Annotated in this window: 49 protein-coding genes; 21 read left to right on the top strand and 28 right to left on the bottom strand. The window is 66.6% G+C overall.

Annotated features, from left to right (window positions below; all coding sequences use genetic code 11):
- Window positions 1-269: 269 nt before the first annotated feature.
- From ACIHAX_RS30065 to ACIHAX_RS30050, 4 genes are all read right to left on the bottom strand, one after another.
- The gene (locus ACIHAX_RS30065; protein ID WP_364433786.1) at window positions 270-1,073 is read right to left on the bottom strand and encodes a tachylectin-related carbohydrate-binding protein; all 804 of its coding nucleotides are present in this window, start codon (window positions 1,071-1,073) and stop codon (window positions 270-272) included.
- Window positions 1,074-1,566: 493 nt separating this feature from the next.
- The gene (locus ACIHAX_RS30060; RefSeq protein WP_397280918.1) at window positions 1,567-2,127 is read right to left on the bottom strand and encodes a choice-of-anchor K domain-containing protein; all 561 of its coding nucleotides are present in this window, start codon (window positions 2,125-2,127) and stop codon (window positions 1,567-1,569) included.
- Window positions 2,128-2,652: 525 nt separating this feature from the next.
- Window positions 2,653-3,936: a serine hydrolase domain-containing protein gene (locus ACIHAX_RS30055; RefSeq protein WP_397280916.1), complete on the bottom strand. Its 1,284-nt coding sequence runs from the start codon at window positions 3,934-3,936 to the stop codon at window positions 2,653-2,655.
- A gap of 265 nt (window positions 3,937-4,201) precedes the next feature.
- Complete coding sequence (locus tag ACIHAX_RS30050) at window positions 4,202-4,966, bottom strand: potassium channel family protein (protein ID WP_364433777.1); 765 nt, start codon at window positions 4,964-4,966, stop codon at window positions 4,202-4,204.
- A 332-nt stretch (window positions 4,967-5,298) separates the two neighbouring features.
- On the opposite strand from ACIHAX_RS30050, the gene ACIHAX_RS30045 reads away from it, so the two are divergent.
- Window positions 5,299-6,633: a carotenoid oxygenase family protein gene (locus ACIHAX_RS30045; protein ID WP_364433774.1), complete on the top strand. Its 1,335-nt coding sequence runs from the start codon at window positions 5,299-5,301 to the stop codon at window positions 6,631-6,633.
- A gap of 195 nt (window positions 6,634-6,828) precedes the next feature.
- Here ACIHAX_RS30045 and ACIHAX_RS30040 read toward each other — a convergent pair whose 3' ends face one another.
- Both ACIHAX_RS30040 and ACIHAX_RS30035 read right to left on the bottom strand, forming a co-directional pair.
- Window positions 6,829-7,521 (bottom strand): dienelactone hydrolase family protein, encoded by a 693-nt coding sequence (locus ACIHAX_RS30040; RefSeq protein ID WP_364433771.1) that lies wholly within the window; start codon window positions 7,519-7,521, stop codon window positions 6,829-6,831.
- A gap of 477 nt (window positions 7,522-7,998) precedes the next feature.
- Window positions 7,999-8,949: a zinc-binding dehydrogenase gene (locus ACIHAX_RS30035; protein WP_364433768.1), complete on the bottom strand. Its 951-nt coding sequence runs from the start codon at window positions 8,947-8,949 to the stop codon at window positions 7,999-8,001.
- Between the two features lie 77 nt (window positions 8,950-9,026).
- On the opposite strand from ACIHAX_RS30035, the gene ACIHAX_RS30030 reads away from it, so the two are divergent.
- On the top strand, window positions 9,027-9,635 hold the full coding sequence (locus tag ACIHAX_RS30030; protein ID WP_355074295.1) for a helix-turn-helix domain-containing protein: 609 nt from the start codon (window positions 9,027-9,029) through the stop codon (window positions 9,633-9,635).
- 73 nt (window positions 9,636-9,708) lie between these two features.
- On the opposite strand, the gene ACIHAX_RS30025 is transcribed toward ACIHAX_RS30030, so the two are convergent.
- The 4 genes from ACIHAX_RS30025 to ACIHAX_RS30010 all read right to left on the bottom strand — a co-directional run bounded on the left by ACIHAX_RS30025 (window position 9,709) and on the right by ACIHAX_RS30010 (window position 12,386).
- Window positions 9,709-10,122 carry a DUF1003 domain-containing protein gene (locus ACIHAX_RS30025; RefSeq protein WP_364433762.1) on the bottom strand — a complete coding sequence of 138 codons (414 nt, stop codon included), beginning with the start codon at window positions 10,120-10,122 and terminating at the stop codon, window positions 9,709-9,711.
- Window positions 10,123-10,328: 206 nt separating this feature from the next.
- Window positions 10,329-11,159: an LLM class F420-dependent oxidoreductase gene (locus ACIHAX_RS30020; protein WP_397280912.1), complete on the bottom strand. Its 831-nt coding sequence runs from the start codon at window positions 11,157-11,159 to the stop codon at window positions 10,329-10,331.
- A 299-nt stretch (window positions 11,160-11,458) separates the two neighbouring features.
- Complete coding sequence (locus ACIHAX_RS30015; RefSeq protein ID WP_355074292.1) at window positions 11,459-11,689, bottom strand: DUF6400 family protein; 231 nt, start codon at window positions 11,687-11,689, stop codon at window positions 11,459-11,461.
- Between the two features lie 244 nt (window positions 11,690-11,933).
- Window positions 11,934-12,386, bottom strand: a complete 453-nt coding sequence (locus ACIHAX_RS30010) for a helix-turn-helix domain-containing protein (RefSeq protein WP_355074290.1) — start codon at window positions 12,384-12,386, stop codon at window positions 11,934-11,936.
- Between the two features lie 90 nt (window positions 12,387-12,476).
- Here ACIHAX_RS30010 and ACIHAX_RS30005 point away from each other — a divergent pair, with 90 nt between their 5' ends.
- Both ACIHAX_RS30005 and ACIHAX_RS30000 read left to right on the top strand, forming a co-directional pair.
- The gene (locus ACIHAX_RS30005) at window positions 12,477-12,887 is read left to right on the top strand and encodes a dihydrofolate reductase family protein (protein ID WP_397280910.1); all 411 of its coding nucleotides are present in this window, start codon (window positions 12,477-12,479) and stop codon (window positions 12,885-12,887) included.
- A 46-nt stretch (window positions 12,888-12,933) separates the two neighbouring features.
- The gene (locus ACIHAX_RS30000) at window positions 12,934-13,311 is read left to right on the top strand and encodes a PPOX class F420-dependent oxidoreductase (RefSeq protein WP_356967487.1); all 378 of its coding nucleotides are present in this window, start codon (window positions 12,934-12,936) and stop codon (window positions 13,309-13,311) included.
- 73 nt (window positions 13,312-13,384) lie between these two features.
- On the opposite strand, the gene ACIHAX_RS29995 is transcribed toward ACIHAX_RS30000, so the two are convergent.
- Entirely contained in the window at window positions 13,385-13,777 is a 393-nt protein-coding gene (locus ACIHAX_RS29995; protein WP_355074285.1) for a hypothetical protein, read from the bottom strand.
- A 227-nt stretch (window positions 13,778-14,004) separates the two neighbouring features.
- On the opposite strand from ACIHAX_RS29995, the gene ACIHAX_RS29990 reads away from it, so the two are divergent.
- The gene (locus tag ACIHAX_RS29990; protein ID WP_397280907.1) at window positions 14,005-14,661 is read left to right on the top strand and encodes a VC0807 family protein; all 657 of its coding nucleotides are present in this window, start codon (window positions 14,005-14,007) and stop codon (window positions 14,659-14,661) included.
- A gap of 50 nt (window positions 14,662-14,711) precedes the next feature.
- Here ACIHAX_RS29990 and ACIHAX_RS29985 read toward each other — a convergent pair whose 3' ends face one another.
- The 3 genes from ACIHAX_RS29985 to ACIHAX_RS29975 form a co-directional block, all read right to left on the bottom strand.
- On the bottom strand, window positions 14,712-15,458 hold the full coding sequence (locus tag ACIHAX_RS29985) for an ABC transporter permease (RefSeq protein ID WP_356967482.1): 747 nt from the start codon (window positions 15,456-15,458) through the stop codon (window positions 14,712-14,714).
- A 165-nt stretch (window positions 15,459-15,623) separates the two neighbouring features.
- Window positions 15,624-17,057, bottom strand: a complete 1,434-nt coding sequence (locus ACIHAX_RS29980; RefSeq protein ID WP_364433744.1) for an aminobutyraldehyde dehydrogenase — start codon at window positions 17,055-17,057, stop codon at window positions 15,624-15,626.
- A gap of 493 nt (window positions 17,058-17,550) precedes the next feature.
- A complete protein-coding gene (locus ACIHAX_RS29975; protein ID WP_397280905.1) occupies window positions 17,551-17,973 on the bottom strand; it encodes a VOC family protein in 423 nt (140 codons plus the stop codon).
- Between the two features lie 93 nt (window positions 17,974-18,066).
- Here ACIHAX_RS29975 and ACIHAX_RS29970 point away from each other — a divergent pair, with 93 nt between their 5' ends.
- Window positions 18,067-19,068 carry a helix-turn-helix transcriptional regulator gene (locus tag ACIHAX_RS29970; RefSeq protein WP_397280903.1) on the top strand — a complete coding sequence of 334 codons (1,002 nt, stop codon included), beginning with the start codon at window positions 18,067-18,069 and terminating at the stop codon, window positions 19,066-19,068.
- A gap of 139 nt (window positions 19,069-19,207) precedes the next feature.
- Here ACIHAX_RS29970 and ACIHAX_RS29965 read toward each other — a convergent pair whose 3' ends face one another.
- Window positions 19,208-19,612, bottom strand: coding sequence for a hypothetical protein (locus tag ACIHAX_RS29965; RefSeq protein WP_364433735.1), 405 nt, complete (start codon window positions 19,610-19,612; stop codon window positions 19,208-19,210).
- A gap of 480 nt (window positions 19,613-20,092) precedes the next feature.
- Here ACIHAX_RS29965 and ACIHAX_RS29960 point away from each other — a divergent pair, with 480 nt between their 5' ends.
- Entirely contained in the window at window positions 20,093-20,533 is a 441-nt protein-coding gene (locus ACIHAX_RS29960) for a hypothetical protein (protein ID WP_364433732.1), read from the top strand.
- A gap of 159 nt (window positions 20,534-20,692) precedes the next feature.
- On the opposite strand, the gene ACIHAX_RS29955 is transcribed toward ACIHAX_RS29960, so the two are convergent.
- From ACIHAX_RS29955 to ACIHAX_RS29915, 9 genes are all read right to left on the bottom strand, one after another.
- Window positions 20,693-21,925: a VWA domain-containing protein gene (locus tag ACIHAX_RS29955; protein ID WP_397280901.1), complete on the bottom strand. Its 1,233-nt coding sequence runs from the start codon at window positions 21,923-21,925 to the stop codon at window positions 20,693-20,695.
- Window positions 21,922-22,566: an SRPBCC family protein gene (locus ACIHAX_RS29950; RefSeq protein WP_397280899.1), complete on the bottom strand. Its 645-nt coding sequence runs from the start codon at window positions 22,564-22,566 to the stop codon at window positions 21,922-21,924. The genes ACIHAX_RS29955 and ACIHAX_RS29950 overlap by 4 nt, the downstream gene beginning before the upstream one ends.
- 13 nt (window positions 22,567-22,579) lie before the next feature.
- Window positions 22,580-23,464, bottom strand: a complete 885-nt coding sequence (locus tag ACIHAX_RS29945; protein WP_397281018.1) for an AAA family ATPase — start codon at window positions 23,462-23,464, stop codon at window positions 22,580-22,582.
- The gene (locus tag ACIHAX_RS29940) at window positions 23,464-24,057 is read right to left on the bottom strand and encodes a nucleotidyltransferase family protein (protein WP_364433722.1); all 594 of its coding nucleotides are present in this window, start codon (window positions 24,055-24,057) and stop codon (window positions 23,464-23,466) included. Before ACIHAX_RS29940 ends, ACIHAX_RS29945 begins: the two co-directional genes overlap by 1 nt.
- Window positions 24,054-24,947, bottom strand: a complete 894-nt coding sequence (locus tag ACIHAX_RS29935; protein ID WP_397281016.1) for an XdhC family protein — start codon at window positions 24,945-24,947, stop codon at window positions 24,054-24,056. Before ACIHAX_RS29935 ends, ACIHAX_RS29940 begins: the two co-directional genes overlap by 4 nt.
- Before the next feature lie 25 nt (window positions 24,948-24,972).
- Entirely contained in the window at window positions 24,973-27,363 is a 2,391-nt protein-coding gene (locus ACIHAX_RS29930; protein ID WP_364433719.1) for an aerobic carbon-monoxide dehydrogenase large subunit, read from the bottom strand.
- The gene (locus ACIHAX_RS29925) at window positions 27,360-27,878 is read right to left on the bottom strand and encodes a (2Fe-2S)-binding protein (RefSeq protein WP_355074262.1); all 519 of its coding nucleotides are present in this window, start codon (window positions 27,876-27,878) and stop codon (window positions 27,360-27,362) included. The genes ACIHAX_RS29930 and ACIHAX_RS29925 overlap by 4 nt, the downstream gene beginning before the upstream one ends.
- Window positions 27,879-27,880: 2 nt before the next feature.
- Entirely contained in the window at window positions 27,881-28,771 is an 891-nt protein-coding gene (locus ACIHAX_RS29920; RefSeq protein ID WP_355074261.1) for a xanthine dehydrogenase family protein subunit M, read from the bottom strand.
- 80 nt (window positions 28,772-28,851) lie between these two features.
- The gene (locus tag ACIHAX_RS29915) at window positions 28,852-29,985 is read right to left on the bottom strand and encodes an XdhC/CoxI family protein (RefSeq protein WP_364433714.1); all 1,134 of its coding nucleotides are present in this window, start codon (window positions 29,983-29,985) and stop codon (window positions 28,852-28,854) included.
- A gap of 64 nt (window positions 29,986-30,049) precedes the next feature.
- On the opposite strand from ACIHAX_RS29915, the gene ACIHAX_RS29910 reads away from it, so the two are divergent.
- On the top strand, window positions 30,050-31,006 hold the full coding sequence (locus ACIHAX_RS29910; RefSeq protein WP_355074257.1) for a LysR family transcriptional regulator: 957 nt from the start codon (window positions 30,050-30,052) through the stop codon (window positions 31,004-31,006).
- 473 nt (window positions 31,007-31,479) lie between these two features.
- Here ACIHAX_RS29910 and ACIHAX_RS29905 read toward each other — a convergent pair whose 3' ends face one another.
- Entirely contained in the window at window positions 31,480-32,457 is a 978-nt protein-coding gene (locus tag ACIHAX_RS29905) for an ADP-ribosylglycohydrolase family protein (protein ID WP_397280895.1), read from the bottom strand.
- A gap of 408 nt (window positions 32,458-32,865) precedes the next feature.
- Here ACIHAX_RS29905 and ACIHAX_RS29900 point away from each other — a divergent pair, with 408 nt between their 5' ends.
- On the top strand, window positions 32,866-33,525 hold the full coding sequence (locus ACIHAX_RS29900) for a TetR/AcrR family transcriptional regulator (RefSeq protein ID WP_397280893.1): 660 nt from the start codon (window positions 32,866-32,868) through the stop codon (window positions 33,523-33,525).
- Window positions 33,526-34,373: 848 nt separating this feature from the next.
- On the top strand, window positions 34,374-39,830 hold the full coding sequence (locus ACIHAX_RS29895; RefSeq protein ID WP_397280891.1) for a carboxyl transferase domain-containing protein: 5,457 nt from the start codon (window positions 34,374-34,376) through the stop codon (window positions 39,828-39,830).
- A gap of 185 nt (window positions 39,831-40,015) precedes the next feature.
- Here the strand turns inward: ACIHAX_RS29895 and ACIHAX_RS29890 are convergent, their stop codons facing one another.
- On the bottom strand, window positions 40,016-40,900 hold the full coding sequence (locus tag ACIHAX_RS29890; RefSeq protein WP_364433701.1) for a universal stress protein: 885 nt from the start codon (window positions 40,898-40,900) through the stop codon (window positions 40,016-40,018).
- Between the two features lie 840 nt (window positions 40,901-41,740).
- Between ACIHAX_RS29890 and ACIHAX_RS29885 the strand changes: the two genes are divergently transcribed.
- Both ACIHAX_RS29885 and ACIHAX_RS29880 read left to right on the top strand, forming a co-directional pair.
- The gene (locus ACIHAX_RS29885) at window positions 41,741-42,358 is read left to right on the top strand and encodes a hypothetical protein (RefSeq protein ID WP_397280889.1); all 618 of its coding nucleotides are present in this window, start codon (window positions 41,741-41,743) and stop codon (window positions 42,356-42,358) included.
- Window positions 42,355-43,005, top strand: coding sequence for a hypothetical protein (locus tag ACIHAX_RS29880; RefSeq protein ID WP_397280887.1), 651 nt, complete (start codon window positions 42,355-42,357; stop codon window positions 43,003-43,005). Before ACIHAX_RS29885 ends, ACIHAX_RS29880 begins: the two co-directional genes overlap by 4 nt.
- A 61-nt stretch (window positions 43,006-43,066) precedes the next feature.
- Here ACIHAX_RS29880 and ACIHAX_RS29875 read toward each other — a convergent pair whose 3' ends face one another.
- On the bottom strand, window positions 43,067-43,516 hold the full coding sequence (locus ACIHAX_RS29875) for an FAD-binding oxidoreductase (RefSeq protein ID WP_364433694.1): 450 nt from the start codon (window positions 43,514-43,516) through the stop codon (window positions 43,067-43,069).
- 211 nt (window positions 43,517-43,727) lie between these two features.
- Here ACIHAX_RS29875 and ACIHAX_RS29870 point away from each other — a divergent pair, with 211 nt between their 5' ends.
- Entirely contained in the window at window positions 43,728-45,521 is a 1,794-nt protein-coding gene (locus tag ACIHAX_RS29870; protein WP_364433691.1) for a thiamine pyrophosphate-requiring protein, read from the top strand.
- Window positions 45,522-45,549: 28 nt separating this feature from the next.
- Window positions 45,550-47,247: a cytochrome c oxidase subunit I gene (ctaD, locus tag ACIHAX_RS29865; protein ID WP_379253502.1), complete on the top strand. Its 1,698-nt coding sequence runs from the start codon at window positions 45,550-45,552 to the stop codon at window positions 47,245-47,247.
- A 20-nt stretch (window positions 47,248-47,267) separates the two neighbouring features.
- Here ctaD and ACIHAX_RS29860 read toward each other — a convergent pair whose 3' ends face one another.
- Window positions 47,268-48,704, bottom strand: coding sequence for a short-chain fatty acyl-CoA regulator family protein (locus ACIHAX_RS29860; RefSeq protein ID WP_397280884.1), 1,437 nt, complete (start codon window positions 48,702-48,704; stop codon window positions 47,268-47,270).
- Window positions 48,705-48,858: 154 nt separating this feature from the next.
- On the opposite strand from ACIHAX_RS29860, the gene prpD reads away from it, so the two are divergent.
- The 7 genes from prpD to ACIHAX_RS29825 form a co-directional block, all read left to right on the top strand.
- Entirely contained in the window at window positions 48,859-50,361 is a 1,503-nt protein-coding gene (gene prpD / locus ACIHAX_RS29855) for a 2-methylcitrate dehydratase PrpD (protein ID WP_397280882.1), read from the top strand.
- Window positions 50,361-51,275 (top strand): methylisocitrate lyase, encoded by a 915-nt coding sequence (gene prpB / locus ACIHAX_RS29850; RefSeq protein WP_355074235.1) that lies wholly within the window; start codon window positions 50,361-50,363, stop codon window positions 51,273-51,275. Before prpD ends, prpB begins: the two co-directional genes overlap by 1 nt.
- 26 nt (window positions 51,276-51,301) lie before the next feature.
- Window positions 51,302-52,453 (top strand): bifunctional 2-methylcitrate synthase/citrate synthase, encoded by a 1,152-nt coding sequence (locus ACIHAX_RS29845; RefSeq protein WP_397281014.1) that lies wholly within the window; start codon window positions 51,302-51,304, stop codon window positions 52,451-52,453.
- 249 nt (window positions 52,454-52,702) lie between these two features.
- The gene (locus ACIHAX_RS29840; protein WP_397280879.1) at window positions 52,703-53,413 is read left to right on the top strand and encodes a DUF6069 family protein; all 711 of its coding nucleotides are present in this window, start codon (window positions 52,703-52,705) and stop codon (window positions 53,411-53,413) included.
- A 608-nt stretch (window positions 53,414-54,021) separates the two neighbouring features.
- Entirely contained in the window at window positions 54,022-54,933 is a 912-nt protein-coding gene (locus tag ACIHAX_RS29835) for a cutinase family protein (RefSeq protein ID WP_397280877.1), read from the top strand.
- Window positions 54,934-55,251: 318 nt separating this feature from the next.
- The gene (locus ACIHAX_RS29830; protein ID WP_397280875.1) at window positions 55,252-56,964 is read left to right on the top strand and encodes an acyl-CoA dehydrogenase family protein; all 1,713 of its coding nucleotides are present in this window, start codon (window positions 55,252-55,254) and stop codon (window positions 56,962-56,964) included.
- 162 nt (window positions 56,965-57,126) lie between these two features.
- Window positions 57,127-57,671: ABC transporter ATP-binding protein (locus ACIHAX_RS29825; RefSeq protein WP_397280873.1), on the top strand; the 545-nt coding region annotated here is incomplete at its 3' end.

Genomic DNA, 57,671 nt, shown 5'->3' with positions numbered 1-57,671 from the left:
GTCTGGAAATGCGACGAGCACGCCCCTCCAAGCACTACCGACGCCGCGACGCTGCGCACCGACGGCCACGCCGGTCGGATCCAGCTCGGGTGGGGTGCTGAGTCTGGGCCGGTCAGGGTGTGCGCTTCGGAGGACTGCGGGCACGTTGGACGGAACGTAATCGGGCGGTCTCCGCCTTCTTTGGATGTAGACGCTCCCCCAGAGGCCTCTGGGGGAGCGTGCATCAAGCGGAGCCGCGATTCACAGGACATCGAATCTCGGATGGATGCTCAGACGAGGTGGAGGTAAGTGTCGCCGCTGAACACCGAGCTGTAGATGTCCCAGCCACCACTGATCTTCCTCCCACCCGCACCGGCCGTCCACGTCGCCGTGCCGTCTCGCCACCCGTCGTGGCGATACCAGTGCAGATCCCCGTTCGGCTTGATGCCGTAGATCGCGCCGTCGTAGCCGCTGAACACCTTGTCGTAGATGTCCCAGCCGCCACTGATCCGGTTGCCGCCCGCACCGGCGGTCCACCTGGCGGTGCCGTCTTGCCACCCGTCGTGCCGGTACCACTGCAGGTCACCGTTCGGCTTGATGCCGTAGAGCACCCCGAGGTAGCCGCTGAACACCTTGTCGTAGATGTCCCAGCCGCCACTGATCCGGTTGCCGCCCGCACCGGCGGTCCACCTGGCGGTGCCGTCCTGCCACCCGTCGTGGCGGTACCACTGCAGGTCACCGTTCGGCTTGATGCCGTAGACCACGCCTCGGCCGATGCTGAAGACCGTGCGGTAGATGTCCCAGCCGCCACTGATCCTGTTACCGCCCGCACCGGCGGTCCAGAAGGCGCCGCCGTCCTGCCAGCCGTCGTGGCGGTACCACTGGAGATCGCCGTCCGGCTTGATGCCGTAGATGACGCCGCTGTCGCGGCCGCTGAACACCGTGCTGTAGATGTCCCAGCCGCCACTGATCCTTTTCCCGCCCTCACCTGCTGTCCAAAAGGCTCCGCCGTTCTGGACACCGTCGTGGCGATACCACTGCAGATCGCCATCGGGCTTGATGCCATATAACGCAGTGCCGACAACCCTGGTCATTTCTGTTCCTACCTTTTTGTCGCGAGTGATACTGCTGTCGTCCCCGACATTTCGGCCGCTCGGCCGAACTCCTGGCGATAATTTCAGGACGCTGGATCGCGGACACCAGTAGTCGACTACTCGTTTCGGGGCGTAGCTGATGAATTGCCCTGCAGGGTGTGCGACAGCGTCGCGGCGGCTCGGCTCCCTGGATCGGCCGCCGGGAAATGTCAGCTCGAGGCGAACGCGTCAGCCTGCGGTCGGCGCCCGGGGCACGATGATCGCCGTGGACAAGTGGTCGCTCGGGACTCCGGCGGCGTGCATCGCGGCCGATAGCGCCACAAGGAAAGACCGTCGGCGCGGCTAGCTGCGCCCGGGTCACGGTGGTCGATCATGCACGCTGGATTGCCGCGGCCGGGCCCGGCGAACACGCCGTCGGGCCCGGCCGTGAAGTGGCCGTTTACATCAGCGTCCCGCCACACCGGGACATAGGATGGGCACCGGGCGAGTATCTTCAGGAACCCGGCTCAGCCTGGGGTTCGAATTTCGCAACGAGCCAGACTCTCTTGATTTCCCCTTCGGGATTTTCGAAGTACGGCTTCACTTCATCCTTGTCATCCAGGAAACCGCTGATGGTCACCAGGTATTCGGTGCCGTCGACGCGGACGATGTCGTTCTCGTGGACTACCGGCGGTCTCACCACATCGGCGACGTCACCCGGCTGGTTGGGCGTCTCGTCGTGACGGAAACGCAGGGTGAACGTATGGTCGAATCCCTCGTCCTGGAAGTCGACGGTGACCTTCAAGAAAACCGAGAACTGACTGTGTGGCAGATGAATTCGACGGTTGTAGTGTGCGAATATGCCGAGCCTGAAGTTCTGGCCGTCGAGGCGCGCGTCGACATCGGTGAGGCCGGTGAAGTCGTAGCCGCTCTTCTCCTCGTCTTGGCTGCCGCCCCATCGGATACTCGATTTGATGCCCGCGCTCGACCTGACTCCGGGCTGTCGCAAACCCTCGAACTGCGACTCGTCCACGCTGACGCGCGTCCAAACACCTCTGGTGTCCACTTTCCCCATGACAGACATGCCCCCTTGTTTCCGGACCGATCGGCGAACTGCCTATCTACCGTGAGACACATCATCCCCCACAGAGGGCGACCTGTCATCGAAATCGGTTGTGCGACAGGAATAATTGGGCCGAGATACTACTCGGAGATCTTCGCTGCACCCATGCGCGCCGAAGACGGTGAAGGCAGGTTGGTGCGCGCATCTCAGGGGTGTCGTAGCCACTGGTCGAGGGCGTGCTCACCGACGAAGGTGAGTCGGACCATCCTGTTCGGCGACGTGTTCGCGTAGGAGTGCTGCTGGGTGCGCATCGATCGCCAAGTCCAGTTCGTCGCGAACATCTTTCGGAGCTGTCTTCGAATGCTATGAGACCAAAAGGAACTACGGATCGGTTGCGCGGCCCGGCGTCGTGATATGTCGGCGGCGGCGTGGTGCGCGACGCGGATCGCGGCACGCCGCAGCCCGCGGCGCCCAGCGCAGAAGTGCTGGCGCCGCGGGGCAGCGAGATGACCTCGGCCGCATATACGCGTTGTGCCGCTACGGAATTCCAGGGGTCGCCGGGTGCGGGCCGACGCAGCCGAGTATGAAACAACCCGGTGGCCAATTCGCGAACGGTGCGGACATGGGTTTACCCAGGCAGGACAGCGGGTTGCAACCTGGGTAGGCCATCGGGCCGATGCCGAGTGCGGCGAGTGTCGCGTCCGGGTTCGAGATCATCGGATCGGACAGTTGGACATCGGATTGCTGTTCGTAGGGCGCCGCAGCGGGTATGCGAGGGTCCCGGAAGGCGGCGCCGACCGCGCGCAGGACATCGTGCGGGAAGCTCAACGCGCTCCCCGGCACCGTGACACCGGTCCAACTGACCATCAATCCGAGGCTCGGCACCACGAAATTGTCCTGGCGCATCATTCCCGACATCTGCATCGCATCCGGCGGCAGTCCAGGAAAGTAGTTGCCGCAGTCCGGCCCGTTCACCACGAACAGGAAGCCATAGCATGGGTTCGTCGGGGCGGGCCGGCCTGCCTGCGCGAGATATTCCGCGGAAATGATCTGGTGACCGCCCCACTGGCCGCGATTGGTGAGCAGCAGTCCGAGCTTGGCGAAGTCGTCCGGTGGCAGCAGTAGATGCGCGTAACCGTAGGTGTTTCCACTGCGGTCCCGTCCCCAGAAGTAGTCGGTCGGCGGAATTCCCAACGGATCGAAGAGCTTTCGTTGCGCGTACGTCTGAAAGTCCTCATCGACCGCACGCTGGATGACGTACACGAGCAGATCGACAGCGCGCTGACTGTAGCGCCACTCGGTGCCCTGCTGTTGATCGATCGGCATCGCCAGCGCCTGCGCCACCACATTCGGGTCGATTTGCGCCAACCCGGTGATGCCCTCCGAGGCCACCGCTGCCCGCATGCCGCTGGATTCGATGAGCAGATTCCGCACCGTGATCGCGCGATGTCCGGCATCACCGAGCTCGGGTGGCAGATAGGCGCCGATCGGGTCATCGAGCCGCAGCCGCTGCTCGTCGACCGCGATCCCGGCTACCATCGAAACCACACTCTTGGTGCTACTCCATAGATTCCACGGCACACCGGCGGCCCGCGCGGTGTTCGGGCCGGTCGCGATCAGGCAATTGTTCCGAAAGATCTGCAGCGTCGTGCGGGTCGAATCCGCCGCGAGCGCCACCGCCTGGCGCAGCGCGGGCGAATCGAGTCCGACCTCCTCCGGGGTCGCTGTTTCCGGTACTCGTCCACTGCTGACCGCGCAATGCCTCAGCCCGTCCGGTTCGGCATGCGCCGTCACCGGCGCACCGATCCCGAACATCGACATTGCCGCCGTAATAGCGACCACCGCAACACTTCTCATAGCTCGACCCACGCCGGCCTCCGCTCTCGACGAACTCCACCTGGCTCATCGCCCCCACCTCACCCCCGGTTACGGCCCTGCGCGCCCCTACTTGCAGGGGCGGCCCCGCACCGGCCCGCATCCGCTGGTGGTCGCGGCTGTGGCGAATCATGTTGAAATTCGGCCGACACCGCAGGGTCGCGTTGGCGACTCTCGCCGGAGATGGGCATTGTCACCGAGGATGCGTCGGTCATTCGGCCGGCACGGTATCCGGCTCGATCCCAGTGGATCGCAGAGCGGCCACCTCGGCACGTAACGCTCTGATCTCTGCGACGAGTTCGGTGATCTCCCGATCGGTACTCTCCACATTCGCCTCGACGCTCTTCAGCTGATCCATCACCCAGCTGGTGGTGGTGCCGATTGCGAAACTGATCAGGCCGATGCCCAAGGTCATCAGGATCAGCGAGATCAAACGGCCTTCGGTGGTCACCGGATACACATCGCCGTAGCCGACGGTGGTCACCGACACCATCGACCACCACAGCGCGTCACCGAAATTGTGGATCTTGCTGTCGGCCGCCCCGTACTCGGCGTCGAAGAATGCCAGACTGCACAGCAGCAGAAGCAGTAGCGAACTAGTTCCGACGAATACCGCGAGCCTGGCTCTGGTCGTCGTGTTCCGGTTCAGGGTGCCGATCACGAGCATGGCCGCCCGCAGCAGCCGCAGGGGGCGAAGCGGCGGCAACACCACGATCAACAGGTCGACCGGGTGGGTACGCAGGAATCGCAACCGGTTCCCGGACAGCACCAACCGCACGGCGAAATCCAGCGCGAACGCCGCCCAGATCAGCACGTCGACCCGGGTGAGCCAGGCGTCCAGGCGAGGCGATGCCCCGGTATCGAGCACCTGCCAGGCATAGACGCAGAGAAACGCGACGGCCAGCACCATCAAGGGGATGCCGGTCGTCCGCTCCCAGGACTCTCTGCGGGTGCACTCGGAATGTGTTTCGGTCATCGGACTACCTGTGTCGCTGCTCAGCGGTGTCGGCGACACCGCGGGTTCGGCCGCCGAGTCCCGAAAGAGACCGGCCGTTCTCCAGCCGATTCTCACACGGAACCCAGGTCACCGTGCCTATCCCGGTCGTCATTCCAGCGGCGAGTCGGCCGGCGCCATCCGCGACGGCCGCCGCCGGCGCGGATGGCGGTGATCGAGTCGCGCATATTTTCTTGCGCGGCGCTGAGCTGGGAGTTCGGTGAGCGGCTCAGGGCTTCGCCGAAAACAAGTCTGTTTGTTCGGGAATTGTCTCGGCATCCTGGCACGGCGATCCAGGGAAGGGAGATCCGACGATGACAATGCCGTCGCACGCAGCCGTGCCGCTGCATCTGGCCGGGAACAACGCGCCGGTCACCGAGGAATGCACCGTGGAACCAGCGGAGGTGATCGGAGAAATACCCGCAGACTTGAACGGAATGTTCGTGCGTAATGGTCCCAACCCACGGACCGGTTGGTCACCGCACTACTTCGCCGGGGACGGCATGGTCCACGCGGTCGCCTTGACGGAAGGACGCGCGCGCTGGTATCGCAACCGCTACGTGCGCACCCCGCTCTACCACCACCCGGGCCGATCGCGCTTCGAACTCGGCTTCGACCCGGCGACCGCGACGATGGATTACCGGGTCACCACGGCCAACACTCACGTCGTCAGCCACGCGGGCCGACTTCTGGCGCTCGAGGAAGGCGGCTTCCCCTACCAGCTCACGCCGGAACTGGAGACCGTCGGACCGTTCACCTTCGACGGCGCGCTGCGAACGCCGATGACGGCGCACCCCAAGATCTGTCCGGAATCCGGCGAGTTGCTGTTCTTCGGTTACCGACTGCGCCCGCCGTATCTGACCTACCACCGTGTGTCACCCTCCGGCGAGCTGCTCCGGACCCAGCCGATCGAACTTCCGCGCGCCACGATGATGCACGACTTCGCCGTGACCCGGCACCATGTGGTCTTCATGGACCTGCCGGTCGTGTTCGACCAGGTCACCGCAGCGTGGCGCTGGGACGACGGACATCACGCGCGGTTCGGGGTGATGGCCCGCGCCGGTGGCCCGGTCCGCTGGTTCGACATCGAACCCTGCTATGTGTGGCATACCCTCAACGCATTCGAGGCCGACGGCGCCATCACCCTCACCGGTACGCGGGTGGCAGCATTGTGGCGGGACGGCAGCGACGATATCGGCGGCGGGCTGCCACGCCTGCACCAGTGGCGCCTGCTGCTTGCCGAGGGCACCGTCACCGAACAGCAGGTGGACGACGCGGTGGTCGAGTATCCGCGCGTCGCCGACAGCATGGTCGGGCTCCACCACCGCTTCGGTTACCTGGTCAGCTTCTCGCTCGAAGCCGAACCGAGCCACTCCCGCATCTACCGCTACGACTTCGCCGACGGCGCCTCACGGCGCACTCACCGACTGCCGGAAGGGCGTACCTGTGGTGAGGCCGTGTTCGTCCCGCGCGCCCAGGCGACGGACGAAAACGACGGATACCTGATGAGTTTCGCCCACGATCGTCTTCACGGAAACGGCTACCTTCTGATTCTGGACGCCGCCGACCTCGCCAGCCCTCCCATCGCCGAAGTCCACCTGCCCGTCCGAATCCCCACCGGCTTCCACGGCAGTTGGATCCCCTCTTGACTCCATCTCCAGCTGTTGCGCCGACCGCCCGCGCGGTCTCCTCCAATCCGTGTGTCGAGGCAGCGCGGCGCGCAGGTGTGCGGCCGATGCCGCGGTGTCCGGGACCGCCGTCGCGGACGGCGGGGAGCGTTCGATGCTCTACTGGTCCGACAACGCGGGCGGAGGCTCCCCGACGCCGATCTCGCGGCGTCGCGGTCACCGTAGGTGCTGGCCGAAGAACGTGAATACCCTCTGCCACGCGTCCGCGGCGACTTTCTCGTTCTCGCCGAACCCGAAGATGCGCGCCACCGCCTGCACGGGAGTGCGGTCGGCGAAGCTGTGGCCCGCGTCGGGGTAGGTCTTGACGTCGTGTGGAATCTTCTTCTGGGTCAACACTTCTTCGAGGCGCGGGCCGCTACCCCGGTTCATCGGATCGCGTCGGCCGAAGCTGGCGACTATGGGGCATGCGCCCTCGACGATTTCGGCGTACTTGCTCTGCAGGGGCGGTGGATAGAACGGCGCTGATGCGCCGAAACCCTTCGTAGAGGCGACGAGGGCGAACCCGCCGCCCGAGCAGAATCCGGCGATGCCGACTGCACCGGTGCAGTCGGACCTTTCTGCCAAGCATTTTCGTGCCGCCGCGATGTCGTCGAAGGTGCGGCCTTCATAGGCCATGAGATCGTTGAACATCGAGCGCATACAGCGGATCATCCCGCCGCGGGAGTACAGGTTGGGCACGATCGCCAGATAGCCGTTGCCGGCGATGCGACGCGCGATCGCCCGGTGGGGGTCGCGGAGCCCGAGGGCGTCGTGGATGACGACCACGCCAGGCCAAGGTCCCTCGCCGGACGGAATTTCGAGCACCGCGTCGATGGTTTCGTCGAGCGTCTGGATGCTGATGTCTGTCATGGCGCTCTGACTTCCTTCGGTGGGTCGGGGCGAGTTTGTCGGGACGTCGAGCGGTGGACATCCACACGGCCAGCTGAATGCGGTGTCGAGTCTGCTGCGCAAACTCCGATTATCCCAGTTCAGGAGCCTTTTCCAGGTCGACACGCCTGTGCTCGACCCAGCCGGTCGAACAGAAGCTACCTCACCGCCCGCACCATCGAACTCGAATTGAAACCAGCACTAAGTTATTGCGATCGTCGGCGCTTCCGGCTGTCGAACGTAGGGGTCCACCGCGGAAGGCAGGGGATGATGGGGCCATGGCAGTACCGACGCCGCCTCTGAAACCGATACGGCCTGTGAATCCGATGGAGCGCGTCGAGCCGAATCGGGCGGTCGGGGGCTGGGAGGTCCGGCCGCCGAGAAATCTTTCCGGTGGCGCGGGAGGGGCGAATCGCCGGGGCGCGGAGACCTGGCGCTGGATTTCGGTGACGCGATCGCTCACGGCGTCAGGACGATGCGACCGAAAACCTCTCCGGCGTCCATCTTCCGATGCGCCAGCTCGGCCTGCTCCAGCGGCAGCAATTCGTGCACTACCGCATCCAGTTCCCCGCGAGCCGCGGCGGCGAACTGCTCGGCGCGGATCGCTCGCTGGGCGGTGTGGTCGATGGTGTCGGCGCTGAAGGTTGCGAAGGAGAGCGACTTCTGGAACGCCGTCATCATCGTCATACCGAAATCGGCCGGTGGATAGCCCGCGACGATTCCCACGACCACCATGCGGCCGTTCGGCGCGAGTTTGCCGAGGAACGACGGGACGGCGGCGCCGGCGACGATGTCGATGATGACGTCGTAGTCCGCGCCGCCGGTCCCGGCGCGGTCCAACACCTGGGTGGCGCCGAGGGCGCGGAGCCGATCGGCTCTCTCCGGCGAGGAGGTCGTGACCGCGACCGCGGCGGCGCCGGCGCGAGCGGCGAGCTGCACGGCCGAGATTCCGATACTGCCGCCCGCTCCGCGCACCAGCACCGACTCGCCTGCGGCGAAGCGGGCGTGAGCGAGACCGAAGTGCGCCACGACTCCGGAGCTGCCCAGGGTGACCGCCGCGGCCGGAGACAGGTGCTCGGGCAGCGCGAGGATCTGCTCGACGGCGGCAACGGCATGTTCGACATATCCGCCGCCGACCCCGGTGAACGCCCACACCCGCCGCCCCACCCACGAGCGGTCGACACCCGCGCCGACCGCGGTCACGACCCCGGCGACCTCGCTGCCGGGGATGTGCCCCTCCCGGAAGCCGTAACCGCCGAGGGTGCCGCGCCGGATCACCGCGTCCACTCCACCGACGCCGATCGCCTCCGTGGTGACGAGCACCTGACCTGCGGCGGGCGACGGGATGCGAATGTCGGCCACTGCCATGCCGTCAGGGCTTCCGAAGGTCCGGATCTCGATGGCTTTCACTGGCTCTCCTCGTCTCCCGTCAGCCCCCCGAGCCGACGCTAACGGACGCATGCGTCCGCTTAGCTAAAGTGAGAGCGGTGGCCGACCGTTTGCCTCACACTCTGCGTTCGGATGCCAGGGACAACCGCGAACGCATCCTGGACGCCGCGCGGGCTCTGTTCGCCGCCGAGGGAATGACCGTGCCGATGCGCGATATCGCCCGCCATGCCCGGGTCGGGCCCGCGACGCTGTACCGGCACTTTCCGACCAAGGAGATCCTGGCAACCGCCGCGTTCGCCGGTGAGATGCGCGCCTGCCGCGCCCTCGTCGAGCAAGGACTGTCCGACCCGGATCCCTGGCATGGCTTCTGCCAGTTCATCGAGAACATCTGTGCGCTGCACGCCGACAACCGCGCCTTCACCGAGGCGTTCACCTCGACCTTTCCCGACGCAATCGACTTCGCCGCCGAACGTGCCGCTGCGCTACGGGCGGTCGGCGAACTGGCCCGCCGCGCCGAGAAGACCGGGCAGCTGCGACCCGACTTCGCAGTCGCCGACCTGAGCCTCATGCTCATGGCACACCGAGGAATCCGGGCCGGCTCGCAGACCCGGGTGGCGGCCTCGCGGCGCTTCGCCGCGCTCATGATCCAGGCGTTCCGCGCCTCGCCTGAGAACGGTCCGCTGTCGGCAATGCCGCGTGCGCGGTAGGAGTCGCTTTCCGCCGCAACGCAACACCGCGGGACGGTGGCAGCGCGCTGTCGTGCCGGTCGGTCGACCGCGATCACAACCGCTCGGCCTGGTCGGGCGTTTCCTCGATGATGCGACGGTGCAGTTCGGTGGTCATGGCGTGGATGGCGCGGGTGAGTTCGGTGTTGGTCTTGAGTTCGAGCTCTTCCTCGGCGAAGTCGTGGTCGGCTTTGAGCTGCTGGAACTCGGCCGCTCGGTTCTGTCCGATCATCACGAACGTCGAGAGGAAGATGGCCTCGAGGGATACCACGAGAGTCAATGTCGGCCAAGGGCTTTCCTCGCAGAGGAGCATCCAGGCGGCGAATCCGGCCGCGTGGAGGTAGACGAACGGCATCGATCCGGCAAAGCGGGTGATCGAGTCCGCGAGGCGTAGTTGCCAGTTGTCGCGGCGGCGGGTGTGGAAGTCCACCACGACCGGGTGCTGGGCGGGATTCGGCGGCTGGGACATAGTGGGCTCCCCGGCAGGAGGATTGTGGGCGACGACGCCGGAATACTATCGGCCGCCGCCTGCACACCCTCCGACTCCCGCTACCTCTGCGGCAGCGGACGCATCCGTCGCCAGTGCTCGACACCGCTGTGCGCACCCATCGAACCGTCGATCGACGTGGATCAGCGAATGGCCGGCCTCACGAGAACGCGGCCCGGCACGGTGATTCAGTCGGCCGCGGTCAGCAGCGGCGCGAGTTGGCGCAGCGAGCCCAGATAGTCCACATCCAATGCCTGCAGCGCAATGTGATCGGCACCAGCCTTCAGATGCTCGACCAGTTGCCCGGTGACCTCGACGGGCGTGCCGTGCACCGTGAGCACATCGATGAGACGGTCACTGCCCGGTTTGGTCACATCGTCCTCGGAGAAGCCGAGACGCCGCAGGTTCGAGACGTAATTGCGCAGGCCGAGATACATGTCCACCATCTGCCTGCCGACTTCGCGCGCCCGCTGCGGATCGTCGTCGAGCACGAGCTTCTGCTCCGCGACCAGCAGCGCGGAGCCGAGGATCCGGCGCGCCCGCGCGGTGTGCTCCGGCGGAGCCAGATACGGCAGCGCGCCGGCGGTGCGCTCGCGCGAGAGTTCGAGCACCTTCGGCCCGAGGGCCGCCAGTGCGATCCGCTCCTTCGGCACCCCGGCCTTGTCGAGCTCGTCGAGGTACTCCACCAGCGCGTCGTACGGTTTCTGATACGGCTTGTTGGCCTCCGGGTGCCCCACGCCGATACCGAGCAGGAAGCGGCCGGGGAATCGCTGTTCGATCCGGTGGAACGATTCGGCGACCGTATTAGCCGGTGCCGTCCAGATATTCACGATGCTGGTGGCGACGATCAACGTCTCCGTCGCCTCGAGCAACGACTCGACCACCGGCAAGTCGGCGGGCGGCGACCCACCGAGCCACAGCGCGCTGTAACCGAGACCCTCGAGTTCGGCGGCATCCGCGGGAGCGAATCCCCGGTAGCCGCGCCATACTCCGTACCGTCCGAGACCGTCGATCGCCATAAACGTCCGAACCTTCCTTTTGCCTCCGCTGGTCAGCGACCCGCCGCTGAAGGTATACCGTTTCGCGTCCCGGCCCACACGGGCGTGGATGCCGGCGGGCGAAGATTTCCTCAGGAAAACGATAACGGTGCGGACGACCGGCGCCTACGACCTGGGGGCAGTCCGACCACTCGGCCGTGTCCCTGGTCCCGCGCGACAGCTCTGGATGAGTTCCGGATGCCGGCTCGGGGACGATCCGTCCGGCGGTCGGGCTGTCGCACACGCCGAACACCGGTCACGGTTCGTGCTCGGCGGTCGGATCAGTGCGCAGTATCGCGTGTCGCTCGATCCGGCAGGATCCCCGCTTGAACGAGTTCCTCGTAGATTCGCTGCTGCTCATCGTCGAGATTCGAGTACAGCATGGTGTACGCCAGCTCTTCCTCGGCGAGCACCGCGACCGGATCCCAGTCGTCTCCGAGCGCCGCCAAGACGGCGCTGCGCCGTCGTGCCTCGTCCAGCGTGAGGTCGTAAGCGAAATTATGGTCGGCCATTCGGCATCTCCAACCAGGTTCTTTCCAAAATGAATGGACGACGATGCCCAACCACACCCTTTGGCGCAATGATCTGCATCACGTTCTGTGATATGCCTTCGTCACATTCGATGTCCGTACATGCGCTGGACGGCGGAGTAGAGCGAATGATCGGAAGCGTATTCGGCCGGCGATTGATCCAGGCGCGGAATCCCGTTACCGCTACCCGGCGCCCTCGCAACTGGACGCAACGCAAGCGGGCGGGTCATCCGGCTGCGCCGGGGCCCGGCAGTGTGTCGATGTCCTCCGCGTGCATCGGCTCGCCGCAGTGGGCGCAGCGCAGGTCGACGTCGCTGATCCGGCCGCACGCGTGGTGGCGGTAGAGTACCGGCGGGCCTTCCTGGCCCGAGAGCCATCTGTCACCCCAGCGGGTCATGACCATGAGCAGGTCCACCAGCTCGAGACCCTTCTTCGTGAGGTGGTACTCGTAGCGTGGCCGCTGGTCGTAAGGACGCCGGACGAGCACCCCCTGATCGACGAGGTGGTTCAGCCGCTCGGTCAGGACCTTGCGGGAGATTCCCAGGTCGGCCTGGATCTGGTCGAACCGATTGAGCCCGACCCACACATCCCGCAGGACCAGCGGCGACCACGGCTCCCCGATGACGTCGAGCGTCCGCGCGATCGAGCACGCCATCCCGCTGAAGTTCGTGCGCTGCATGGAAACAGCTTACCCATTGGGGTTCCTTCAGGGAACTGAAGGTGCTACGGTTCTGAAGTCTCTTGAAGGAACTCAGAGAGGAATGTGGAGATGAGCAAGGTTTTCAGCGCGTTGGCGGTATCGGTCGACGGATATATCACCGGCCGTGACCCCGGGGCCGGTCGCGGTCTCGGCGATGGAGGGACGCTGTTCGTCGTCAGCCACCCGCCCGCGCCGGAGATCTCCGACCGCCAAAACCTCGTCACCACCGGCATCGAGGACGCGATCGCGGCAGCCCGTGAGACCGCAGGCGACAAGGATGTCGCCCTCATGGGCGGCGGCGTCGTGACCGAGGCGTTGAAAGCGGGACTCGTCGACGAAGTGGTTCTGCATCAGGTGCCGGTCCTGCTCGGCGAGGGCAGGCCCTTCTTCCGGGCGCTGCCCGAGCAGGTGCGTCTGCGTCTGGTCGAAGCCGTTCCCGCGCCGGGAGTCACCCACCGCCACTACGAGATTCAGCGTTGACCCTTCGATATCGATACCGAGAACTCACGCCCAGGAGATGACAAGCATGCTCGACCCCGAAGTGCGCCGCGTGCTCGAAGGCACCTCGATCGCCCACCTCGCCAGCATCCTGCCCGACGGCGCACCCCACTCCGTCCCCGTCTGGACCGGCACCCACGGCGACCATATCGCGATCATCACCGGCCCCGGCTATCGCAAGACTCGCAACATGCGCCGCGACCCCCGGATCGCACTGTCCCTCACACCGGTCGACAACCCGCTCCGGCCGGTCGTCATCCGCGGCAGGGTCGTCGCATGGCTCGAAGGCGACGCCGCATGGGAGATCGTCGACCAAATCTCGACGAAATACACCGGCAACCCCTACTCGCGGCAAGAGGAGCGGTTCATCGCGCTCATCGAGCCGACCCGTCAAAGCATCGGCTGAAACCGCGGGGAATCACTCCGGCCGGATGTCCCTGCCGTCCATCGCATCGGGGTAGTCGGTGGTTGTACAGCCGTCAGGGCGCATCCAACACACTTGCCGGAACCCCGTAGGGCAGGAACCGCACCCGACGGCGATCATCGGTGTTGTCGCGATGCGCGCGCAAGGCCTCGAGTTCGCTCGGAAAGACCTGCTCGACCTTGGCCTCGCCGATGTCGTCGACTCTGTAGATCACCCACACCCCGCTGCCGGTCTCCCCGGTGGTCTCGCCCTCGGGTTTCGGTGGACGCGGCTGTTGTGGCTGGACGAACTGACCGAGCAGCGACGCCAGTGAACCGACGGTCGCGTGATCTACGCGATCCAGGTATACACCGGCTTTCCCGAGCAGGTCGCGGAGCTCGGTGCCCGCCCCACGCAGTGCGCGTTCGAAATCTTCCGGATCGATGCCGAAAGGCCCGTTGGTTGGCATCGCATGTGCTCCTGGGGACGAGTTGGGTGCTACGTCCTCAGTGTCCTCGCCGAACGCCGACTCCGCCACGTCGAACGGCTGCGGGTCCGGGTCGGGTGCCGTTCAGGGGCGGCTACCGCGGCATGACAGTTGTCATGCCCGACATGTGACGGTTGACAGATCCCGGACGGCTCTCGCGTTCGTAGATTCGATTCCTGTCCGGCCCGTTCTTACAGGAGTTGCCCACCATGATCGTCGACGACACCGTTTCCCCCGCCGCGCAGGTTGCCACTGGGCGTCCGGACCTGCGAAAACTGTTCGCCCCCGTGACGCGCGACATCCTGGTGCCGATAGCGGCCTACTTCGTGCCGCACGCGCTCGGCTGCTCCGATTTCATGGCGCTGCTTGCCGGGGCGCTGGCCTCCGCGGCGACCGTGCTCGTGGAGGTGGCGCGGAATCGCCGGATCGACCTGTTCGCCGGAATGGTCTTGGGCGGCTTCGTGATCGGACTGATCGGGTCGCTGCTCAGTGGCGACGCCCGCACGCTCATGGTGCAACAATCCGTGGTGACCGCCGGTATCGGCGTCACAATCCTCATCGGGCTGTTCTTCGGCAAACCGCTGACCTACTACGCCGCCCGCCGCGTCATGGCGACCGGCGACCTGGCCGTCATCGAGCACACCTACCGCACCAATGCGCTGGCCCGCCGCACCCACGTCCGCCTCTCGGCATTGTGGGGCGTGGGACTGGTCGTCGAGGCCGCGACCCGGATCGTGTTGGTCTACCGGCTGTCGGTGCCCACCATGGCGTGGTTGTCCACGGTGCTGCTGACGGCCACGTTGACGGTGCTGGTGGTCGTCACCGTCCGGATGGTCGAGCGGATGCGCAAGACGCTCAGGGGCTGACCGGCACGGGTCGGTGCGGCACCTTCGGCTGGTACTGATCCATTGTGTCGTTATCGTGGTGTGCGGCGAACCTTCGATCGTGCGACCAGTTCGGTGGTCACCGCTACCGCGGATGCTTGGGCCAGCAGCAGGCCGGTGAGAACCAGCATCTGTACCGCGGCGGCTTGCAGGGCTGAACCGCTGGCGAGCAGCACACCGATGAATGCGCCGGGCAGAGTGACCAATCCGACTGTGCGGGTCTGATCGACGCCCGGTAGCAGCGCATCACCCGTACTCGGACGGACGACCTCGAGTCGTGCTTCGCGTTCGGTGAAGCCCAGACTCATCGCCGCCTCCACTTCACCCCACCGTTGTTCGACCGTGTCGAGTGCTCGACGGGCGGCGAGCGATGTCGCGGTCATCGTCCCGCCCAGCACGATTCCGCCGATCGGGACCAACGCCACACCGGTGAGTGGGACCACGCCGCTGATCAGCATCAGTGGCACCACCACCCCGATTCCCGCCCCGAGCGCGACGGTGAGCCACATTCCCGACCAGCCGGCCGAGGACCGCTGCGCGGCGGTCGCCACCGCGGCGGCGAACATGACGGCCAGGACGAGCACCGCGGACCAGAGATGTGCCAGCGCCGCGGCCAGTACCAGCGCGACGATTCCGAGTTGTGCGGCGCCGCGGATCGCGGCGCGCGGAGCCACGGGAGTCGGTCCCAATCGCGCCACCCGATACCACGCGGCCGTCAGAGCCACCATGACCACGCACAGCACCGCCAGTTCGACGCCGGGCTCTACGGTCGCGTGCACCCGCGCCCCTTTCGTCTTCGCTCACGGCACCGGATTCGTTGCCTACGCTGTTGCGATTGTGCCGCCGACCGGCCTGGATCACACGAGTAGGTCATGGCGACGCCGCAATTGGCGCATGGTGCCGCCGGTGGCGGCGACCGGCTGTGCTGTCGTCGTCGTGGGGCTTCAGTCGATCTTGGCCATCACATGCTTGACACGGGTGTAGTCCTCCAGCCCGTACATCGACAGATCCTTGCCGTGTCCGGACGACTTGAACCCGCCGTGCGGCATCTCGGCGACCAGCGCGGTGTGGGTGTTGATCCACACGGAGCCGAAGTCGAGCGCGGCCGACACGCGGAGCGCCCTCGACACATCCTTGGTCCACACCGAGGAGGCCAGCCCGTATTCGACGCCGTTGGCCCACCGGATCGCCTCGTCTTCGTCGGTGAACGACTGCACGGTGATCACCGGGCCGAAGATCTCGTTCTGGCTCATCCGGTCATCCTGCAACAACCCCCCGATGACCGTCGGCTCGACGTAATACCCGTGGTCGCCCTGCCGGTGTCCACCGGCCACGACCGAAGCGTGATCGGGCACCTCGTCGAGGAAGCCGAGCACCCGCTGTAGTTGGTCGGCGTTGTTGACCGGTGGCACCCAGGCATCCTCGTCATCGGCGGCTTTGCCGAAAGTGGTTGTCGCGCCGCAGGCCTGCTCGGCCAGCGCCGCGGTCAGATCGTCGGCCACAGAGCCGTGACCGAGCACTCGGGTGGCCGCCGTGCAATCCTGCCCGGCGTTGAAATAGCCCGCGGCCGCGATACCCTGGGCGGCAGCAGCGATATCGGCGTCGGGGAACACGATCACCGGCGCTTTGCCGCCCAACTCCAAATGCGTGCGCTTCAGGTGGCTCCCGGCCGACTCCGCGACCGCACGGCCCGCGGCCACCGAACCGGTGATCGATACCATCTTCGGAGTCGGATGCGCGACCACCGCCGCACCGGTCGCCCGGTCACCGGCTACCACGTTGAGCACACCTGGCGGCAGGTGTTCGGAGGCCAGTTCGGCGAGCATCACCGTCGTCACCGGAGTGGTTTCGCTCGGCTTGATCACCACGGTATTGCCTGCCGCTATCGCGGGAACGAACTTCCAGATGGCCATCATCATCGGGTAATTCCACGGTGTCACCTGCCCGATGACGCCGATCGGCTCCCGGCGGATCCAGGATGTATGGCCCGCCAGGTACTCGCAGGCCGACTTGCCCTCGAGTACCCGTGCCGCTCCCGCGAAGAATCGGGTCTGGTCCAGCATCTGCGGGATCTCCGCGGCCGAGGTGATGTGGTTCGGCTTGCCGGTGTCGCGGCCCTCGGCCTCGACAAGCGCGTCGGCGGCATTCTCCAACTCGTCGGCGAAATCCAACAGCGCCTTCTGGCGTTGCGCCGGCGTCGTCCGCTTCCAGTCGCGGAACGCTCTGGCGGCCGCTGCGTACGCGTTGTCGATGTCCTGTTCGTCGGACACCGGGGCGGTACCGTACCGATCGCCGGTAGCGGGGTCGACCAGTGCCATCGTCGCACCACCGACCGAGTCGACGAGCTTGCCGTCGATGAAGTTCTGAACCACTGTCATGATGCCTCCTCGATCGCTCTGTTCTGTCGACGATTCGTTGGCGTGGGACGGTCGGTCGACTCGGCATCTGGTCGCCATCGTCGGGCTATCAATTATCGTCGATATTTGATTTATCGATATCGAATGAATCGATTTTACTCCTCTCGCGACTGCCGAGGACTATGCTGCTGGAGTCCTGCTTATCCGCGCCGAACAGCGTCATTTCATCCGATTGCGACGAATTCCGCCTCGCTAAGAATATTGTCGTTCCAGATGTCGGAAAAGTTGTGCACCGCCTTCACCCCCGCCGACCGGCGTTGCCGCCGCCCATCGGGATATCGAATCATGGCTCGGGGCCCGTCTGGCCACGAAGGCGGCGGCGAATTCGATTGGGTTGGTGGAATGCGGCGGCGATTCTGCGGCAGATGAGATTCGTCAACGCGAAGTGTCCCAGGCGGCCCGGCGGGGAAGGCGGATGGACATCGGGGCGGGAGCGCCCCGATGACGCAACGAGTTATCCGTTGTATTCGCTGACGACGTCGACGACCCAGACCACACCGAAACGGTCCCGCAGCATCCCGTAGGCGGTCGCCCAGCTCGCCGGGCCCATCGGAATCACCACGGTGGCGCCCGCGGTGAGTTTCTCCCAGTAGTCCGACACCTCGTCGACGGCCTCTCCGCGCACGGAGACAAAGAACCCGTTCTCTCCAGGGTGGTAGTCCATCGACGAGGGCACGTCGTAGGCCATGACGTGGAACCCGCTGTCGGCCTGTACCTGGCCCCACATGATCTGGTCGGCCTCGGACTCGTCGCGGACAGCTCCGGCGTCTCCGTAGGTGACGACGGCGAGGTGGCCGCCGAAAACGGACTGGTAGAACGCCAGCGCGGCGCGGGCGTCACCGCGGAAGTTCAGGTGGGTGGTGGTTGTGAGGGACAAGGTTGCTCCTGATTCGGCTCGATGGCTGACGTGAGCAACGTTCGCAAGGGTAGTGGCCAGGTTGTGTCCTCTACTTCGGGCAGGATGACAAACATGCCGAAAACTTCCGTGCGACTGCTGGCACTGCTGTCCCTGCTCCAGGCGCGCCGGGACTGGCCGGGAATGCTGCTGGCTCAGCGGCTGGAAGTCAGCCCGCGCACGGTACGCCGTGACGTGGACCGGCTGCGTCAACTCGGCTATCCGATCGTCACCAGCAAAGGCCCGGACGGGGGATACCGGCTCGGCGCGGGTACACAACTGCCACCGCTGCTGTTCGACGACGAGCAGGCCGTCGCCCTGGCCGTCGCACTGCAGATCGCCACCACCGCCGGCGCCGGTATCGAAGAATCCGCGGCGCGAGCGCTGACCACCATCCGTCAGGTCATGCCCGCGCGGCTACGCCACCGCATGGACACTCTTCGGATCACCGCTGTCGCACCGCCCGCCGACCAGTCCGCACCCGAGGTCGGCACGGAGGTTCTCACGGCGATCGGCGCCGCCATCAATGCCCGCGAAGTACTGCGTTTCGACTACAACGGCGCGTCCGCACCGCTTGCCGCCGCGCACCCGCCGCGTCGAGTGCAGCCCCACCATCTCGTCACGTGGGGAGGGCGCTGGTACCTCGTGGCGTGGGACCTCGACCGTGACGACTGGCGGACGTTTCGAGCCGACCGGATCACCCCGCGCATCCCCACCGGCCCCCGCTTCGTTCCGCGCGAACTCCCTGCGGGAGATGTGGCCACCTTCGTGAGCAGCAGGTTTCGCGGTTCGGACGCGAACGGCGGATGGCCCTGCCGCGGTGCGGTCATCCTGCACCTGCCCGCCACCGAGATCGCACCGTTCCTCCACGACGGAGTGGTCGAGGCGCTCGGTCCCGACCGCTGCCGAATCGTCCTGGGCTCGTGGTCGTGGCCCGCGCTCGCAAGCTCTCTCGGCAGGTTCGACGCTGACATCGAGGTCATCGGCCCGCCCGAACTCACCGCCGCTTTCGCCCACCTGGCCCGCCGCTACACCGACGCAGCGAACAGCGGACCCGGCCGGCAGGTGTGCGGGTGAGTCGTTGTCCGGCGGCGCACTCGAATCAGCACGGAACCGCGTCGGGCCCGAACCGATCGCCGGGATCGAACACACCGAGCAGCCGTATACCTGACGAGCAGGTGCGATATACGAGAGGGTGTTGCCTTCGGCTGAACAATCACGCAGGTGGTCGGCAACCGTAACTTTGCGGCATTCGATACCACGGGCGCGGGCAGACCCTGGCGCACGCGGAACACCGGATAGGCCGAGCTTCGTTGACCACCAGCTTATTGCCGACGAATGTATGCACGATAAGAGACTTCGAATGGCCGGCGTCAACCAAACCGGTGAAGACGAAGTCGTACATGGTGAGGCGTCTTCCGCATTCGCAGACGATTTTTTGGAGGTAGTACTCGTCGCCGGCGAGCATGCCCTCTCGCAGGTCGAGGATCCGCTCCATCCGTGCGATGTCGACGTCATCTGATTTGGTCGACTTCGTATCGTCTCTGAGTTCGGCAACACTCGGTCCCGATTGTTCGAATTTCTCGCGGGACAGCGAAACGACTCGATCGTAGTCAGCCATTACCGTCCTCCAGGTTCTGGGAGCCATCCCCTCGGCTGCGGTGTCCGGAGGCCGAGTGTAGCCGCCGTTGGATTCGTGGGCCGCATCCGCTCTGCGTTCTCGTTGGCGTGTCGCTGCGCGCGGAATTCGAGATGATTTCCGAGTCGCCCCCCGGTCGCGCCGTGCACCGGCGCGGGGTGCCGACCGCCGCTCACCGCAGACAGCCGACAGAGTCACCGGGCGGCGGTGGGTGGAGACAGCGCGAGGTTCGGGGGTAGGTCCCGACCGGACGGTTGCCGACTACGCAGATCGTCCGCAGCTCGCTGTGAGCAGTAGGGGGCTCTGTCTCGTTCGGAGGAGCCAGGCGGCTGCGATCGCGCCCGTACCGACGTGATTCTTCGGTCGATGGGCGGGGTAGCCCAAAGGCACGGAATCTTCTGACGCGAGGCTCGCGGGAACACCGTGGCCTCGGGATCTAGCGGATGGTGAGGACGACGGATCATGACCGGTTTGAGCGAGGGTGTCTATCGGATCGTCAATGTCGGCGCCGGTTGTGTGCTGGCGCTCGACAGCGCTGATCAGGTGACGGTGGTGGCGGAGCCAGGTGTCGAGGACGGCTGGCAGCATTGGCTGTTGTCCAGAGCGCCGGAATTCGGCGAGGGAATTTGGTATATCGGCAGCGGACGCACCGGCACCAGGCTCGGACTCGGCGACGGGGTGGTGAGCGAGGGAACCCACCTCGAGTGCAGTGGGACGCCGATGGGGTGGCAGATCACCGCCGAGGAAGCCCACCCCGACTGTTACCGCATCGCTGTCTGGGCCGCCTGCGAGTTCGTCCTCGACCTGCCCGGTCACGACGGTGACATCGGCCCCGAGCAGATCGGGCTCGCGCGATCCGCGCCGATCAGCCGCACCCAGCAGTGGCAATTCCAGCACACCTGATCATCCGCCGGACGGCGGACAGCGCGATCGAACCGGACGGTGTTCGAAACTCAATCATGTGGAACCCCGGTCGGAATGGTCGCGCGCAGTAGCCGGTGCGCCTCGGGTGTGCCGTCGAGGGCTCGGGTGGGTTTGCGCCACCGCAAGGTTTCTCGATGATCACCGGGACGGGATCGGGTATCGACCTGGGTCGGCGGACACAGCCGACGATGCCAGAATCCGAACGAACGCGTGTATCTCCGCAAGAGTGTGCGCGGGCATCATGGTGTCGCAGAACGGCAGGGCTGCCGCCATCGCGCCGGTGGCCGGCTGGAACCCGGACTCGCCCGCACGGGGATTGAGCCAGATGACGCGCCAAGCCCGGCGTCTGATCCGGGCCATCGCGCGGGCCAAGAGATCGGGAGTGTCGCTGTCCCAACCGTCCGAGGCGATGACGACGACGGCGCCGCGCACCGCGTTACCGGACGGAGTCGCCAGCAGTGTGCCGAGGCATCGGCCGATGTGCGTGCCGCCGTAGCGGTCGAGCACCTTGTCGTTGGCCCGGGCCACCGCCACCTCGGGGGAACGGTGCGCGAGCACGGGGGTAAGCCTGGTCAGGGAAGTGGAGAAGGCGAACGCCTCGGGTCGATCGGACGAACGGCGTTGCATGGCGGCCCGCATCAGGTGCAGGTAGATCGTCGAATACGGCTGCATGGAACGGCTGACGTCGCACACCATGACGATCCGGCGCGGGCGACGCCGGGGACGGGTGCGGACCAGCACGGCCGACTCCCAGCCGGTGCGCCGCGAGTGGTTCATCGTCGCCCGGAAGTCGATCCGCTTGCCGTGCGGATCACTTTCCTGGCGCGTGCTGCGGCGCTGCGGCCAGAGCGCCGCCGCCTGTTCCAGCCAGGCGCCGATCGTTCGCAGATCGTCCGGATCGAAGCAGGCGAACGGTTCCTGTTCCCGTGCGGCGAACCGGCTCGGCAGCACGTCCGGCAGCGCTGGAGCCTGGTCGGTGGACCGGTCGGCGCCGGTTGCCGATCGCGGTGTCGCCCAGGGGACATCACCGCCGTGCCGAGACCGCCCCCGACCGACTGTGCCCGGCGCCGACGCGCGTTCGGCCGGTAGTCCGTGCGTTCGGCTCGCCGGGTCCACACCCAGCACCGCGTCGGCGAACACCGCCGCGAAGACCGCGTCGAAGGCGGCGAGATCTTGCATGCGATCGACGAGCGTCAGTCGCATGGCCCAGTAGAGTTCGGTGCGCGAGCGCGGCGCCATGCGACGCCAGGCTTGCACGAACAGCGTGGGACCGCTCGGCGCCACCGCGACGCCACTTCCCCGCAGCCGCGCGACCACCGCGACGGCGAACGCCGCCAGATCCACCCCGCGCAGCAGTGCCGTCCGCGTCATCGATTCGTGCGTATCCGCTTGCGCAGCAGAATTATTCCGAGCACTGCCGCGAGTGCGAACACGACCGCGGGCGCATATTTCTTGATCATCGCGGGCCCCATGAGTTCGACAAGGTCCAGCGGCGCGGGCTCGGGCGGCGCCACCGGCTGCGCTGCTCGGCGGTCCGGCTCGGCTACCGGCTCCACAGAGGTCTCATCGGCAGCCGCGAGTTTCCTCTCCAAGGATGTGACGAACTGATTCATCATCTTCTCGGACACCTGTTGCAGCATTCCGCTGCCGAACTGGGCGAGTTTGCCGACAACCTTGAGGTCGGTGTCGACGGTGACCCGCGTCCTGCCGTCGTCCGCGCACAACCGTGTGGTGATGGTCGCGGCGGCGTTCCCGGAACCGTGTGAATCCCGGCCGCGCCCGCTGATGACGGCGCGATGGTCGTGTTCGTCGCGCTCGACGAATTGCGCTTTGCCGGTGAATTCGCTGGTCACCGGGCCGACTTTGACCTTCAATCTGCCGAGGAAGTCGTCTCCCTGCCATCCGACCATCTGTGCGCCTGGCAGGAGCGGGACGACCTGTTCGAGGTCGGTCAGTACCTCCCATGCCTGCTCGACGGGTGCGTTGACGGTGAACTCGTTGGCGATCTTCATTGCGGCATCCCTCTCATCCGGTAGCCAGGTCTCGCGTATATTCGGCGAACGCCTCCCGCACGGTCGCGCGGTCGTCGGGTGTCTTCGCCAGCGCGCTGAGTGCTGCGACCGCCTCCGGCGCGACGAGATCGGCGACATCGAGCGTCGCCAACGCGGCGATCCAGTCGATGGTCTCGGCGACGCCGGGCGGCTTGTCGAGATCGAGACCGCGAGCGTGCGCGACGAACAGGGTGGCATGTTCGATCAGCGCATCGGTCGCCCCGGGCACCGTGCGTCGCACGATCGCCACCGCGCGGGACGGTTCGGGATAGTCGATCCAGTGGTAGAGGCAGCGCCGCCGCAGCGCGTCGTGCAGGTCGCGACTGCGGTTCGAGGTCAGCACCGCGAGTGGCGGCCGCTCGGCGGTGAAGGTGCCGAGTTCCGGCACGGTCACCGCGGCCTCACCGAGGAATTCCAGCAGCAACGCCTCGAATTCGTCGTCGGCACGGTCGATTTCGTCGACCAGCAGCACCGGGGGCGTCGGACCGCGATAACGGACGCAGCGCAGAATCGGACGGTCGACCAGGAATGCCTCGGTGAACAAGTCGGCTTCGGTGAGGTCGGCGCCGCGCGCTTCGGCGAGCCGAATGCTGAGCAGCTGACGCTGGTAATTCCAGTCGTACAGCGCTTCGTTCACGGTGAGGCCCTCATAGCACTGCAGGCGGATCAGCGGCGCGGCGAGCGCGGTGGCAAGGGTCTTCGCCGCGGTCGTCTTGCCGACTCCCGGCTCGCCTTCCAGCAGTAGGGGCCGACCCAACGTGGTGGCCAGATAGAAGGCGGCGGCGGTACCGGTGTCGAGCAGGTAGTCGTCGGCGTCGAATCGCCGGACCACGTCCTCGATATCGGCGAAAGGCGACATCATGGCGAGGTCGAGGCGCGCAGGCGCTCGTAATCGGCCCAGGTGTCCACATCCAAGGGCACCGCTGCGTCGACGTCGAGCCGGGACACCGGGACGCGGCCCGACTCGATGATCTTCCAGACCGCCTTGTCGCCGTGCAGTCGGGCCAACTGGCCGAACAGGCCGCGGGGCAGCCAGAACGGATGCCCGACGCCGTCGCGGTAGCCGCAGACCGTGATCGCCGCGGTCGTCGCGTCGGCGATCAGTCGTTCGACGGTCGCGGCCGACAGACCCGGTTGATCACCGAGCATCAGCACGATTCCGGGGGCCAGGGGATGTACCGAGCCCAGGGCCGAACGCAACGACGAGGAACAGCCCGAACCGAAGTCGTCGGCCACGACCACCTCCACCCCGGTGAGATCGACCTGCTGCCGGACCGCTGCGGCCGCCCCGCCGAGGGTGACGATGATCTGACCGAAACCGCAGGCTCGAACCACGTCCAGTGTGGCGCCGAGAAGTGTCGTATCCCGGTATGGCAGTAGCTGTTTCGGTGTGCCGAGACGCCGTGAGGTTCCCGCAGCGAGTACGACCCCGGTGACGAATCCGTTTGTCATGAGCCCGTCTTCGCCTCGGCGAAGGAAGTGCGGCAGCCGGAGCCGCAGAACCAGTAGTCGACGTGGTCGATGGTGAGATGTGGTGTGTCCGGCCCGACCGCCACGGTCATACCGCACACCGGATCGAGCGCCTCGAACGTGACGCTCGACAGGCGAACCGGGATGGCCAAGCCGCCCTTGCGGATCGCCTGGATCACTTCCGCGACGATCGAGACGGCGATCTCCGCCGAGGTCTTGGCGCCGATCGGCAGGCCCACCGGGGTGCGCACGCGCATCTGCTCGGCTTCGGTCAAGCCGAGCTCGTCCAGAATCGACGCTCCCCGGATCTTGCTGGCCACCAAACCGACATACCCCACACCCGAGTCGAGCGCGGCGCGGATCGTCTCGGCTTCCGGGCCGCCGTGGCTCGCGATCACGACCGCGGTCGTGTCGGTCAGCGAATCCGGGGAGTCGGCTTCGCCGACACCGCGCTGCACATCGAATCCCACCAGTGCGCACATTTCGGCCAGTGCGTCCGCGATCGGTGTCGCGCCGCAGATGCGCACCAAGGGCGCCGGAACCTGCGGCTCGAGGAATATCTCCAGCGCTCCGCCGGACAGACAGGGATTCACCACCACAGCCGCGCCGGGGGCTTCGGGAAATTGCAGGTCGCCGTCGGGCAGCACGCGCAGCAGCACGCTCTCGTTCGACTGCAGGGCGCCCAGCGCGGCCTTGCGGACCGAGTTCTGGGCGCACTGGCCGCCGACGAATCCTTCGATTGTCCCGTCCTGCAACAGGATCGCCTCGTCCCCGGCATGCGCCGAGGTCGGCTGCTGCGCTCGGACGACGGTCGCGTGCACGAACGGAGTCCGGGTCCGAACCAGTTGCTGGGCACGCTCGGTCATCTTCATCGGTGTTCCCATCGCTCCCACCCACTCAGACGGGCGGTGTGGCCCGGCCCTGCATCGCTTCCCAGACCCGCGACGGCGTCAGCGGCATGTCGGCGTGCCGAACCCCGTAAGGCGCCAACGCGTCCACCACCGCGTTGACCACTGCCGCCGGTGATCCGACGGTCGCCGATTCGCCGATACCTTTCGCGCCGATCGGGTGGTGCGGCGAAGGAGTGACCGTGTATCCGGTCTCGAAATGCGGAACCTCGAGCGCCGTTGGGATGAGGTAGTCCATCAGGGATCCGCCGAGGCAGTTGCCGTCCTCGTCGAAGGCGATGATCTCCATCAGCGCCATGCCGATGCCGTCGGTGATGCCGCCGTGCACCTGACCCTCGATGATCATCGGGTTGATCCGGGTCCCGCAGTCGTCGACGGCGAGGAAGCGCCGGACCTTCACCACGGCCGTCCCCGGGTCGACATCGACGACGCAGAAGTACGCGCCATAGGGGTAGGTGAGATTCGCCGGGTTGTAACAGATCTGCGCGTCGAGTCCGCCCTCGATACCCTCCGGCAGATCACCCGCGCCGTGTGCTCGCATCGCGATCTGCTGGATCGTGACGGCCGCGGACGGGTCGCCTTTGACGTGGAACAAGCCCTTCTCCCACTCCAGATCGGCGACGGACACTTCGAGCATGCCGGACGCGATGATCCGGGCCTTGTCGCGCACCTTCCGCGCCACCAACGCGGCGGCGGCGCCGGAGACCGGAGTCGAGCGGCTGCCGTAGGTGCCGAGGCCGAACGGGGTCTGATCGGTGTCGCCGTGGACGACGTCGATGTCGTCCGGCGGTATCCCGAGTTCCTCGGCGACGATCTGGGCGAACGTCGTCTCGTGTCCCTGCCCCTGGGTCTGCACCGACAGCCGCACAACGGCTTTGCCGGTCGGGTGGACCCGCAGCTCACACCCGTCGGCCATCCCGAGCCCGAGGATGTCCATATCCTTGCGCGGTCCCGCGCCGGCTGCTTCGGTGAAGAAAGCCATCCCGATGCCCATCAACTCACCGCGGGCGCGCTTTTCCCGCTGCTCTTCGCGCAGGGCGTCGTATCCGATCATGTCCATCGCCAAGCGCATGGTCTTCTCGTAGTCACCGGAGTCGTAGACCCAACCGGTCTTGCTGGTGTACGGGAACTGTTCGGGCCGGAGCAGATTGCGCAGCCGCAGCTGCGCCGGATCCATCTTCAGTTCCTGCGCGAGGCAATCCACCAACCGCTCGACGAAGTAGACGGCCTCGGTGATCCGGAACGAGCACGCGTAGGCGACGCCGCCAGGGGCCTTGTTCGTGTAGACCGCCGTCATCTTGCAGTAGGCGGCCTCGATGTCGTAGCTGCCGGTGAAGACACCGAAGAAGCCGGCCGGATATTTCAACGGGGCGGCCGTGCCGTTGAACGCGCCGTGATCGGCGAGCACGGTGGACCGTATGGCCAGGATCTTGCCGTCGGCGTCGGCCGCGATCTCACCGAGCATGATGTAGTCGCGGGCGAACCCGGTGCTGGTCAGGTTCTCGCTGCGATCCTCCATCCATTTGACCGGTTTGCCCAGTAGCAGCGACCCGACGATGGCGCAGACGTATCCCGGGTAGATGGGCACCTTGTTGCCGAAACCACCGCCGATATCGGGTGCGATCACCCGGATCTTGTGCTCAGGCAGCCCGGCCACCATCGCGTAGAGCGTGCGATGGGCGTGCGGCGCCTGACTCGTCGACCACAGGGTGAGCTTGCCGGTCACCGGATCGAGATCCGCGACGGCGCCGCAGGTTTCCATCGGCGCGGGATGCACGCGCGGATAAACGATCTCCTGCTCGACTACGACGTCCGCGCGGGCGAACACCGCCTCGGTCGCGGCGGCGTCACCGGTCTCCCAGTCGAAGCAGTGGTTGTCCCGCTTGTCCTCGAGATCATCTCGGATCACCGGCATCTCGGGCGAGAGCGCGGTCCGGGCATCGATCACCGGAGGGAGCATGTCGTACTCCACGTCGATGAGTTCCAGCGCGTCACGCGCGGCGTAGCGGTCCTCCGCGACGACGAAGGCCACCTCCTGGCCTTGGAACCGGACCTTGTCGGTCGCCAGCACCGCCTGCACGTCGTTGGAAAGCGTCGGCATCCAGGCCAGTCCCTTGGCGGCGAGGTCCGCCCCGGTGACGACCGCCTTCACCTTCGGATGCGCCTGTGCCGCGGAGACGTCGACGCTCACGATCCGCGCGTGCGCGAACGGCGAACGCAGGATCGCCATATGCAGCATGCCGGGCAGTTGGACGTCGTCGACGAAATTGCCGCGTCCGCGAATGAACCGGGGATCCTCCTTGCGGAGCATCCTGCCGTGCCCGCACGGCTTGCGGTCGTTGTCGACGCGGTCTTCCGGCCGGGATTCGACGGCGGTCATGATGTGCTCCCTACCGGCGCCGCGGTGGGCGCGGGTTCTGGCTCCGCCGCTTCGCCCCGTTGCTTCGCCGCGGCCCACTGGATCGACCGCACGATGGTGGTGTATCCGGTGCAGCGGCAGATCTGGCCCGAGATCGCCTCCCGGATGGTCTGCTCGTCGGGATCCGGGTTGCGGTCGAGTAGTGCCCGGGCCGTGATCATCATCCCGGGCGTGCAGAATCCGCACTGCAGCCCGTGACACTGCATGAAGCCTTCTTGCACGGGATCGAGCTTGCCGTCGACCTCGAGTCCCTCGACGGTGCGCACCGAACGCCCGCCTGCCATGACGGCCAGCATCGTGCACGACTTCACCGGTTCGCCGTCCACCTCCACCACACAGGTGCCGCAGTTGCTGGTGTCACATCCCCAGTGGGTTCCGGTGAGCCGCAATTGGTCTCGTAGGAAGTGCACGAGCAGGGTGCGCGGCTCGACGTCGGCGCTCACCTGCTCGCCGTTGACGGTCATGGTTACCTGCATGGCTAGTTCCCTCTCAGCGCGGGATCGTTCGGTACGCGCTCGACCGCGGTGCGCAGCGCGCGGATCGTCAGTTCGGAGGCGAGGTGGCGCTTGTAGTCCGCGCTGCCACGCGAATCGGAAGCGGGTGAGCACGCCGCGCTCGCCCGGCGGCCCACCTCCGCGAAGATCTCTTCGGTGGGCGCCTCACCGATGAGCAGGTCCGAGGCGGTGGCCAGCGCCGCCGGATCGGGCTCGACGGCGGTCAGGCCGATCCGGGCGGCCGCTATCGCACCGTCGCGCAGTGTCACCGTCGCGCCTGCCGCCGCGATCGCCCAGTCGCCGACTCGGCGCTTCACCTCCTTGTAGGCGCTGGAGGTCCGATGCCGCACGGGAATTCTGATCTCGATCAGAAGTTCATTGCGCATCATGGCGGTCTCGTACGGGCCGACCAGGAAGTCGTCCATCGCGATCTCCCGGTCACCGGACGGTCCGCGCACCAGGCTGGTGGCGCCGAGAACCGTGCAGACCGTGGTCAGATCCTCGGCGGGATCGGCCTGGCACAGCGAGCCGCCGATCGTGCCGCGGTTGCGCACGACCGGGTCGGCGATCACGCGCTCGGCGTCACGGAAGATCGGGCATACCGCGGCGAGATCGTCGGATTCGAGCAGATGCCGGTGCCGCACCATCGAGCCGATGCGCACCAGGGTCGGATCGGTGACTATATAGCCCAGCTCGGCAGCCAGGTCGTTGATGTCGATGAGATATTCCGGATTGGCCAGGCGCAGTTTCATCATCGGCAACAGGCTGTGCCCGCCCGCGATGATGCGCGCCTCCTCTCCGAGCCGGTCCAGGAGTCCGATGGCGTGATCCACGCCCGTCGCGCGCTCGTATTCGAATGGTCCGGGCACCTGCATGTGACCCACCTCACGTTCATGGGGAGAAGCTCAGCTTCTGCGCCGCTGAACTGGGGGTCAAGGCCGGATTAAGTAATCACTTAATCGGCTGTCGGTGCCGTGTGGTGAATCCGTCCGCCGGTTCCGGTCAGCGAACGGCCGTGCCCACCCCAGCGCCGCGCGATGATCTCGGCCGCGATGGACACCGCCGTCTCCTCCGGCGTCCGGCCGCCCAGATCCAGCCCGATCGGGCTGGCGAGCCGGGCGAGTTGCTCCTCGGTGAGTCCGGCCTGCCGCAGGCGCGCCAGCCGCTGGTCGTGCGTGCGGCGCGACCCCATGGCGCCGACATAACCGATCCGCGGCGCCCGCAGGGCCACCTCGAGCAGCGGAACGTCGAACTTGGGATCGTGGGTCAGCACGCAGACGACGGTCCGCGCATCGACCGCGCCTGCCGCGATCTGCGCGGCCAGGTAGCGGTGCGGCCAGTCGACGACGACCTCGTCGGCGGTCGGGAACCGGGCCGAGGTGGCGAAGATCGGCCGCGCGTCGCATACGGTCACCCGGTAGCCGAGAAATGATCCCTGCTGCGCCACGGCGGCGGCGAAATCGATGGCCCCGAACACCAGCATCCGCGGCTGCCTGGCATGACTGGCGACGAAAACCGCCATGCCCTCGCCGCGACGCTGCCCGTCCGGGCCATAGGACAGCACCTCGCTGCGGCCCGCCGCGAGCAACCCGGCCGCGTCATCGATCACCGCGTCGTCGGTGCGCGCCGACCCCAGCGTGCCGCGCGCGTCACTCGGCCGGATCAGCAGCCGCCGCCCGATCCGGCCGGGGTCCGGGTGCTCGATGACGGTCGCGATCGCGACCGGCCGGTGCTCGGCGATGTCCGCGGCCACCTCGCCGAGTTCCGGAAACGTCTTCCGGGAGATGGGTTCGACGAAGATGTCGATGATGCCGCCGCAGGTGAGGCCGACGGCGAACGCGTCGTCATCGGAGAACCCGAACCGCTGCAGCACCGGAAGACCGGTGCGCACGACATCGGTGGCGAGTTCGTAGACCGCGCCTTCGACGCAGCCGCCGGAGACCGAACCGCCGACCGTACCGTCCGGGGCGACGACCATGGCGGCGCCTGGCGGCCGCGGCGCCGAGCGGAAGGTGCGTACGACCGTCGCGACCCCAGCCGTGCCCCCGGCGTTCCACGTTGCCATCAGATCCGTGAGCACGTCCTGCATGATGCGTCCTCCGGGCGCGATACGGCGGTAGGCACCGCGTCCACCTCCAAACTAGACTCGGATCGTGACGCCCGCCCAGCTTCGGGCCTACTCGACCGTGGTGCGGCTCGGCTCCGTCCATGCGGCGGCCAGAGAGCTGGGGATGTCCGACGCCGGTGTCTCGTTGCACATCGCCCAGCTGCGCAAAGAGCTCGACGACCCGTTGTTCACCCGCGCCGCCGCGGGGCTGGCCTTCACGCCCGGCGGATTGCGCTTGGCCAGCCGGGCCATCGAGATCCTCGGACTGCAACGGCAGACCGCGATCGAGGTGAGCGAAGCCGCCCATGGCCGACGGCTGCTGCGCATCGCGGCATCGAGCGCGTTCGCCGAACATGCCGCGCCGGGCCTCATCGACTTGTTCGCGGCGCGGGCGAAGGATCTGGCGGTCGAGCTGAGCGTGCACCCCACCAGCCGGTTCCGGGGTCTGATCGAGACCCGTGCGGTGGACATCGCGCTCGGGCCCGGGCCGGAGAACGCCGACACGGCCATCGCCGCCCGGCCGTTCCTGAAGTATCAGATCATCTCGGTCGCGCGCCCCGACAGCCCTCTGGCGGGCGCCGCCGCACCTCCGGCGCTGCTGCGGGAGCAGCCGTGGATGCTGGGTCCCAGCGCGGGCAGTGTGGACGGGCACATCGCGACGATGCTGCGCGAGTTGGCGGTACCCGAATCCCATCAGCGGATCTTCCAGAGCGACGCCGCCGCTCTGGAAGAGGTCCGCCGGGTCGGAGGCATCACCCCGACGATCGGTTTCGCCGTGGCCGCCGATCTCGCGGCCGGTCGGTTGATCCACGTCAAGGGACCAGGGCTCCAGGTATCCGACGAGTGGTGCGCCACCACGTTGCCGCCCGATTCCCGCCAGCCCGCGGTGTCGGAACTGCTGCGGTTCATCACCACCCCGCGATGCATCCAGGCGATGATCCGTGGGTCCGGCGTGGGCGTCACGCGGTTTCGCCCGAAAGTGCATGTGACCCTGTGGAGTTGAAACCGCGACTGCTGCGCACCGTTGACGGGATGCTTCGCCTCGAGTCGCACGACGGCCTCGATGGCGGAGTCGATGTTGTCGGCGATGCGGAACGTCTGGCCGCCGCGGGCCGCGACGTAGAGTTGGGTTTACACGGCCGGCAGGAGGCTGATGTGAGCGAGCCGGACAGGATCATCCAGCATTTGCGGCGGGCCCTCGGCGAGGAGCAAGGCCTTGCCGCCCGGCTCGAGCAGTTGTTGGTTCAGGCCCCGGGCCGACCTCATTCGCCACTGAGAAGCGTGGGCCGTCCAAGGGCGCCCGCGGGCACAGGACGTCGCTCACGTCACCGCATGATCGGCGCCGCTCGGTTGAAAAGCTTTGCGACCACGAGGCTCTGGGCCGCGACCGGTGCGGCGGGCGTCAGGGTAGGGGAGGAAGTACGACGGGGGAGTGGCGTCTTGGTGTTGGGGATCCACGGCGTCAGCTGGTTGTTCTCACGACGCGCCGGACAGCCACTTCCGGAAGCGGCCGGAAACGGAATCTTTGCGCCGTGGTGGTCGGCGGGTGGGGTCGAACCAGCCGGGCAACGGTTCTCGCGCGGCGAGCCAGGTTCGCGGCACTCCTCCGAGCGGGCCGGGGTGCGTGTCGGTGCCGGTGTGGGCGGCGACGATTCCGCCGACGATGGCGCTCGTGGTGTCGATATCGCCGTCCGCGGCGATACACGTGGTGATCGCGGCCGGGTAGTCGTCGAGATGCGTCGCCGCTACCCAGATCGTGAACGGCACCGTGTTCTGCGCGGTGACCCGGGATCCGTTGCCGAGTTCGTCCGCGGCCTCCTCCGCGGAGGCCTCGAGCAGACTGCGAGCACGGCGAATCAGGCGGGTCGTCTCGCCATCGTCGAGGCGGTCGAGGACGCCGGTGATGAAATCCGCTGGCGTGGGCCGACTTCCGCGCAGGCGAGCATGTGCGGCCTGACCGGCCGCGAGCGCCACCGCGACCGCGCCGAGGACGCCCTCCGGATGCAGATGCGTCACCTGCGCCGATCGCGCCGCTTCGGCGGCGATCTTTTCCGGATCGTCGGCGTAGAAGGCGCCGAGCGGAGCGACCCGCATGGCCGCACCGTTTCCACAGGATCCCTGGTTGTCGTACACGGCTCCGGCCGCCTCCCGCCAGTGCACGCCGTCGCGGATCCGGCGCAAGGTACCGACCGCCAGGAAGCCGTAGTCACGGCTCGGGTCGAATCGGCGCGCGAAGGCGGCGGCGAGCCGATCCTGGTCGATCCCACCGCCACCGATGAGTTCGGCAACCACGGTGCAGGCCATTTCGGTGTCGTCGGTCCACCCGCACTGCCGGGCCGGGAGATTGCCGGCCCGAAGATCCGGAATCGACCGGCCCATGATGGGAAATTCCGCTCCCAGCGCGTCTCCCACGGACAGTCCATCGAGTGAATCGAGCATCAACTCAACATGCATCGCGTCTGATGGTAGCCATCCGAAACGGCGGTGCATACGAATGCGCAGGCTGGGCCGTACCTGAACCGAGCGCTGACGGCGGAACGCCCAGCTGGGCGAGATGGGTGAATTCGCTGTGGTCGGGCGCCACGGGAACAATTGCATGTTCATACTTAGATATGCGCATCAAGATATGTATCCCCCGTAGAGCCGTTGACGGCAATGCAGCGCTTGTCCTAGCCTCGGCGAGGTGAACAATGATCACCCGGCGGTCGTAACCACTTCCGTCACGCGTTCGAGAGATCTGGACGGCCTCCGCTTCGTAGATGTCCGTGGGGTGACTCGACGGCTCATATGTGTCGATCACGTGGGGGGAGGCACTCGCCGCGTCCTTGAGCCTGCTCGCGGCGCGGGATCGGCGCGATAGCGATGACCAAGCGCGGGTTGACCCGGGATCGTCTGGCCGACATCGCTCACGATTACGTCTCGGAGAACGGTCTGGACGCGCTCACGATGCGACGGCTGGCGGCCGCGGCGGGGGTGACGCCGGGTGCGTTGTACAAGCATTTACGGGACCGGAAGGATCTCCAGCGTGCGATGGCCGACACCATTTTCCGGGCCGTCGACCTGTCGGATATCGACCTCGGCAACCCCGATGTCGCTCAGACGATGATCTGCTGTCGGCGTATTCGTGCGGCGATACTTCGTTTCCGTGAGGGAGGGCGCGTCGTCGCGGGCTCGTACTCGCCTTCGCCGGAGACCATCAGAGTCTCCAGTACGCTGACGACACTCCTCCGCGGTGTGGTTCTGCCGCAGTTCGGCGTCGGCGAGATCGTTTTGGTATTGCGTTCCTACATCACGGGTTTCGTCATCGAGGAACAGGCCTATCTCGAACTGAGCAACGCGGGCGAGTGGGATTCCCTGGTGGCGCGAATTTCGACCGGTGATCATGCCCGGCAGGAGGGCGCCGACGATGTCCTCGCGATTATGACCGGTGATCGGGATCTGAGGTTCGCGGACGGATTGCGCGCTGTTCTCTACGGCAAGGTTCGAGATTCGGCGAACATCCTTGCCCCGGTGCGTAACTGACCGCGGCGTCGGCTTCGGCCGAATCGACGGGCGCGGCTGCATCATGGCTGATCGGTTCAACCGGTTCGCGGTCTGTCCGGACGTCGACGCATCGGCGAAGGCGGTGCGCTTCATACGCATCTGCGACCTGTGGGATCCCGATCGTCACCCTGGTCGGCGCGCCAGGTCTCCTACCGGGTGCAGGGTGGCAGCGCGACGGGGTGAATAGGCATCCGAGCCTTTTGTATGCCTACGGTAAAGCCGAGGTCGGGAAGATCGCGATCGGAACGCGCTACGGCGGGCGCATCGAGTCGTTTGCTCCGTACCCGGGGTGAGGAGGTGGACCCGGGACAACTACGCGGTTCCTGGTCACGGGGTCGTCCGGTGGGGCGCGAAGTGGCAGGTTCCCCGTTCGTGGGAGGGGAGACGTCTGCGAAAGGAGACGCCGTTCGCGTGCAGGTTGCGGCGCCACAGCTCTCGGTACTCGCTAAAATACTCGAAACCGACCAGTAATTCGCGTTTCTGGTTTCGTAGCGGAATCCGACGACGCGAGCGTACGCGAGGCGAAAAGATTGACGCGGCACCGGCCTGCCTCTAACCTTCGCGTGGTGAACGATGCTTACCATGCGGCGTCGGGGTGGCCGTCGCAGGTATCGCCATCTCTGCGACCGACGGCTGCCGGATCACTCCACGCTTCCCTGAACGTCGCAGTCGGCAGCGGGCTACCCGGCGCGCCTGCCCCGCACCCGCGCGACGATACGGCCGAGTAACCACCGGACAGGTGTAATTGCACCGACCGGATGTGCGACAAAGGGTATCCACCCTTTGCCCGTCGACCGGGCCACAACTTCGGAGAGGAAGGACGGCGAGTGTTCAGCCGCATCGCCATTGTGAACCGGGGAGAGGCCGCCATGCGCCTCATCCACGCGGTCCGAGACCTGGCCGCGGAAACGGCACGTTCGATCGAGACCATCGCCTTCTACACCGATGTCGATCGCAACGCGACGTTCGTGCGCGAGGCCGATATCACCTATGACCTCGGGCCGGCCTCCGCGCGACCGTACCTGGATCTGAAGGCGCTCGAACGGGCGCTGGTGGCGACCCGGGCCGACGCCGCGTGGGTCGGCTGGGGCTTCGTCGCCGAAGATCCGGCGTTCGCCGAGTTGTGCGACCAGATCGGCGTGACCTTCATCGGTCCGGATGCCGAGGCGATGCGCAAACTCGGCGACAAGATCGGCGCGAAGCTCATCGCCGAAGAGGTCGGTGTACCGGTCGCGCCGTGGAGCCGCGGCCCGGTCGAGACCGTCGACGACGCGCTCGCCTCCGCCGCCGACATCGGCTACCCGCTCATGCTGAAAGCGACCGCGGGCGGCGGCGGGCGCGGTATTCGCGTTGTCACCGACGAGGCCGAGTTGGTCGACGCCTACGAGCGCACCCGGCAGGAGGCCGCCCGCGCGTTCGGCAGTGGTGTGGTGTTCCTCGAACGGCTCGTCACCGGCGCTCGCCATGTCGAGGTTCAGGTGATCGCGGACGGTCAGGGCACCGCTTGGGCGCTGGGTGTGCGCGACTGCTCGGTGCAGCGGCGCAACCAGAAGGTCATCGAGGAGTCCGCGTCACCGGTGCTGCGGCCCGAGCAGGTCGCCGAACTCAAGGCCTCGGCCGAGCGCCTGGCGGTCGCGGTCGGTTACCGCGGCGCGGCGACCGTCGAGTTCCTCTATCACCCCGGTGACGAGCTGTTCGCGTTCCTCGAGGTCAACACCCGTCTGCAGGTCGAGCACCCGATCACCGAGCAGACCACCGGTTTCGACCTGGTTCGCGCGCAACTGGCGGTGGCTTCGGGTGAACGGCTCGAGGGCGAGCCGCCCGCCGAGCGTGGGCACGCCATCGAAGCGCGGCTCAACGCCGAGGACCCCGACCGCGACTTCGCTCCCGCGCCGGGCCGGATCGCCCGCTTGGACCTGCCCGCGGGGCCGGGTATTCGGGTCGACACCGGTGTCAGTGAAGGCGATGTCATCCCCGCCGATTTCGATTCGATGATCGCCAAGATCATCGCTTACGGCCGCGACCGGTCCGAGGCGCTGGGTAGGTTGCGCCGGGCCGTCGGGCAGACCCGGGTGATCATCGAGGGCGGCGCTACGAACAAGAGTTTCGTCCTCGAACTGCTGGACCAGCCCGAGGTGATCGACGCGAGCGCCGACACCGGCTGGATCGACCGGGTGCGCGGACAGGGTCGCCTCGTTTCGCACCGCAACTCCGCCGTCGCGCTCGCGGCCGCCGCCATCGATGCCTACGAGGAAGAGGAACGGGCCGAGCGGGACCGCCTGCTGTCCACCGCCGCGGGCGGTCGTCCCCTGGTGCAGCACCACGCGGGCCGACCGCTCGACCTCAAATTGCGCGGAGTCGGCTATCGGGTGCGCGTGGCCCGTACCGGCGCGCATCGGTTCCGCATCGGCATCGAGGCGGGCGAGGACATCCGCACCGCCGATGTCGACCTGGTCCGCTATGACCGGCATTCCGGCCAGATCGTGGTCAACGGCACCGCCTTCCGCGTCACCGCGGGCACGCACGGGCCGATCCACGTGGTCGACGTCGATGGTGTGACCCATCGGGTGAGCCGGGACGAGGGCGGCGTCGTCCGCTCACCGGCACCCGCGCTCGTGGTCGCCACGCCGTTGCAGGTCGGCGACGAGGTCGAGGCCAACGCGCCGCTGCTGGTGCTGGAGAGCATGAAGATGGAGACGGTGCTGCGCGCACCGTTCAAGGCGCGGCTGAAGGAATGCGCCGTCTCGGTCGGTACCCAGGTGGAGACCGGGGCGCCGTTGCTGCGGCTGGAGCGCCTGGTGGACGACGCGGTCGAGGAGACCGCGGCCGTCGGGTCGGTCGAACTGGACTTGCCCGCCGGGGATGCGCAGGCTCATCCGCACGAGCGGATCGTCCGACGATCGCAGGACCTGCGCGGCCTGCTGCTCGGTTTCGACGTCGATCCGCACGACGACCGCCGGGTGCTGACGGATTACCTCGATGCCCGCCGTATCGCCGTCGCGGACGACCGCAGGCCGCTGGCGGAGGAACTCGAGCTCATCGACGTGTTCACCGACCTCGCCGAGTTGAGCCACAACCGGCCGTCGGGTGAGGACGCCCAAGGGCATGTCCACAGTGCCCGCGAGTACTTCCACACCTACCTGCAGAGCCTGGACGTCGAACGGGCCGGACTGCCGGAATCGTTCAAGAGCAAGCTCGCGCGGGCGCTCGGCCACTACGGCGTGTCCGATTTGGAACGTTCCCCCGAGCTCGAGGCCGCGGTCTTCCGGATCTTCCTCGCCCAGCAACGCACCGACACCGTCGCGGTCGTGACGGCACTGCTGCGGGAGTGGCTGGGCGAGCGGATGCCCGATCGAGCCCTGCGCGAACCGGTCGGTCTGGCACTGGAACGGCTGGTCGCCGCGACCCAGGTGCATTTCCCCGTAGTCGCCGATCTTGCTCGCGGTCTGGTGTTCGGCTGGTACGGCCAGCCGTTGCTGCGGCGTAATCGCGCCCGCGTGTACACCAATGTCCGCCGGTCCCTGCGGTACCTGGACACCCATCCCGACGCGTCCGATCGCGCGGAGCGTATCTCCGACATGGTCCGCAGCACCGAACCGCTGGTGCGGTTGCTGGGCCAGCGGCTGGTGCGCGGCAGCGACGACAACACGGCGATGCTCGAGGTGCTGACCCGCCGGTACTACGGCAACAAGGGGCTCACCGGCGTCCGCACCCACGACGTCGACGGATGCCGCTACCTGATCGCCGACCGCGACGGTGCGAGCCTGGTGTCCGCCGCGGTGCGCTTCGACGCGCTCGGTGCTGCGGTGCGCGGGCTGGCCGAACTGACCGGCGACGCGGTGTCGATCGACGCCGACATCTACCTCAGCTGGGAGAAGCAGCCCGCCGACTTCGACGCCATGGCCGCGGCTCTGCACTCGGTGCTCAGCGCGCAGCCGCTGCCGAAGCAGGTGCACCGGATCACCGCGACAGTCGCGGGCAGCAACGGCGCGGTCATGCATCACCACTTCACCTTCCGCCCGTCGGCCACCGGCCCGGCCGAGGAAAGGCTGATCCGCGGCCTGCATCCGTACATCGCGCAGCGGATGCAAATGGAGCGGCTGCGCAAGTTCGATCTGACGCGCCTGCCGTCGTCCGACGACGAGGAGATCTATCTGTTCCGGTGCGTCGCGAAGGACAATCCGGCCGACGACCGGCTCATCGCGTTCGCCCAGGTGCGGGACCTGACCGCGCTGCGCGAACACGACGGACGGCTGCTCGCGCTGCCGACCGCCGAGAGCACGATCGCCACCTGCCTCGACTCGATCCGCCGGGCGCAGTCGCAGCGGCCGTCGGCGAAGCGGCTCAACACCAATCGCATCGTGATGTACGTCTGGCCGCCGCTGGATGTCACCCGCGCCGAGCTCGAGCGGATCGGCGGGCATGTGCTGCCGACGACCGCGGGCGCCGGACTCGAGGAGATCGTGCTCATCGCGCGGGAACGCGACGCGGACACCGGCGAGTTGGCGAAGGTGGCCATCCGGATCAGTTTCGATGCCGCGGGCGGCACCGTGGTGACCTTCGGCGAGCCGTCCGACGAACCGATCGAACCGCTCGACGCCTACCGGCAGAAGGTGCTGCGCGCCGCGGGCCGCAATGCGGTGTACCCCTACGAATTGACCAGCCTGCTCGGCGATTTCACCGAATACGACCTCGACAGCGATCACACGCTCGTCCCGGTCGACCGGCCGAAGGGGCGCAACACCGCCGCGATCGTCGCCGGCGTCATCACCACGGCCACCCCGAAACACCCGGAGGGCGTCACGCGGGTGGTGCTGCTCGGCGACCCGACGAAAGCATTGGGCGCGCTGTCGGAACCGGAGTGCAGGCGGGTGATCGCCGCACTGGACCTGGCCGAGCGCCTGGAGGTGCCGCTGGAGTGGTACGCGCTGTCGGCGGGCGCTCGCATCTCGATGGAATCGGGCACCGAGAACATGGACTGGGTGGCGGCCGCGCTCAAGCGGATCGTCGAATTCACCCAGGCGGGCCGCGAGATCAACATCGTGGTCGCGGGCATCAATGTCGGAGCTCAGCCGTACTGGAACGCCGAGGCGACCATGCTCATGCACACCAAGGGCATCCTGGTGATGACGCCGGATTCGGCCATGGTGCTCACCGGTAAGCAGGCGCTGGACTTCTCCGGCGGCGTGTCGGCCGAGGACAACTTCGGCATCGGCGGCTACGACCGGGTCATGGGTCCGAACGGACAGGCGCAGTACTGGGCGCCGAACCTGGCCGCGGCGCGCGACATCCTGATGGCGCACTACGACCACACCTACATCGTCCCTGGTGAGCAGGCGCCGCGGCGGTCGCAGACGAGCGATCCCATCGATCGCGACATCTCCGATTTCCCGCACGTCCTGGCGGGCAGCGACTTCGCCACCGTCGGCGAGATCTTCTCCGCCACCGCGAATCCGGACCGGAAGAAGCCGTTCGACATCCGCACGGTGATGCGCGCGGTCGCCGACCAGGACCACCCCGTGCTGGAGCGCTGGGCGGGCATGGCCGACGCCGAGACCGCCGTCGTGCAGGACGCGCATCTGGGCGGAATCCCGGTGTGCCTGCTGGGCATCGAGTCCAGGGGCGTGCCGCGGCACGGTTTTCCGCCCACCGACGGCCCGGACACCTACACCGCGGGCACGCTGTTCCCCCGGTCGTCGAAGAAGGCCGCGCGGGCGATCAACGCCGCGAGCGGCAACCGTCCGCTGGTGGTGCTGGCGAACCTGTCGGGCTTCGACGGGTCGCCGGAGTCGATGCGCAAGTTGCAGTTGGAGTACGGCGCCGAGATCGGCCGTGCGATCGTCAACTTCGACGGTCCGATCGTGTTCTGCGTGATCTCCCGCTATCACGGTGGCGCGTTCGTCGTCTTCTCGAAGGCGTTGAACCCGAACATGACCGTCCTGGCGCTGGAAGGCTCATTCGCCTCGGTGCTCGGCGGCGCGCCCGCCGCGGCGGCGGTGTTCTCCGGTGACGTCGCCACCCGCACCACGGCCGACCCGCGGGTGCAGGAGCTGGAGGTGCGCGTCGCCAACGCGGCCGGTACCGATCGCGCCACTCTGAGCGCCGAACTGGACGAACTGCGCTCCTCGGTGCGCGCGGAGAAACTCGGTGAAGTGGCCGCGGAGTTCGACCGCATCCACAACATCCAGCGCGCCGTCGAAGTCGGCTCTGTCGATGCGGTCATCCGCGCCGATGAACTGCGGCTTCGCGTCATCGAAGCCATCCAGGAGCGCCTGGACGGCTGACGGCGGGCGGGCGGCGTCCTCGGCGGGCGGCGGCTGGACGGTCGGTTGTGCTCGATAGCGGCACAATCCGATCGGCAGTCGTCGCCCGCCCTCGTGTGCGAGCTCGGCTACGCGCCCACGGCTCCCCGTGGTGCACCGTGAATCGGTAGCGTTGACGGTCCGTCGATCGCGGTGGCGGTGCCCGTCTATCGCCGGTTCCGGGGGTGCCGCGCAAAGCTCGCCGGTCTTGTGACTATCACCGGCACCTGCGCCCCGTGTAGTACGGCTCTACTGACCGAACCGAGCGGCATCGCGGAGAATTCGTCGTGCCCGCGGCTGCCGACGACGATCGACCGCGCTTTCTCGCCCGCCTCGAGCAGTCGCCTGGCGGGGTGGTCCTCGACCACGACACGCCTCACCGTCACTTCCGGATACGCCTCGCTGTACCCTGCCAAACTCCGGTCGAGCAATCCCTCGCCACCCTCCCGCGATTCGATGAGCGAGCCGGGGAAGCCGGACAACGCGTGGACCGCAACGAGATCGGCGCCGCGAAACGCCGCTTCGTCGAAAGCCAAGGAGACGGCTGCCGCGCTGCTCGTGGAGGCGTCGACGCCGACGACGACAGGCCCGTCGCCGTGCTCGACGCCACGGGGAATGACGGCAACGGGGCATCCCGCCTGCCGCGCCAGCGCGGTGCTCAGCGATCCCAGCATCGCGCGGCTGAACGCGCCGAGGTCATGGGCGCCGACCACGAGCAGCCGCGCGGTCTCGGATCGGCGGCGCAGAACCGGAACGGGGGCGGCGTTGGTCAACTCCGCGGTCACGTCGATCCGATTGATCGGAGCGGATTCGGCGATGGCCGTGGCGTACGCGATCTCCAACGCGTCCGGGCCGCCCCAGCGATAGCTGCCGGGGGCGGACGGCCCGAACTCGACGCCGGAACCGTGGTCGCCGAGGCCACCGGTCAGATAGACGAGGTGCAGCGGTGCGTGGCGGTGGGCGGCGTCGATGGCGGCCCAGCGCACGGCGGCAAGCGCCACCTCGGAACCGTCGACACCCGCGAGGATCGGAGCCTTGCTCGAAGTGAACATGGGTTCTCCTCCGGTTCGCATGCGGGGGCCGTTGTCGGGCCGGGTCGAGATCGTGGCGGCGTACCTGCGAGTGTCCGTCTCCTCGGCGAGGCGGCAGTAGAGCAACCGGTAGCCAGCGGCGAAGGACCAAGGTCCCGCTCTTGCACCCGGCCGGGAGCCGCCTTCCCCGCGGCGACCTCTGCGGCGAAGTCGCGGAGCACGGATGGTGCGTTCGAGCCTCGACTGGTGATACATCCGCTGGCCTCGCCGAATCAAGGGCGGTGCCGAGGCAGACGGGTACGGGCGCGACTACGGGAAACGGGTAGTCGGCTACTCGCGTCGGCAGGTCGAGGAGAGCGAAGGCTCGACTGCATCCTCGGGAGCATGCCTGTCTCGGGGGAGGTGATCATGAGAAACGATTCGCGAGTATTCCTTGTCGCGGCGGCCGTAGCGGGACTGCTCGGCGCGGTGTCGGTACCGGTCGCGGCACCGGAGCCGGTTACCACCGTGCCCAACCCGTCGCCGGTCACGTCGCAACCCGCTTGGCCGAACAGCACGCCCACGGATGACTGGCTGCCCAAGACTACGCGGTCCGATTGGACGACCACCCCGACGACACCGGAGCCCACGACGGGGAAACGGGAGCCCAAAACCACGACTGAACCGGAGCTCACAACCACGACGACCAGGCCGGAACCGACAACCACGACGAATCCGGAACCGACAACCACGACGACAAAGCCGGAGTCCACAACCACGACGCAACCGAGTCCGACGACGACCACGACGACGAAACCGGTCGGGACAACCGCGCCGCCACCGAGTTCCGGTCCGTCCCCTGTACCGACCGAGAGTTCGGCCGTGCTTCCCGCACCCGTTCTCACCGCGCCGGCCACTGCGGAACGCGGCACCGTGATCACTGTGCACGGCGAACGCTGGCCCTGCGACCTGGTGCGGGTGCTTCCGGATTGGTCCGCGGCGGTGACCGCCCAGGTTCAGGGCGGTTCGTTCGATGCTCGCGTCGATGTGCCACAGGGAGCCGCACTGGGTCTGCACTCCATCCCCGCCGCCTGTGCGGGAACCTCTCAGCGCATTGTCGCGAAGACGTCCGTGGAGATATCACCCGCGCGGCTCGTCCCCACACCCAACGGAGCCGGAATCCCGGAACCGCCCGGCGAGCCTCCGCCTCCTCTGGGACAAGCCGATGCGGGCAACCCGGACACCGGCCCCATCGGCATAGTGGGCATCGGAGGGTTCCTCCTTGCCCTCGGTGCCGCGGCTCTGGTCATACGGGGTCGCGGGAAACGCCCGGGCGGCGCGTCGCACGATGAGGATCCGCATCTGCCACGGGTACATGTGCGTGTGGTCGCGGACGGCCCCCCATCCATCCACGTTCGCCAGGTCGCCCGCGCTCCCGACGTCCGGGTGCGGCTGCGGGCCCGCGAGCCATGGCTGAATGTCAAGGAGATATTCGGATGACAAGTCCAGCGTTGATCAGGGCTCGGACAGTACTGTTCCAGAACGCTCCGCACGATGTCGGTGTGGGCGAGTTGGCCGAGTGCCTGCACGAAAAGGGCGCCGAACACTTGGCACTGCGCCGGGCGCCGGGCGTGGCCGCACTACTGGAGTCGGCGGCGCTGCACGAGGTGGCCGAGACGATAGATGGGCTGCTCGAGGTCGACTTGGGCACTGTCGCGATCGAGGGTTGGCGCCGCTACGACCGGCTACGCATGGCGGCGATGCGTACAAGTGCGGGCGGAGCCGAGCAGGTGACGCTGTTCGAACACGAGATCACCCAGACCTACCATCCGTGCCTGGATGTCACCATCGACGGAAACCCGGTGGGGGAGTTCACGATCGAACTCTGCGTCGCGCTACTGCTCCAGCCGCTCGCCGCCACCGTTCGCAACGGCATGCTGGCGGCGCTCGGCCCCGGCGATTGCACCGTGACGGTATCGATCGGCGCGCCGGAGCTCGGGCCGATCATGAAACGCCAACGTACGCTGCACACGGCGACCATGATCGACCGCCGATGGCCCATCCCGCTCGTCGAGCAGCCCGGAGCCTCGTCGGTCGATCGCGTGCACCGGGTGCGTCCGCCGCAATCGCGGTGGACCGGCGGGTGATGAAAAAGTATGGACGTCAGGGCATGTCGCCGCCCGGGCCTTCACCGGCCGGGCCGTGCTCTCATTCCGTCGAGCCGGAAGCGCGGCGAGAGCTGTCGGTCGTGCAGCTGACATGGGTGGACGGCTTGGGGCCGACCATCAGGCCGGTGGATGCCAGCTCGGTGTTGAGCCGGTCGAGCGCGATGCCCGGCTCGACCACGGCGGTGGCGGCGGCACGGTCCCCCGACACCACATGCGGGCAGTATTTACTCCGGTCCATAACGATCGCCGCGTTGCGGCATTGCCCGGCCAGGCTCGTGCCGCCACCACGCGACACCACCGGCACGTCGTGCGCGCGACAGACGGCGACCGCCGTGGCCGCGTCCTCCGGTGTGCGCGGCGCGACCACCCCGAGGGGGACGGCGCGATAGTTGGACGCATCCGTCGAGTACGTCGCGCGGCTTCCTGAGTCGAATCGAACCTCGCCGTCGATCCGCTCGGTGAGTCCGCGCGCAGTGCCTCCAACGGCCATCTGGAACGACCGGAAGCGCTGTGATGGCCGGGCAATTGAAGCGAACGCGCCATTTCGGGCACATCCTCTCGACGACGGCAGGTGAGCATCGGAACAGACGAGAACACCGCGGGGATACCCGTCCGGTCGCCGCGTATGCCTCGGGTTGAGGGCCGCCGGCCGGGGTAATCGGCCCCGGAGACGACACCTCGAAGGCGGACAGGAGAACGACATGGCTGACCAGGTCGCCGACTATGTCTTGCGACGGCTGCGTGACTGGGGCGTGCAGCAGGTGTTCGGCTATCCGGGCGACGGCATCAACGGCTTGATCGCCGCGTTCGGGCGGGCCGACAACAAACCCGCCTTCATTCAGGCGCGCCACGAGGAGATGGCCGCGTTCCAGGCGGTGGGCTACGCGAAGTTCAGCGGCGAGGTCGGCGTCTGCACTGCCACGTCGGGTCCGGGAGCGATCCATCTGCTCAACGGCCTCTACGACGCGAAACTCGATCACGTGCCGGTCGTGGCGATCGTGGGGCAGACCGCGCGCAGCGCGATGGGCGGCAGCTATCAGCAGGAAGTCGATCTGCAGAGCCTGTTCAAGGATGTCGCCTCGGACTACTTGGTCGAGGTGAACGTTCCCGATCAATTGCCCAACGCGCTCGACCGCGCGTTCCGTATCGCGACCACCCGCCGGGCCCCCACGGCGCTGATCATCCCCTCCGATCTGCAGGAGGAGCGCTATCAGCCGCCCGAGCACGCGTTCAAGCAAGTGCCATCCAGCCCGCCTTCGGCACTGCATGCCACGGTCACCGCGGATCGCGCAGGCATAGAACGAGCCGCCGAGATCATCGACGCCGGGTCGCGGGTGGCGATCCTCGTCGGGCAAGGCGCCCGGGACGCCGCCGAGCAGGTGATGGAGCTGGCCGAGATCACCGGAGCCGGGGTGGCCAAAGCCCTGCTCGGCAAGGACGTGCTATCGGACGACCTGCCGTACGTGACCGGATCCATCGGGCTCCTGGGTACCCGGCCCAGCTATGAACTGATGCGCGACTGCGACACCCTGTTGATCATCGGATCGAATTTCCCTTATTCGCAGTTCCTTCCGGACTTCGGTCAGGCGCGTGCGGTGCAGATCGACATCGACGGCGCCATGATCGGCATGCGATACCCCACCGAGGTCAACCTCGTCGGTGACGCGAAACGAACACTCACCGAACTGCTTCCGCTGCTGAGCCGCAAGTCCGATCGCAGCTGGCGGACGACGATCGAATCCAACGTGCGGCGCTGGTGGGACACGATCGAACGCCAGTCGCTGCTGGACGCGAAGCCGGTCAATCCCATGCGGGTGGTGTGGGAACTGTCGCGGTACATCCCGGAGGACGCCATCGTGACCGCGGACTCCGGGTCGTCCACCAACTGGTATGCCCGCTGTCTGCGGTTCCGCGGGCGGATGCGGGGTTCGTTGTCGGGGACGCTGGCGACCATGGGGCCTGGTGTGCCGTACGCGATCGGCGCGAAGTTCGCCCACCCGGACCGGCCGGTGGTCGCTCTCGTCGGTGACGGTGCGATGCAGATGAACGGCGCGGGCGAATTGCTGACCATCAGCCGTTACCACGAGCAGTGGCGCGATCCACGGCTGGTGGTGTGCGTGTTCCACAACAACGACCTGAACCAGGTCACGTGGGAGCTGCGCTCGATGGGGGGCGCGCCGAAATTCGAGGAATCGCAGTCGCTGCCGGAGGTCTCCTACGCCGAACTCGCCCGCACGTACGGCCTGGGCGCCATCGCCGTGGACGACCCGAACGACCTCGCGCCCGCCTGGGAAGCGGCGCTGTCGGCCGAGCGGCCCACGGTGCTCGACGTCCGCTGCGATCCGGAGGTACCGCCGATCCCACCGCACGCCACCTGGGACCAGATGAAATCCACCGCCGAAGCGGTGCTGCGGGGCGACCCCGACGCCTGGCATCTCGTGGCACAAGGCGCGAAAGCCAAGGCCCAGGAATTCGTCCCCGGCCACCGCGGGTGATCTCGCCGGTAGCAGGTGAGGAGTATCGATGACTCAGGTGTCGTATCCACTCGCACCGCAGGTCACACCGACCAGGCCGTTTCCGGCGCGGACGGCTCCGAAGGGCTCGGTGTTGTGGCGGCTGGTCACCACGACGGACCCGAAGGTGCTCGGCATCATGTATCTCGTCGCCGCGACCGCCTTCTTCTTGCTCGGCGGTTTGATGGCGCTGCTCATGCGCGCGGAACTGGCACGGCCGGGCCTGCAGTTCCTCTCACCCGAGCAGTACAACCAGCTGTTCACCATCCACGGCACCGTCATGCTCCTGCTGTATGCGACTCCGACGGTGTTCGGATTCGCCAACGCGGTCCTTCCGCTGCAACTCGGAGCACCCGACGTGGCATTTCCCCGGTTGAATGCCTTGAGCTTCTGGCTGTTCCTCTTCGGCGGGACGATGGTGGTCTCCGGATTCGTGACACCCGGCGGCGCGGCTGATTTCGGATGGACGGCGTATACGCCACTGAGCGACATCATCCACGCGCCAGGCCCCGGAGCCGATCTGTGGATCATGGGCTTGGTCGTATCCGGTTTGGGCACCATTCTCGGCGCGGTGAACATGATCACCACCATCGTCTGCCTGCGCGCGCCGGGCATGACGATGTTCCGCATGTCCATGTTCGGGTGGAACATCCTGGTGACCAGCGTGCTGGTGTTGCTCGCGTTCCCGATTCTCACCGCCGCCTTGATGGCGCTGGCCTACGACCGGCATCTCGGCGGGCACATCTACGACGCCGCCACCGGTGGCGTTCTGCTCTGGCAGCATCTGTTCTGGTTCTTCGGGCACCCCGAGGTCTACATCGTGGCACTGCCGTTCTTCGGGATCATCAGCGAGATCCTGCCCGTGTTCAGCCGCAAACCCCTGTTCGGCTACGGCCCTCTGGTGTACGCCACCATCTCGATCGGAGTGCTGTCGGCAGCGGTATGGGCGCATCACATGTTCGCGACCGGGGCGGTGCTGATGCCCTTCTTCTCGATGATGACCTTCCTGATCGCGGTGCCGACCGGGGTCAAATTCTTCAACTGGATCGGCACCATGTGGAAGGGGAACCTGACTTTCGAGACCCCGATGCTGTTCGCCGTCGGCTTCATCGTCACTTTCTTGTTCGGCGGACTGTCCGGCGTCATCCTCGCCAGCCCGCCATTGGACTGGCAGATTCACGACACCTATTTCGTCGTAGCCCACTTCCACTACGTGTTGTTCGGCACGATCGTATTCGCCACTTTCGGCGGAATCTACTTCTGGTTCCCCAAGATGACCGGGCGCTACATGGACGAACGCCTGGGCAGGCTGCATTTCTGGACGACATTCGTCGGCTTTCACACGACCTTTCTGGTTCAGCACTGGCTGGGCGCCGAAGGCATGCCCCGCCGGTACGCCGACTATCTGCCGACCGACGGGTTCACCGCGCTGAACGCCATCTCGACCATCGGATCGTTCATTCTGGGCGTCTCGATGGTCACGTTCGTATGGAACGCGTTCCGCAGCTACCGCTACGGCGAGGTCGTCACCGTGGACGACGCCTGGGGCGGGGGAAATTCACTCGAATGGGCCACGACCTGCCCGCCTCCTCGGCACAACTTCTACGAACTCCCCCGTATCAGATCCGAACGCCCGGCCTTCGAACTCCACTACCCACACATGCGAGAACGGATGCGCGCGGAATCGTACGTCGGCTGGGGCTCGTAGGTGGCATGAAGCCGGTGTGATCATCGCGGTTCGCCGCGATGGTCGGCCGGGGTGTAGGGGATGTTGGCGGCGCGGTTCTCATCGACCCGGATCGCGCGCCCGAGTTGCGGGAAGGCGCGCTGGGCGCAGTCGGGGCGTTCGCAGATCTTGCAGCCCGCGCCGATGGGCACCGCGGAGGTGTCGTCGTGGATGGGCAGGCCGTGGGAGTAGACGAGCTTGTCGGCGTAGGCCAGGTCGCATCCCAGACCGATTGCGAAATCCCTTCTGGGAGAGAGGTATCCGGGGGTGCTCTCGTCGGTGGTTCGGGCCAGCCAGAGGTATTTGCGTCCGTCGGGCATCTCCGCGATCTGGGTACGGATTCGACCGGGTGTGGTGAAGGCCTCGTGGACGACCCACAACGGGCAGCTGCCGCCGACCCGGGAGAAATGGAACGCGGTCGCGGATTGGCGTTTGGAGATGTTGCCCGCGCGGTCGGTGCGTACGAAGAAGAACGGGACTCCGCGTCGTCCGGGGCGTTGCAGCGTGGACAGGCGGTGGCAAACGGTCTCGAAGCCGACCTCGAACATCGCCGACAGCAGATCGATGTCGTAGCGCAGCTCTTCGGCGGCGTCCCGGAACCGGGTGTAGGGCAGGATCAGCGCCCCGGCGAAGTAGTTCGCCAATCCCACCCGCAGGAGCTCGCGCGATTCGGCCGCCATCGACTCCACCCTCGCGGTCAACGCATCGATGGTCGCGGTCTGGGTGAGAAAAGCCAGCTGCGTGGCGAGCTGAAAGGCCCGCTGACCGGCGGAAAGCCTGCGGGCGAGCGTGATACGGCCCGCTTCGGGGTCGTAGACGCGCTTGGGGCCGGGGCGGTGTGGGTCGTCGGATCTGATCGCGACCGTGATGCCGTGCCGCTCGCGCAGGAGTTTGCTCAATTGCAGGTCGAGGCCGCCGATGCCCATACCGTGGTCGGCGAAGAGTCGTTCGGCGGCCTGGTCGAGTTCGGGGATGTGGTTGCGGTGGTCGTAGAAGAAGTCGCGCACGTCCTCGTACGGCATGGCACGACCGGGGTCGGCCGTGGGGCTTTCGATGCCCGCGGAGAATCGTTCGAGTTGTTCGGTCGCGCCACGCAGACGCCGGTGCAGGCTCACCAGGACGCGGGCGGCGGCGGGCACCCGGGAGACCAGGTCGTCGAGTTCGGCGGTGGACACCGTCGTGCCGTCGGGATCCTCGGCGAAGACGTCGTGCAGGTCGGCGAGCAGTCGCGCGTCGGTGTCGGCGGCGAAGAACCCCATGTCCAGGTCGAAGGTGGAATTCAGGCGTAGCAGCACCGGCACCGTCAGGGGCCGCTGATCGTTCTCCAGCTGGTTGACGTAGCTGACCGACAGCGCGAGCGCCTTCGCCAGGCCCGATTGCGACAAGCCGCGTTGCTCGCGCAGTGCGCGCAGCCGTCCGCCCGCATACATCTTCTGCATGCTCGCGAATGTAGCACCACGAGATTTCGCAATTTCCACAAATTTGCTGATTTCGGTACGCAAAATTCGGCATTTGTAACGGATTTCCCGCGTGCATAGGTGTGTGTAGTGTGCGAAAAGAAACCCGGAAATTGATGATCTGGAGGCTTCCGTCGTGAAAAACCACTTCGTCCGCACGCGCCGCTCCGCTGAGCACTTCCCCCGCGAGGAGCACCTCGCGTGGCGGATCGCCGAGGTTGCCGCGGACCCGGTGGCGGTCGCTCCGGAGACCGAGGAGATGATCGTCAACCGGATCATCGACAACGCGGCGGTCGCGGCGGCGTCGGTGACGCGTCGTCCGGTGGCCAACGCGCGCGCCCAGGCGCTGGCGCACCCGTACCAGCCGGGCGCGACCGTCTTCGGCGTCGACGGTCGATGCTCGCCGGAGTGGGCGGCCTGGGCCAACGGCGTGGCCGTGCGCGAACTGGATTTTCACGACACGTTCTTGGCCGCGGAGTACTCCCACCCCGGCGACAACATCCCGTCGATCCTGGCGGTAGCCCAGCATGCCGGACGCGGCGGGCGGGATCTGATCCGCGGGTTGGCGACCGGATACGAGATCCAGGTGGACCTGGTGCGGGCGATCTGCCTGCACGAGCACAAGATCGACCACGTCGCCCACCTCGGCCCCTCCGCCGCCGCCGGTATCGGCACGCTGCTCGGCCTGGACATCGAGACCATCTATCAGGCCATCGGTCAGGCACTGCACACCACCACCGCCACCCGGCAATCGCGCAAGGGAGAAATCTCCAGTTGGAAGGCCTACGCACCCGCTTTCGCCGGGAAGATGGCGGTGGAAGCGGTCGATCGTGCCCTGCGCGGTGAAGGCGCGCCGTCGCCGATCTGGGAAGGGGAGGACGGCGTCATCGCCTGGCTGCTGGGCGGCCCCGACAAGGAGTATTCGGTGCCGCTGCCCGGCCCGGGTGAACCCAAGCGCGGCATCCTCGACACCTACACCAAAGAGCATTCCGCCGAATACCAGAGCCAGGCGCCGATCGACCTGGCGCGCCGGTTGCGTGAGCGGATCGGCGACCTGGACCGGATCGCCTCGATCGTGCTGTACACCAGCCACCACACGCACGTGGTGATCGGCACCGGATCGGGCGATCCGCAGAAGTTCGACCCGACGGCGTCCCGCGAAACCCTCGATCACTCCGTCACGTACATCTTCGCCGTCGCCCTGCAGGACGGCGCCTGGCACCACGAGCGCTCCTACGCCCCCGAACGTGCACAGCGACCCGACACCGTCGAGTTGTGGCGCAAGATCTCCACCGCCGAGGACCCGGAGTGGACCCGGCGCTATCACTCGACCGACCCGAACGAGAAGGCGTTCGGCGCCCGTGTCGAGGTCACGCTGAAGAGCGGCGAGGTGATCGTCGACGAACTCGCGGTCGCCGACGCGCACCCGCTCGGCGCGCGGCCATTCACCCGGGACCAGTACATCGCCAAGTTCCGGACGCTGGCCGAGGGAGTGATCGACGCGGGCGAGCAGGACCGCTTCCTCGACGTGGCCCAGAGCACCCCGCAGCTGTCCGCCGAGGAACTGGGTCAGTTGAACTTCACCGTCTCCGACGAGGTACTCGCGCGGGCGCCGAAATTGCCGAAGGGACTGTTCTGATGACCGGTCTGCTGGCCGCGGCCACGCCGGCCGCCGACAAACGCGCCGCGTTCCGCGCGGGGCTGGCCTCCGGAACGATCCAGCGTTTCCCGGGCGCGTTCAATCCGCTGGTAGCCAAGCTGATTCAAGAAATCGGCTTCGAAGGCGTGTATGTCTCCGGCGCGGTGGTCTCGGCCGATCTGGCGCTGCCGGATATCGGGCTCACCACCTCGACCGAGGTGGCGGAGCGCGGTCGGCAGATCGCGCGCGTGACCGATCTGCCGGTGCTCATCGATGCCGACACCGGCTTCGGCGAGCCGATGAGCGCCGCGCGCACGGTCTCGATGCTGGAAGACGCCGGAATCGCGGGCTGCCATCTCGAGGATCAGGTGAATCCGAAACGGTGCGGTCACCTCGACGGCAAGGCTGTGGTGCCGGTCGAGGAGATGGTGCGCAGGCTCCGGGCCGCGGTGTCCGCCCGGCGGGATCCGAATTTCGTCCTCTGCGCGCGCACCGACGCCGCCGGGATCGAAGGCATCGACGCCGCGATCGATCGGGCCGGGGCCTATGCCGAAGCGGGCGCGGACCTGATTTTCACCGAAGCGTTGCGCACCGTCGCGGATTTCGAGAAGTTCCGGGCCGCGATGCCGATTCCATTGCTGGCGAATATGACCGAGTTCGGTAAGTCCGAACTCATCCCGGCGGCGACACTGGAGCGGATCGGCTACAACGCGGTGATCTACCCGGTGTCCACCCTGCGGTTGGCGATGTTCGCGGCCGAAGCCGGGTTGCGGGAGATCTTTGAGCAGGGCACGCAATCGGGCTCGCTCGATCGAATGCAGCCCCGCTCTCGCCTGTACGAGCTTCTCCAGTACGAGCGATACAACGAATTCGATTCCGACATCTTCGATTTCACTCTGGGAAGGAACCAGTGATGAACACCGCATCGCCAAGCGATTCGATGGGGGGCGGTGGTCGGGCGACGGGTGGGCCGGAGGCCGCGGTACCGACCATAGCCAAAGGTCTGGCAGGCGTCGTCGTCGACACCACGGCCATCTCGAAGGTGGTGCCGGAAACCAACTCTCTGACCTACCGTGGGTACGCCGTACAGGACCTGGCCGCACACTGCGGTTTCGAGCAAGTGGCGTATCTGCTCTGGTACGGCGAGTTGCCCTCGGACGCCGAACTGGAGCGGTTCCAGCAGCGAGAACGCGCGGCCCGCCGGGCCGACCGGTCACTGCTGTCGCTGGTGGCCAAGTTGCCCGACACCTGCCACCCGATGGATGTGGTCCGCACCGCCATCAGCTACCTCGGCGCGGAAGACCCGGCCGAAGACGACAATTCGGCGAACGCCAACCGCGCCAAGGCTCTTCGCATGTTCGCGGTGCTGCCGACCATCGTCGCGGCCGACTATCGCCGTCGCCATGGCCTGGACCCGATCGCACCGCATTCCCATCTGGGGTACGCGGAGAACTTCCTGAACATGTGCTTCGGGACCATCCCGTCGCGCGCGTTGGTGGAAGCGTTCGAAGTGTCGTTGATCCTCTACGCCGAGCACAGCTTCAACGCCTCCACCTTCGCCGCCCGCGTCGTCACCTCCACGCAGTCGGACATATACAGCGCCGTCACCGCCGCCATCGGCGCATTGAAAGGGCCCCTGCACGGCGGCGCGAACGAAGCCGTCATGCACGACATGCTGGAGATCGACGACCCCGCGCTGGCCCAGGCATGGTTGCGTAACAAGCTGGCGCGCAAGGAGAAGGTGATGGGCTTCGGCCATCGCGTCTACAAGAACGGTGACTCCCGCGTCCCCACCATGAAGAAAGCCTTCCTGGATATCGCCGCGGCGACCGACGGCCAGAAGTGGGTGCGTATATACGAGGTCCTCGAGCGCACCATGCGCGAGGCCACCGGCATCGAACCGAATCTCGACTTCCCGACCGGCCCCGCCTACTACCTGCTCGGTTTCGATATCGAGGTGTTCACCCCGATCTTCGTGATGAGCCGCATCACCGGCTGGACCGCGCACATCATCGAGCAGGGCGAATCCAACGCGTTGATCCGGCCACTGAGCGAATACGTGGGCGTCCCGCAACGGACGGTCGTCGCCTGAACTTTCCGCACCGCGGATCGTGCTCAGGTGCGATCGGCCGGGAACCGGGAGGAGTTGTCGGCTGGGCCACGGCGCTCCTCAGAACCGATCGGAGTCCGGCACCTTACTGATCTCCGCCATGGCGGCGCTGGCCTGTGTGTGACGACTGCGCGCAACGGGAATTCAATAGGGGGCAGCGGCCCTTGCGGCCCCGCCCTACACTCGACGCACACGCAAGCTCTCCACGGAGGTGATCGGCGGTTGAATCCCATGAATCCGCGCGACCAGCACACCGCACGTTATGAAGCCGGTTATCAGCCGGGCGATTACCGTGATCCCGGGTACGGCCAGGATCGCGGGTACAGCCAGGCCTCGGGATACGGCCAGGATCACGGGTACGCCCAGGATCACGGGTACGCCCAGGATCACGGGTACGCCCAGGATCACAGATACGACCAGGATCACAGATACGACCAGGCGTCCGGATACGGCCAGGACCAGGGACAGGGCGCGTATCAGCACTCCGAACGCCCGGAGAGGCAACCTCGGTCGCGGCAGGAGCCGGACGTCAATATCGGCATGTTCGTCGGCGGTGTGATCGCCGCGGCGGTGGTAACCGCGCTCGCGGCGTGGTTGTGCGCCTGGATCATCGAGATCATCGCCACCCGGGTGAGCGAGAGCGGCAAGTTCGGGGTGTGGAACCCGATGGCCCAAGATGCGTACTGGTTCGCCGTGGTGGCATTCATTTGTGCGCTGTTGGGCGGGGTGCTGTGGTATCTGTTGCGCTTGGGCACTCCGTCGCCGGAGTTGTTCTTCGGCTGGATCGTGGGCATTCTGACCGCCGCGGCGGTGATCATTCCTCTGGCACTGTCCAGCGACCTCTGGGTCGGCATCTCCACCGGGATCGAACATTTGGTGATCGGGCTCCCGATCCTCAGCCTCGTGCGCATGGTGGGCGCGAAGAGCATCGTGCCCCGGTGATCGACCCTGCGCAGTGTTTGCACGCGCGCTGCCGGAGCCGGATGCCCATCCTTGCTCGGGGGTGGCCGTGGCATCGGAGGATACGTCGGGTGTGGGAGCGCGGTTGACCGAGGGGGGTGCACCTTCACTCGGCTTGCCGACCCATCCGCTGGGTATGTGACTGCCTATTCACCCTACCGCCACCATTGGTGGTGACGGCAGGGCCTGTCGTCCGCGGTAACGACGCACGTGGTGCCGCAAGCTGTGTCGTCGGGATGCGAGAAAACCACTACAGCAGTGGGAATGGACGGTACTCGCACTGGCTGATGTCTCCGGAAGCCGGGCGACTGAGACTGGGTTGCGATGAGCCGAGGCGGGACGCTGGACGATCATTATGTTAATGGCTATTCTTATACTCTGCCGACGTGTGGTCGTCCTTGTGCTCGCATGATCGGTGCTCGGCTCAATGAGGAGTGGCGCAGGTATGGATGGACTCAGGCGGCGCGGCGTCGAAACCCGTTGTGCGATCACGATCCGGAGCAACCGGTCTCCGAGGCGTCGAACTCGGTGCGGCCCGAACGGCATGACGGATTTCCTGCGGCTACCGTGATGAGCGCCTGAGGTATTCGATGCTCGCTCGATGGAAGACGATCGCCGCTGCGTTGGTAGCCGTGGCGGTGACCACCGTTCATCTCGGTGTCGTGTCCGCTTCGGACGGCGCACCGGCCCATTGCCCAGAGTTGTACGTCGTGGCGATTCCCGGAACGTGGGAAACGTCCAACACCGATCCGGGCAAAGGAATGCTCGCGCTGAGCCTGAATGATCTACCCGGGGATGTCCAGGTCGACTATGTCCCCTACGCGGCAACGGCTTTCCCATGGGAAAGCGAAGTGTACGGTCGCTCCAAACAGGAGGCGATCGACAAAGCGCGCGTCCTGGTATCGGCGATGGTCCAGCTGTGCGGGGCCACCCGGATCGCGCTGCTCGGCTACAGTCAAGGCGCGGACGCGGCAGGTGATCTCGCGGCCGAAATCGGTACCGGACTGGGCGTGGTGCCGCCACACCGGGTCGTGCTGGTCGGGCTGATCTCCGATCCTCGTCGCTCACCCGGCGACCTTCTGATCGGGCCGCCTGTCCCGGGTGCGGGCGCGATCGGCCCTCGCGCAGGGGGTTTCGGCTGGCTCACCACGCGGACCTACACCTTCTGCATCGCGGGTGACCTGTATTGCGCGATGCCGGACGGCGACTTCGCCGGACGCATCGCCGGCTTCTTCGTGCAACTGTCGAATCCCGATCCCGGCAACATGGGTGAATACCAGCGGCAGGCAATCGAAATCATCGGTGACGCACTGGCCGCGGGAGGCCTCGGTCTCTTGTCCGATCAGCTCAACGCCTCCGCTTACGAACAGCGGAAGCGGCAGATCGATGAATTCCTGAAGTCCGGCGTCCACCAGAGTTATCCCGCGTACGCCATCGGCCCCGATGCGGCCACGCCGTTGACCTGGCTGCGCCAGCGCCTCATCGAGGCGACGAGTTCCTGACCCTCCGTTCGGTAACGAGCACCTCGCCGCTGGAGCCGGTATCCACCGCGCCTGATCCGAGTGCACTTCTGCACCGGTATCCGGGATCCGGTGCGCCGCGACCTGGCCGCGGTCCACGATGGCGTGCGCCTGTGCGGGCCTGTTCTCGGCCTGGTCGAACGGCACATTGCCCGCGACACGCGACCAGGTCGTCGAACACCTCGCCGAGACGCTGACCGCTTACCGTCGCCTGTACCGCCGAGCCCCGTCCGATGATTGACGGCAGCTGCCGTCAGTTCTAAATTGAAGGCACTTGCCGTCAGTTCGAAAGGTGTCGTCATGGCCCTGTTCAACCCGAAGACCGAGACGTTCGAGGAGTTCGATCCCGCCACGCGGGCTCGGCTACGGTCGGTGGTCGACTTCTTCGAGCGGAAGGGCAAGCAGGCGCTCACCAGCGACGCGCACCGAGCGGAGTGGTACGAGGACTGGATGCGGTTCCTGGCGGAGAGCCGGATCATCGCCTACATGGCGACCCCGCGGGCGAGTTCGGGCGCGGATCCGGAGAAGCGCTGGGACACCGCGTTCATTTCCCGGTTCAACGAGATCACCGGCTTCTACGGATCGCAGTACTGGTATGCGTGGGGCGTCTCCACGCTCGGCCTCGCCACCATCTGGCAGAGCGCCAACGGCAAGGCGCATCTGCGTGCGGCCGAGGAACTCGACCGCGGCGGGATCATCGGGTTCGGGCTGTCGGAAAAGGACCATGGCGCCGACATCTACGCTACCGATATGCTGCTCTCTCCCGATGGCGCAGGGGGTTTCACCGCCACGGGCAGCAAGTACTACATCGGCAACGGCAACGTGGCCAGGATCGTGCCGACCATCGGCAGGCGCACCGACCTGGAGGGTTCCGACGCGTACGTCTGGTTCATCGCCGACAGCCAGCACCCGAACTACCGGCTGGTCAAGAACGTCATCCACGGGCAGAACTTCGTCTCCGCCTACGACCTGGTGGACTATCCCGTCTCGGCCGACGACGTACTCCACGTAGGCCGCAAGGCGTTCGACTCCGCGCTCGCCGCGGTCAACCTCGGCAAGTTCAACATCGGCATGGTCGCCTTGGGGATCGTGGAGCACTGTTTCTATGAGACGATCAACCACGCCGCCGCCAAGGTCCTGTTCGGGCACCCTGTCACGGACTTCCCGCAGGTGCGCCAGATCCTGAGCGACAGCTACGTGCGCATGACCGCCATGCGGCTCTACCACGAACGAGCGATCGACTACATGCGCTGCTCGACCCCCGAGGACCGCCGCTTCGTGATGTTCAACTCCATCGGCAAGATGAAGGTCACTCGCGAGGCCGAGCGCGTGTTCCGTGAACTCTCGGATGTCATCTCCGCCAAGGGATTCGAGAAGGACTCCTACTTCGCGACGGCACGCGGCACCATCGACTCGATGCCACGGCTGGAGGGCACCGCACACGTCAATATGGCCTTGACGTTGAAATTCATGCCGAACTTCTTGTTCAACCCCGCGGAACTGCCGCCGGTCCCGGTGCGACGGGATCCCGGCGACGACGAGTCGCTGTTCCGGCAACCGGGCGCGGCGGGGTTGGGCGCAGTGCGATTCGCGGATTGGCGGCCGGCGTACGAACGCTATCGGCACCTGCCCAACGTGGCATTGTTCGTCGAGCAAGCCGAGCGCTTCACTCATTTCCCCGTGCAGGCACCGCCTACCCCGGCCCAACTCGAGGATCTGGACTATCAGCTCGCGGTGGGGGAATTGTTCACGCTGCTGCCTTACGGACAGCTCATCCTGGAACAAGCCGAGATCAAAGGGGCGTCCGAGGACATTGTGGACTCGATCTTCGAGATATTCGTGCGCGACTTCTCCTCGTACGCGCTGGGAGTCTTCTCGAAAGCCTCCTCGACCACCGCTCAACAGGATTGGGCGCTGAGCGTGCTGCGTAAGCCGATCATCGACGTCCAGCGAACCGCGCGCCTGCACGACGAGGTGATGAGCCACGCGGGCGTGTTCGAAATGAACCCGTAGCAGGCCGCCCCTCCTCGACGGCGCACGCCGTCGCCGTCGAGGACGGTCGAGATTGCGCAGGAACCTGTTCCCGTACGCTTCTCTGTGAATTTCGAATAACTTTTCGCCGTGCGGGCGATGACCGAGCGCGCGGTTCGCCGGTGGGCAGCTCGCTGAGAATTTGTGGAGGTTGGCGTGGGCGTCGAGGTCAGGACCGAGAGTGTGACCAAGTCTTTCGGTTCCCAGCGCATTTGGCAGGACGTGTCGTTGACGTTGCCTTCGGGTGAGGTCAGTGCGTTGCTGGGGCCGTCGGGTACCGGTAAGTCGGTGTTCTTGAAGTCGCTGATCGGTCTGCTGCGCCCGGAACGTGGTTCGATCTTCATCGATGGCACGGATATCACGACGTGTTCGAACAAGGAGCTGTACGAGATCCGGAAGTTGTTCGGCGTGTTGTTCCAGGACGGTGCGTTGTTCGGGTCGATGAACCTGTTCGACAACGTGGCGTTCCCGTTGCGGGAGCATACGAAGAAGAGCGAATCCGAGATCAAGAAGATCGTGATGGAGAAGCTGGAGTTGACCGGTCTGCTCGGGGCCGAGGGCAAGCTTCCCGGTGAGATCTCCGGTGGTATGCGTAAGCGTGCGGGGTTGGCGCGGGCGTTGGTGTTGGATCCGCAGATCATTCTGGTCGATGAGCCGGACTCGGGTCTGGATCCGGTGCGTACCTCGTA

Source organism: Nocardia sp. NPDC051929, assembly GCF_044548645.1.
Taxonomy (GTDB): Bacteria; Actinomycetota; Actinomycetes; order Mycobacteriales; family Mycobacteriaceae; genus Nocardia; species Nocardia sichangensis.
This window is presented reverse-complemented; position numbering and strand designations above follow the sequence as displayed.

Coding starts and splice junctions, on each gene's coding strand:
- ACIHAX_RS30055 (WP_397280916.1), bottom strand. CDS start 3,936: ATGTCGATGTTCGGGATCGGTGCGCCGGTGACGGCGCATGCCGAACCG.
- ctaD (WP_379253502.1), top strand. CDS start 45,550: ATGACTCAGGTGTCGTATCCACTCGCACCGCAGGTCACACCGACCAGG.
- ACIHAX_RS29890 (WP_364433701.1), bottom strand. CDS start 40,900: ATGTTCACTTCGAGCAAGGCTCCGATCCTCGCGGGTGTCGACGGTTCC.
- ACIHAX_RS29830 (WP_397280875.1), top strand. CDS start 55,252: ATGGCCCTGTTCAACCCGAAGACCGAGACGTTCGAGGAGTTCGATCCC.
- ACIHAX_RS29875 (WP_364433694.1), bottom strand. CDS start 43,516: ATGGCCGTTGGAGGCACTGCGCGCGGACTCACCGAGCGGATCGACGGC.
- ACIHAX_RS29970 (WP_397280903.1), top strand. CDS start 18,067: ATGCCGAAAACTTCCGTGCGACTGCTGGCACTGCTGTCCCTGCTCCAG.
- ACIHAX_RS29945 (WP_397281018.1), bottom strand. CDS start 23,464: ATGTCGCCTTTCGCCGATATCGAGGACGTGGTCCGGCGATTCGACGCC.
- ACIHAX_RS29920 (WP_355074261.1), bottom strand. CDS start 28,771: ATGCAGGTGCCCGGACCATTCGAATACGAGCGCGCGACGGGCGTGGAT.
- ACIHAX_RS29965 (WP_364433735.1), bottom strand. CDS start 19,612: ATGGCTGACTACGATCGAGTCGTTTCGCTGTCCCGCGAGAAATTCGAA.
- ACIHAX_RS30010 (WP_355074290.1), bottom strand. CDS start 12,386: ATGCAGCGCACGAACTTCAGCGGGATGGCGTGCTCGATCGCGCGGACG.
- ACIHAX_RS29845 (WP_397281014.1), top strand. CDS start 51,302: ATGGGGGGCGGTGGTCGGGCGACGGGTGGGCCGGAGGCCGCGGTACCG.
- ACIHAX_RS29835 (WP_397280877.1), top strand. CDS start 54,022: ATGCTCGCTCGATGGAAGACGATCGCCGCTGCGTTGGTAGCCGTGGCG.
- ACIHAX_RS30025 (WP_364433762.1), bottom strand. CDS start 10,122: ATGTCCCAGCCGCCGAATCCCGCCCAGCACCCGGTCGTGGTGGACTTC.
- prpB (WP_355074235.1), top strand. CDS start 50,361: ATGACCGGTCTGCTGGCCGCGGCCACGCCGGCCGCCGACAAACGCGCC.
- ACIHAX_RS29925 (WP_355074262.1), bottom strand. CDS start 27,878: ATGCAGGTAACCATGACCGTCAACGGCGAGCAGGTGAGCGCCGACGTC.
- ACIHAX_RS29915 (WP_364433714.1), bottom strand. CDS start 29,985: ATGCAGGACGTGCTCACGGATCTGATGGCAACGTGGAACGCCGGGGGC.
- ACIHAX_RS29940 (WP_364433722.1), bottom strand. CDS start 24,057: ATGACAAACGGATTCGTCACCGGGGTCGTACTCGCTGCGGGAACCTCA.
- ACIHAX_RS29880 (WP_397280887.1), top strand. CDS start 42,355: ATGACAAGTCCAGCGTTGATCAGGGCTCGGACAGTACTGTTCCAGAAC.
- ACIHAX_RS29860 (WP_397280884.1), bottom strand. CDS start 48,704: ATGCAGAAGATGTATGCGGGCGGACGGCTGCGCGCACTGCGCGAGCAA.
- ACIHAX_RS29990 (WP_397280907.1), top strand. CDS start 14,005: ATGATCGTCGACGACACCGTTTCCCCCGCCGCGCAGGTTGCCACTGGG.
- ACIHAX_RS30015 (WP_355074292.1), bottom strand. CDS start 11,689: ATGGCCGACCATAATTTCGCTTACGACCTCACGCTGGACGAGGCACGA.
- ACIHAX_RS29995 (WP_355074285.1), bottom strand. CDS start 13,777: ATGCCAACCAACGGGCCTTTCGGCATCGATCCGGAAGATTTCGAACGC.
- ACIHAX_RS30000 (WP_356967487.1), top strand. CDS start 12,934: ATGCTCGACCCCGAAGTGCGCCGCGTGCTCGAAGGCACCTCGATCGCC.
- ACIHAX_RS30005 (WP_397280910.1), top strand. CDS start 12,477: ATGAGCAAGGTTTTCAGCGCGTTGGCGGTATCGGTCGACGGATATATC.
- ACIHAX_RS29840 (WP_397280879.1), top strand. CDS start 52,703: ATGAATCCGCGCGACCAGCACACCGCACGTTATGAAGCCGGTTATCAG.
- ACIHAX_RS29935 (WP_397281016.1), bottom strand. CDS start 24,947: ATGAAGATGACCGAGCGTGCCCAGCAACTGGTTCGGACCCGGACTCCG.
- ACIHAX_RS30060 (WP_397280918.1), bottom strand. CDS start 2,127: ATGGGGAAAGTGGACACCAGAGGTGTTTGGACGCGCGTCAGCGTGGAC.
- ACIHAX_RS29905 (WP_397280895.1), bottom strand. CDS start 32,457: ATGCATGTTGAGTTGATGCTCGATTCACTCGATGGACTGTCCGTGGGA.
- ACIHAX_RS30045 (WP_364433774.1), top strand. CDS start 5,299: ATGACAATGCCGTCGCACGCAGCCGTGCCGCTGCATCTGGCCGGGAAC.
- ACIHAX_RS29930 (WP_364433719.1), bottom strand. CDS start 27,363: ATGACCGCCGTCGAATCCCGGCCGGAAGACCGCGTCGACAACGACCGC.
- ACIHAX_RS30065 (WP_364433786.1), bottom strand. CDS start 1,073: ATGACCAGGGTTGTCGGCACTGCGTTATATGGCATCAAGCCCGATGGC.
- ACIHAX_RS29900 (WP_397280893.1), top strand. CDS start 32,866: ATGACCAAGCGCGGGTTGACCCGGGATCGTCTGGCCGACATCGCTCAC.
- ACIHAX_RS29955 (WP_397280901.1), bottom strand. CDS start 21,925: ATGACGCGGACGGCACTGCTGCGCGGGGTGGATCTGGCGGCGTTCGCC.
- ACIHAX_RS29960 (WP_364433732.1), top strand. CDS start 20,093: ATGACCGGTTTGAGCGAGGGTGTCTATCGGATCGTCAATGTCGGCGCC.
- ACIHAX_RS30020 (WP_397280912.1), bottom strand. CDS start 11,159: ATGGCGATCGACGGTCTCGGACGGTACGGAGTATGGCGCGGCTACCGG.
- ACIHAX_RS30040 (WP_364433771.1), bottom strand. CDS start 7,521: ATGACAGACATCAGCATCCAGACGCTCGACGAAACCATCGACGCGGTG.
- ACIHAX_RS29980 (WP_364433744.1), bottom strand. CDS start 17,057: ATGACAGTGGTTCAGAACTTCATCGACGGCAAGCTCGTCGACTCGGTC.
- ACIHAX_RS29870 (WP_364433691.1), top strand. CDS start 43,728: ATGGCTGACCAGGTCGCCGACTATGTCTTGCGACGGCTGCGTGACTGG.
- ACIHAX_RS29950 (WP_397280899.1), bottom strand. CDS start 22,566: ATGAAGATCGCCAACGAGTTCACCGTCAACGCACCCGTCGAGCAGGCA.
- ACIHAX_RS30050 (WP_364433777.1), bottom strand. CDS start 4,966: ATGACCGAAACACATTCCGAGTGCACCCGCAGAGAGTCCTGGGAGCGG.